The organism is Sungkyunkwania multivorans, assembly GCF_042675645.1.
Taxonomy (GTDB): domain Bacteria; phylum Bacteroidota; class Bacteroidia; order Flavobacteriales; family Flavobacteriaceae; genus Sungkyunkwania; species Sungkyunkwania multivorans.
The window spans coordinates 288,358-345,853 of sequence record NZ_JBHTJH010000017.1 but is presented as its reverse complement, the minus strand read 5'-3'; the positions used below and the strand labels follow the sequence as shown (position 1 = coordinate 345,853).

Below are 57,496 nucleotides of genomic sequence, written 5' to 3'. Positions count from 1 at the left end.
TAGAGAGAAAACTCTACAAGAAATATATAGATAAGTTGATCGTGACTTCCAAGAAATATTATACTTATCATTTCAAAAAATTCTTCGAAAAGGATGTATTCGTGCTTGAAAACAAACTATTGGCCGCCGAGATCGAAGGAACCACTTCTTCAGAAAGGACAAGGAACGATAAAACGATCATAGGCATCGTAGGCTTGTTGCTTCGTAGAGATGAATATATAGCCCTATTCGAGATTTATAAGGACGATCCCAATGTAGAGATCCATGTGCATGGAAAGGGGCACTTTCAGCATGTGATAGAAGAATATGCAGACAAGTATGAAAATATTAAATATTTTGGTCCCTACAATGCCTTTAGAGATGCTAGGCGAATCTACGAATCGATAGATATCATCTATCTGGTGTACGATATCGATCAGGTTTCGTTGAACAATCGATTGGCCCTGCCCAACAAGCTGTATGAGTGCATGTACTATCGCACACCGTTGATCTGCAGTAAAGGCACTTATTTGGAAGAGGTGGTCACAGAATATGACATCGGACTGTCTATTAACTATAAAGAAGAAGGTGCCATAGAACAGGCAGTAGCTCACCTGGTGAAAAATCAAAACCAAATAGATGACATCTTTAGAGCGCTACCTTCGAACGCCTACTTTGGAGATGAAGATTATAAAGAACTCGAAAATTTTTTGACTAAATAGATGACATTGATAAACACGCTCAGAGAAAAATTTCAAAAGAAGAACCTCGATCTTATCTTTATATTGCTCCTTGGGGTGGTGGTCACTTTTCCATTAGAAAAAATAAATCCAAAATTCATTTTCGCTCTGTTTGGCGTTCAGCTGATCCTTACTTTCATTCGAAGGAAACATATAGAGTTCAAGGCAACACCTTTCCTTTGGCTACTCATATTTTGGTACGGGTTAAATATTTTTGGCCTGCTTTACACCGACAATCTGCCAAGAGCGGGCAATATGATCTCAAGGCAAATAAGTCTTTTGCTCTTTCCTTTGTTTTATGCGGTCTACAGGGTGAAGAATATCACCTTTCTCTTCAAAGCTTATATCATTGCCATAGCTAGTTTTATTTTGATCTTTGAACTGCACACCGTGTATCGCTTTTTTTATCTCAGTGATACATTTCCCCTCAACTTAAAACTATTTCTATCATATAGATATACTGGGGCCGAATTGACCAAATTGATCGCGATGCACAATACCTACTTTGCAATTTATGTCATGTTCGCCAATGTGTTGATCATTTCGTTTTTGAGTCGAGTGAAGAAAAAGATCTACATCATTTTGTTGCTCTTACTGGTGGCTTTTCAATCTATTTTCATCCTTCAGATGGTCGCAAAAACTGCCATTATCCTCAATACGGTAATTGTGATCGCCTCACTTAGTTATTTTCTATCCAAGGGAAGAAGATTAAAGACGTTGGTATTCCTAATCGCACTGGTCTTAGGAACTGCATGGTTTACGACCACGTATTTCAACTTGCCCATGCAGCGAATCGTTGACCGATTCGTGGAACTCCAAGAAGGCGATAGGGTGACCAAAGAGACACGTTATAAGATCTGGAAGGCATCAATCCCAATTATAAGGGAGCATATCCTTCTTGGTGTAGGCACTGGCGATGTCGAGCAAGAATTGCATAAAGAATATGCGAAAAGAGGCATCGCTTCAAAAAGCAACATTCACAATCAGTATTTAGATTCGCTGATGCGTTTTGGGATACTAGGATTGCTCACCTTTTTGGTTGTATTCGGTTTTGGGTTTGTGCGGGCGGTCAAAACAGATAATTATGTATACTTTTGCTTTTTGGTGATCATCATGGGCTGTTGCATGACCGAAAATATTCTTAGCAGGCAATGGGGAATCACGTTTTATGCATGTTTTAATTACCTTCTTTACCTAAATCACCCGAAAAAAGAGCAATGACCATTAGTTATATCTTAATAGTTGTTCTATTACTCCATATCATCATTTTCAAGAAGATGATCTTTAAATGGAATCTTTTTGGGGTCTTTTTTATTGCTACGATCTTGTTTTCCACCTTTGGAATATTGGCATTCCCCTTTATCAAGAGTTATGTGGCAAAGGAATTCTGGACCTTTAATTTAAAGGTCATCACACAACAAGATATAGTTAAAACGCAGCTTATAGCTGTTTCGGGATTACTAATGGTATTGTATGCCTATGTGGCGGGCATCATGTTAAGACATCGAAGATTGGCATGCATAAGCCATTTCAATATCCAAGGAGAGATCAAGGATAATCTCAACAGGACCAACTTTTATTTCATTGTCATCTTAATAGGCGTTTTCTTGTTCTTCTATTTATTGATGAAACGAGAAGTATTGGTGACGGGCTTTTTCGATGGGCTATTAAGTCGACAACCAGATGCTTTATTCGTTTCTAGAAGGGGCATTACCTCCAATTATTTATACGTGGTGACGACCTATAATCTATTGCCATTTCTCACCATCGTCTCGCTATATCTTGCCATGAAACAGCGGGACCTTTTCAGCAAACTATTGTTTATTGGTCTTTTGTTGCTATCATTTATCTTAACCATCCTATTGTTCCAGAAAAGACCTTTGGTGATATTTTTATTGGCAACCATGCTTGCGGCATTTGTCTTTCGTAAGAACATCCCTACGGTCAGGTTGAAAAAAGTGAGGAGTAAGAAAGCTACACGAAGACGTAATATCATTTATCTAAGCTTGATCTTTGCACTCCTCCTCCTCCTTTACTATTCGGCAACGACCTATAAATTCGATACTATCTTCGAGGCCGTTGGAAGGCTTACAGAAGTGGTACTGACCAGAGTCTTTGGAAGATTGTCAATTCCCGCATTCTTTTATGTCCATTATTATCCAGCCGTTGACGGCCACTACGGTTTTACCAACATCGGACTTTTCAGCAAGATCTTTAGATTTGAGCATTATGCAGATTCGAGGGTCTTATTTGACCATTTCTCACTGAATAAGAAGGGAGGTTCTTTGGCCATCAATAGCATCATGGATTTCTATGGCGCTTTCGGGTATATTGGATTGATCATAGGAAATATTTTCTTAGGATTCTTATTAGCTTTGGTAGACAGTTTTCTAAACAAGCTAGAAAAGAATAATATCAACCTGGTCTTCATCATTTTCTGCTTTGTGTTCTCCTATTATTTGTCACAGGCCAGCTTACCCAGATCCTTACTCGGATATGGTTTTTTCTTCTTTGCGCTGCTTTGGGCTTATTTACAGAAAGGATTTAAAATTAAGTTAAGGTAATGGGATGGGTGGAGAAAAATATCCAGTGGCTGTTGCCCGTCTTTGTTTTTGGTTTTCTGATAAGTGACTTTTTCACAAGCATCTCTTTCAAGTTATTTAGTGGGTCTTTCTATCGATACGCGGGCGTTGTAAAACTCCTATTTGAGCTTCTAATGATAGCCGTTATTTTAAGGAACGCCCGTCAACATAAAAAAGTGATATTCTTCATAGGAATCATGGCAGTGTTCTTTTTTTTAAGTCAGTTGTTTGTAAAAATGCCCCACTATAATTTGTATGAAGAACTTCTCAATGGCAACATCTATTTCTTTAACAGCTATGTGTACATCCTTATTTTTATCACATTTGTGAATTCGACCAGAGTGCCACAGCAGACCTTCAAGAAGATATACCGCTTTTTTGAGTATTTCCTTTACATAAATACCTTCTTGATGTTCCTTGGATTGATCTTCCACATAGAGTTATTTAGATCCTATGAGTATTACGATAGGTTTGGAGTTTCGGGAATGTTCTCTAAGCCAGGAGAAGCCAGCTTTATGTACATTATCGCCATAGTGGTCAATTATTACTTCTGGATAACCTATCGAACGAAATCCTTCGGCTATAAGTTGATGTTCTTTATTGTAGCATCGCTGTTCATTGGACAAAAGACAGTCCTATTCTTTCTGCTATTATTGCTTGTAGTACATACATTCTTCTACAGCAAATATCATCGCATATTCAAGATAGCGCTCCCTTGTCTTTTGCTCCTAGCCATTTTTTTTGTGGAAACGCTTATGAGAATCATGATAAGAATATTTCCATTCTGGGACAAAGTATATTCGGAAGTTGGTGTGGTCGGGGTGCTGATGTCAAAAAGAAATATACTGCTTGAGAGGACATTGGCCTATATAAACGACCATTGGACCTTTTGGAACTATATTCTTGGAGGGATAGACTTCAAAAACTATAAGGTAGAACTAGAGTTGATCGACCTCTATTTTTTTATGGGAATCGCTGGAGTTGCCTTCTACCTATATTTGATAGCAATTCATTTTCTGAAGCAGGCCGATTTCTTAAAAAGAAGTATGATATTTGCAGTGTTTTTCACCAGCTTTTTCTCTGGCGGGTTACTGCTTAATATTACCGCAATTATATTTATGTATATCGCCGTAAGTAAGGTTTTGCCCAATACCGAAAAACATGCGACCATAGAAACAAAGAAATAGTAATTGGAAACCACAAACAAGTAAGCAAGGTCTTCCATAATGATACATTTTATAAATGAAGCAGATTTTACAATCTTTTAGGACAGGTGTCACAGAACTAGCAGATCTTCCTTCACCGCAGGTTAAAAGTGGACAGGTTTTGATAAAGACCACAAGAAGCCTAGTATCGCTAGGTACGGAGAAAATGCTTGTAGAATTTGGTAAAGCTTCCCTTATCCAGAAAGCAAGACAACAGCCAGATAAGGTAAAAATGGTTCTCGACAAGATCAAGGCAGAAGGCTTGATGCCCACCTTAGAAACCGTTTTTAATAAACTAGAACAACCCCTACCATTGGGATATTGTAATGTTGGGGAAGTAATCGCCGTTGGGAAAGGAGTTACCAGCTTTAAAAAAGGGGATCGAGTAGCCTCCAATGGGCAACACGCCGAATTTGTTTCGGTGCCACAAAATCTTGTAGCTCATGTTCCAGATTCGATCACAGATGAAGAAGCGGCCTTTACTGTAGTTGGTGCTATAGGTCTACAGGGCATTAGATTGGCCAACCCAACCATGGGAGAGACCGTTGTGGTAATAGGATTGGGATTGATAGGACTGCTTACGGCCGAAATGCTCGTGGCAAACGGCTGTAAGGTCATCGGCTATGATCTCGATGATTCTAAAGTGGAAATTGCCAAAGCCAAAGGAATCATTGCATTCAATCCTTTAAAAGGGAATGATCCAGTAAAATATGTCATTCAAGAGACTGATGGTGTTGGAGCGGATGCGGTATTGATCACCGCTTCGGCCAAGAGCAATGATATCATTTCGCAGGCTGCTCAAATGAGCAGGAAACGAGGGAGAATTATTTTGGTCGGAATCATCGGTCTTAACCTTTCTAGGGCTGAGTTTTACGAGAAAGAACTAAGCTTCCAGGTCTCTTGTTCCTATGGCCCAGGGAGATACGATGACAACTACGAATTCAAAGGCAACGATTATCCATTGCCCTTTGTTAGGTGGACGGAAAAGAGAAATTTCGAGACCGTCTTGCAACTCATAGCTTCTGGAAAATTGAATGTTAAAGACCTAGTGTCTGAGGTGGTCCCTATCGAAGAATATGATAAGGTATATGGAGACATCGGCAATTCAACTTCCATCGCATCGATTTTCAAGTATGACGAGAATGCGATACCTGAAAATAGCATTCAAGTCAATAAAATGGCTTCCACACCAGCCAAAGGTGTAATAGGTCTTGTAGGTGCCGGAAATTTTACCAAAATGACACTACTTCCCGCCCTAAAGGGAATCGACACTACCATCAAACATATCGTTTCTTCTGGGGGTGTCACGGGTACCGCATTGGCCAAAAAACACAATATCGCACAAAGCACGACCGATTTTAAGATCGTATTAGAGGATGAGGAGGTAGATCTTGTGATGATCACTACACGTCCTAACTTGCACGCGAGCATGACCGTTGATGCCATGAGCAAAAACAAACATGTCTTCGTGGAGAAACCAATGGCCATCACTGGCGAAGGCCTGCAATCGATCATCGATGCCTATGAGAATCCAAGTTTTGATAAAACAGTTACGGTTGGATTCAATCGGAGATTCTCTCCCCACATTTCTAAGATCAAAGAATTGGTAGGAAACAATGTCTTAAACGTGGTCGCGACCATGAATGCTGGCCATATTCCCTACGATACTTGGTTTCACGATATGGAAGTGAATGGCGGAAGGATCATCGCAGAAGGGGTGCACTTTATCGACCTTATCTCTCATATCACGGGAAGCAGGGTAAAATCTGTAATGATGAATGCGATGGGTAAAAGCCCAGAAGAAAATACCGACAATGCCTCCATTTTGTTGAAATATGAGAATGGGTCTACGGGGGTGGTCAACTATTTTTCCAATGGTGCAAAGAGCTATTCCAAAGAACGCCTCGAAGTTTATTTTAATGATAGCACTATCATCATGGACAACTTTAGGGAGACCAAAGGATATAACGTTAAAGGGTTTAAAAGGCTCAAGACAAAAATGGACAAAGGGCACAAGATTCAATTCTCTAAATTGCTCACGAACCTTAAAGAAGGAAAGGGTCCGATCATTTCTTTTGATGAATTGGTGAATGCAACTGCTGCGAGCCATGCTGCGATCGAAAGCCTAAAGACCAATGCTTGGGTTGACCTTAAATAGGTTTTTTAGATGAAAGCTACCCGTTTACATAGAATATCAAATGCCGAGATCGTGCATTATTATTCCAAAGAGGATATCATTACAAGCAAGCATAATGTGATCAATGCAAAAATCGATGGAGCGGTTCACAAGATCGTACTGTCAATTAGTCCATTGCAAAGGATTCTAGGCTTGTTTAGAATAGCAAGAAGGGCGTTAAGATTGGATAAATGTAATGTATTCAAGGCAGCCAATAATTTGGTGATCATCAAACAGTCAAAGGTCTATTGCTATAACTTAGCGTCCAGAGAGCTAAAGCATACTTTAACATTAAAGAACTGCCGTAATGTGCTTCATCAGTCAATGGGCATTGCTAGTAACGGAATGCTCTTTTTTGGTGAATACGGTAACAATGGCGAACGCAAAGCCGTGAATGTCTATAGAAGTAAAGATGACGGCGCTTCATGGGAAGTGATATATCAGTTTCCGGCGGGTGAGATCAAGCACATTCACGGATGCTACTATGATGTGTACGAGAATAAAGTATGGACCCTCACCGGAGATTTCAAAAAGGAGAATATCATCATGAAATCTGACCTGGATTTCAGCACTAATGAAAAAATAGGAGATGGCAGCCAGAAATATAGAGCGGTAAACGTTTTCTTCACAGAAAATAAAGTGCATTGGATCATGGACTCGCCATTGGAGAAGAGCTACCATTATGTTCTGGACAGAGCAACCAAGGCGATCGAGCGAAAATCATTATTTCCAGGACCCGTATGGTATCTCAAAAAATTGACCGACGATCATTATCTGGCAGCTTCTTCCGTAGAAATAGGGGAAGGGGTATTAGAGAAGAAAGCGAGTCTATTTGTGTCCAAAGACCTTGAAAATTGGGAATGTGTAGCAAAGTTTGATAAGGATATGCTTCCCATGCGTTATTTTAAATGGGGGGTTATTGCATTTGCTGATGGAGAACAAGATAGCAATGCGGTCCCATTGCATTTTGAAGCCCTGAAAAGAGTAGATGGAAAATCATATATGTACGCTATAAATGAAGGATAGTCTATTTGATCATATAGAAAAGTGTGAGCATATCATTGCGTATGGTAAAGACGAGCTAGTTGTTTTTGATGATCAAGCCCTCGATTTTGTGAGTGTTGCAAAAAAAGACATGCACCCATATGATATGACCACTGACAGCGCCCTCAAGGACTACACCAATTTTAAGGACCTGAGTCTTGAAGAGATTTTCAAAATAAGGCGGGCACTGCTTCAGAATGACGAAAAGGCAATTTACAACGCCAACAGAATGATGAGATTTCTAGAATTTAGAATGAACTCCATTCAAAACAGACTTCGAAAAAATTATACCAGCAGAAAGGAACGTATTCGTTTCATACAAAATGTGATTTCCCTGCTCCTAGAATATCACCGTCGATACGACGATCCAAGATTCTTAAGTATAGCATTAAAGCTATTGCGCAATAGGGCCTTATCTAAAAGGCACCTATTGGATATGTCATACTCCAAACAGCATGCCTATAATTTGCTGCTCTCCAAACATCTCATAGAAAAATTGAAAACAAATGACAAAGAAAGGTAGGGTCGCTTTATTTTCTCCAAACCCGGGCAGTTTATATTCGACTTCGGTCTGCGAGTTGCTGATTAGGGAAGGCATTGTTATCGAAGATGTGTTTGTGAAGAAATTTACCATTGCCAGATTCAAGGATGAGTTTTCCAGAGATGGAGCACGACTCCTCAAAAAGATCTGGAACAAATTGGTGTTGAGAGATAAGGCCTATAGCAGTCTTAAAGAAATAGATAACATCATCTCTTTCAGAGAACGGAACAAGATTCAACTAAAGAATCTAAAGGAACTCTCAGAAAAAGGCATCAAGGTGCATTTTGTCAATGACCTAAACGATGCGTTGGTCGAAAAGACCCTGAAAGCTAAAAAAGTTGATGCTGTCGTTTTCACAGGAGGAGGATTGATACGAAAGAACATACTCGATGCCTCTGGCGCAGGCGTGCTTAATTGCCATATGGGAAAACTTCCAGAATATCGTGGCATGGATGTCGTTGAATGGCCATTGTTGTTAAGAGACTTCAATAATCTTGGCTTTACGGTCCATTTCATGGATAGGGGTGTGGATACTGGGGATATCTTGAAGGTCTTTGACGTAAAACTTATTAAGAATGAGACGATAAGATCGCTTAGAGCGCGTTTTGAACCCATAATGACAAAGGCTTTTGCCGAAACCATTGTTGCTTACCTGAATGGGGAAATTACCCGATCATCCCAAAGAATTGAAGACGGAAAACAGTACTATATCATCGATAAGCATCTGCATCAAGTGGCAGAGTCCAACCTAATTACATTTACATCCAATTGATCGCGATGGGGCAATTCCTAAATATTCTCGACTTCATCAAAAATATGGGCCCCAGATATCTGTTGTTTAGGTCATATCACACCATAATGACCAAATTACACTGGCAAACGAGAACCTTTCCTACAAATCCTCCTTTCAAAGAGTTCATCTCTTTAGAAGACTGGAAGAAAGAACTGCCTCCTTTCTTTTTCTATGGAAAGGACATACATGGGCTACCAAAACGGAGGTCGGAAGAATTAAAATCGATAAACGAGAACTTACAAAAGGGAATATTGGTGTTCTTTAATAAACTAGAAATCGATCTAGGAAAAAATTACGATTGGATAACAAACCCGGCAACGGGATATAAATACGATATCGCTAAGCATTGGTCGCAGATCGAAGACCTCTCTAAAGAGGCAGGAGATATCAAATACGTATGGGAGAAAGCCCGATTCTCATTCTTGTTCGATATCATACGTTACGATTATCATTTTGAAGAAGACCAGTCCAAATTAGTATTCGGCGAGATTGAAGACTTTATAGATAAGAACCCCATCAATTTGGGACCGAATTACAAATGCAGCCAAGAAACGAGTTTGCGAATTCTCAATTGGACCTTTGCTCTTTATTACTACAAAGACTCCGAAAACCTCACCGAGGGACTCTTCAAAAAAATAATGAATTCGATATACTGGCAATTAGATCATGTATATCGAAATATTCATTTTTCGAGAATCGCTGTAAGAAACAATCACGCGTTGACGGAAACCTTGATGCTTTACCTTTCCAACAAGCTATTTCCCTTTATTCCAGATACGAGGACGTGGAACAAAAAAGGGAAAAAATGGTTCGAGCAGGAGATCGCCTATCAGATCTATGAAGATGGCACCTTTCTTCAATATTCGATGAACTATCACAGAGTTGCCGTTCAGTTGCTGACGTATGGGATACGCCTAGCCGAATTGAACGACGACAAATGGAACCCTGTGGTTTACGAGAGAGCCAAAAAGTCCCTTCAGTTCCTTGATGCCTGTACCGACCCTGTCACAAAACAGCTTCCAAATTACGGCGCCAATGATGGTGCGCTTTTCTTTAAGTTGACGGACGACGACTACCGCAATTATAGTTCGCAACTAGACGACCTTAGATCGGTGCTTTATAAGGAGGCATACGAGATTCACGAAAGCGCTTATTGGTTAGGAATAGTACCTTCTCAAATTCCTTATGAGTATCCCAATGAGATGAATACCTTTGAAAAGGGAGGTTATTATATCATACAAGAGGAAAGTACAAAGACCTTTATTCGATGCGGAAAATACCAGGATCGCCCTTCTCAATCAGACAACTTACATTTGGATATATGGCACCAAGGCATCAATTATCTTAGAGATGCCGGCTCCTATAAATACAATACAAAACAAGAAGACATTGCATATTTTAATGGTTGCGAAGGACATAACACTATAAGTGTAGACGGTGAGGATCAAATGCTGAAGGGAAGCAGATTCATCTGGTTCAAATGGGTGAAAAAAGCGGTCGCTGTCCTCAACAAAGAAGAAGGAAGGTTTCATTTTAAAGGAAAGATAACGGCTTTTAGACATTTGGGCAAAGACATCGAACATGTTCGAACGGTCAAAAAACAGCAGGGGAAAGCACATTGGACGGTTGTCGATGAGGTTAAAAATACTGGCGACAGGCCCATCTTTCAATATTGGCATCTAGACCCAGAACATGAAGACGATGTGGAGATCGTTGCCAAGGATCTAAATGGGAACGAGCTCCAGCCGCTTAATGACGAAAAATGGTATTCAGGATACTACGGAGTCAAAGAAAGATCACCTAGACGTACCTTTACTTCCAGTTCGGGTACTATTGTTACAACAATCAAAATCGATAAAGCTTAATGAGAATTCTACTCATTCATCAATACTTTTTAGAGAAGGGAGAAGGAGGAGGGTCGAGGTTCAATGAAATGGCCAAGATCTGGGCAGACCAAGGGAATGAGGTCACGGTCATCGCTGGGATGGTCCATTATGCTACTGGTAAAAAACCTCCAAAATACAAAGGAAAGTTCGTTTTTAAGGACGAGCAGTATCACAAAGATGTCAAAATACTTCGCTGTCATGTCTCCGAGAGTTATAACGTGAGCTTCTTAGGGCGACTATGGGCCTACTTCTCCTTTGTTTTCTCAAGTATCTATGCCGGGGCCTTTAAGACCAGCGGAACGTACGACGTGATCTTGGTAACCTCTCCACCTTTGTTTGTTGGGATAACGGCCTATGTGTTGTCGCGATTAAAGAGAACCCCCTTTGTTTTTGAGATCAGGGACCTTTGGCCAGAGTCTGCGATCGATACAGGAGTACTGAAGAACAAATGGATCATCAAGTTTGCGTATTGGTTTGAAAAATTCATCTATAAAAAAGCCAAGTTGATCAATGTGCTAACACCCGCTTTCAAAGAAAAACTGATCCATGATAAAGAGGTTCCAAAAGAAAAGGTGATCTTTATTCCCAATGCTGCCGATTTTAGCCTATCCGATGGGGTTCAACGATCTTTTGACAAATTGAAATTCAAGAAGGATCTGGGACTTGAGGGTAGTTTTGTCATCACCTATGTTGGCGCTCATGGTGTTGCAAATCACCTCATCCAGTTGGTCGATGCCGCTGAAAAGCTAACAGACACCAACGTTATATTTCAACTTATCGGTGCGGGAATGCAAAAGGAGATGCTTCAAGAACAGGTGCGTGCTAGAGGTTTGGACAACGTCATCTTTAGAGACCCCGTTTCAAAGGAAGAGGTTTTCAAATATATATTAGCTTCTGACGTTGGTGCTTCGGTACTAAAGAAGGTCGACACCTTCAAAACGATCTATTCCAACAAAACCTTCGACTATATGTCCTGTAAAAAGCCAGTACTACTGGCTATCGATGGCGTTTCAAGGCAATTGATCGAAGCCGCAAAATGCGGTGTATTCGTACCGCCCGAAGACACCGATAAAATAGCTGAAGGAGTGCAGCTGCTGCTCGGTAAAAGCCCAGAAGAGATCGAGGAGATGGGCGACAATGGTTATCACTATGCGAAGAAACATTTTGACAGGCTTGCGTTAGCACAAAAATATTTAGAACATTTAGAATCGGTCAATGGCCGAAATAGATGAGAAGCGTCACATACCATTTTTTGAGCAGGGGTTTTGGCGAACAATAGTTTTTTTGATGTAAAAAATGGGGTAATGTCATTTTACTATATCTTTGGAGCCGAAAAAGAGCGAGTCGCCTAGCATGATATACCGAAGTTTTATAAAAAGAATACTCGACTTCATTGTTGCACTGTTGGCATTTGCCATACTTTCCCCTATTTTTTTGATCGCCACCATCGGACTTTTTTTTGCCAATAACGGCAAACCCTTCTTTTTTCAGAGAAGACCGGGGCTTCATGAGAAGATCTTTAGCATCATCAAGTTTAAGACCATGAACGACAAGAAAGATGCCGATGGAAACCTTTTGTCCGATGAAGAAAGACTCACCAAACTAGGAATGCTCGTCCGAAAGACCTCTATCGATGAAATTCCACAACTGATCAACGTGTTAAAGGGCGAAATGAGCTTAATAGGACCAAGACCCTTGCTCGTAGAATATTTACCACTTTACAATGCACAGCAGAAAGAAAGACATCTTTTGAGGCCAGGCATCACTGGTTGGGCACAGGTAAATGGGAGAAATGCCATTTCGTGGGAAAAAAAATTTGAATATGATGTGTGGTATGTTAGGAACCTTAGCTTTAAACTGGACGTGAAGATCCTCTACCTCACCATCCTCAAAGTATTTAAGAGCGAAGGCATCAACACAGAGAATATGGCCACGACAGAACGTTTTAAAGGAAGCTAATGGAAAAAATATATCTTTTTGGAGCCAGCGGACAAGGCAAGGTGGTAAAACAAGCCATTGAATCACGGCTATCCGAGGTGTCATTGGTCTTTATAGATGAAGACAAAAAAAAGGAAGGGACGCTTTTTGAAGGGGTTCCAGTAATTGGTCCAAAAGCATGGGATGCGCAATACCCCATGATCGTTACCGTAGGGAATAATCTTATAAGAAAGGCTATAACAAAAAGACATCAGGCAACATTTGTCAAGGCCATACATTCGTCTGCGATCATTGCGCCTCAATCTGACATTGGTGAAGGGAGTGTGGTGATGGCTGGCGTTGTGATCAACCCTGGAAGTATGATCGGAAAACACTGTATCATAAATACCGCTTCGGTAGTAGAGCATGACTGTATCATAGAGGATTATGTTCATATTTCACCCAATAGCACCTTGGCAGGAAACGTGAAAGTAGGCGAAGGCACACATCTCGGTATCGGGGCAAGTGTACTCCCCAATATTACCATAGGGAAATGGGCAATCATCGGAGCGGGAAGCGTTGTTCTTCAAGATGTGCCCGATCATGCGGTCGTCGTTGGCGTGCCAGGAAGAATTGTAAAGTATAAAAAGAATATCGATGGATAAAATATGGCTTTCATCACCCCATATGGGAGGAGAGGAACAACGGTTTATTAAAGAAGCCTTTGATGCGAATTGGATAGCCCCACTTGGTCCTAATGTGACGGGATTTGAACAAGACTTGGAGAGGTATCTCGGAAACGATGTGCATGTGGCGGCCTTGAGCTCGGGGACAGCGGCCTTGCATTTGGCGCTTATTTTAATTGGCGTGAAGCAAGGAGATGAGGTAATTTGTCAGAGTATGACCTTTTCGGCCTCGGCCAATCCTATCGTATATCAGGGAGCCACGCCCATATTTGTGGATAGCGAGCCAGATACTTGGAATATGTCTCCTCAATTTTTGGAAGAGGCCATTAAGGATAGGATAAAAAAAGGGAAAAGACCAAAGGCGATCATCGCTGTGCATTTGTATGGAATGCCATATAAGGTAAATGAGATTCGCGCAATAGCCGACACCTATGATATCCCTATAATCGAAGACAGTGCCGAAGCATTGGGAAGTAGCTGTAACGGTCAAAAGTGCGGCACTTTTGGAGATTATGCCATCCTCTCCTTCAATGGAAACAAGATCATCACCACCTCTGGCGGTGGCGCTTTAGTTACCAAAACAGAAGAGGCAAAGCAAAAAGCTATTTTTTTGGCCACGCAGGCCAGAGATGCAGCTCCTCACTACCAACATAGTCACATAGGGTATAATTATCGACTCAGCAACATTGCGGCGGGCATAGGAAGAGGGCAGATGTTAGTGCTGGACGAACACGTTGCGTTAAGAAGAAAGATGAATGCTTTCTACCAGGAGGTATTTGAAGATATAGACGAAGTTTCTGTTCTCACAGAGCTCGATGATGCGTCGTATTCTAATCATTGGCTCACAGCGATTGTTTTCGGAAGAGTGATAGCCCGCAAAGTAGACAGGGAATACCTACGATTGGGTCTTGAAAAGGAGCACATCGAGTCTCGGCCACTCTGGAAACCGATGCATTTGCAGCCTGTTTTTTCTGAATGTCCCTACTATGGTGAAAAAGTATCGGAGACACTCTTCGATCAAGGACTTTGCCTTCCGTCTGGATCGAACACTACCAAAGAACAGCTTGAGCGTATCAAAAATGCATTAATCGGCATTATTTCAGCAGTTTAAACGGCTTCGATCTCTCATTATACATGCCTTTAACATTATTTTAGTACTTTTACACCAGTGTAGGATCGAACTTGTATGATGAAAAAACTAAAGAGTAAGACTGAAGAGCAGTTCCTAACCAAAGTAATTGATTCCTTTAAGGATGTAATGACGTCAGCAAATAAAAGAATCAATTTTAACAACTTGGGTTATCTTCCACGTTGGGCCGTATTATTTGGCGACCTTCTCATATGCCTACTGTCAGCTTTGTTGACCTATTTCATATTGCAGAGCCTAGACTTTAAAACCTTCTTGTCGAATATCACAAGACTTGGGATCTTGCTTTTTACCAATTTGGTCTTTTTCTACATTTTTAGAACCTATTCAGGATTGATACGCCATTCTACATTTACGGATGCTATCAAAATTTTTCTGTCGTCATTCTTTACCTTTATAAGTCTATGGGTCGCTAGTGGGGTCATTACGGTTTTTGCGAGCAAGAAATTGTTCGTTACCCCAGAGCTGATCATCTATTTTTCCATTTCGTTCTCTATATTATTTCTATATCGAATACTGGTAAAGCAAGTATTCGAATCCTTCCTCAACATCAATAGCACTGGTAAGCCAACACGAGTATTGGTCTTTAGTTCTAGTCCTTATGCTATCTCGATCGCTGCGGCCTTAAAATCACAAAAGTTTCAACGATTTGAAATTTTGGGATTTATCGAAGAGCAATCAAAAAATTCAAAACAAAAAATATTGGATGTGCCCATTCTCTATTCGACTAGAAGAGCATCGGTACTCCTTAGAAAACACAACGCAGACGCATTATTGTTGGTCGATGATGAACTCAGCAAGAGCAAGAAGTTCGAGATCGTCGACGATTGTCTAGAAAACGGATTCAAGGTCTTTAGAGCACCATTGGTTTCCGAGATGAAACAGGATTCGTTCGATTTCTCTAGACAGATAAAGAATATTCAGATAGAAGATCTTTTGGCCCGAGAGCCGATAGTATTGGACAATGTATCCATCATAAAACAACTGCGACAGAAAAGCATCCTCGTCACAGGAGGAGCAGGGTCTATCGGCAGCGAGATCGTAAGGCAGATATCAAAGTACGATCCAAAGAAACTGATCATCGTCGACCAAGCTGAGACTCCTTTGCATCAACTACATCTAGAGCTGAAGGCAAAGTTTCCAAAACTCAATTTTGAAGTGATCATCGCCGATGTAGGCAACGTTGCCCGAATGGACATGATATTCAGTCAATACAAACCCGAAGTGGTATACCATGCCGCCGCATATAAGCATGTGCCACTGATGGAGAACAACCCTTGCGAGGCTATTTCTGTGAATATTGAAGGCTCCAAGAACTTGGCGGATCTCTCAGTTCGTCACGGTGTCAGAACTTTTGTGATGATCTCTACAGATAAGGCTGTAAACCCCAGCAATGTTATGGGAGCATCAAAGCGAGCAGCAGAGATGTATGTGCAATCACTACATTACCACAACAAAGAGCAAAACCGCGAAAGAACTACAAACTTTATCACCACCAGGTTTGGAAACGTGCTGGGCTCGAATGGTTCTGTAGTCCCGTTGTTTAAGAAGCAAATTGAAGAGGGAGGTCCAGTAACGATCACCCATCCCGATATCATTAGGTATTTTATGACCATCCCAGAGGCTTGTAATTTGGTGCTGGAAGCCGGCGCCATGGGTAAAGGAGGCGAGATCTTTATTTTTGACATGGGCGAGGCGGTCAAAATCATCGATCTTGCCAAAAAGATGATACGCTTGGCTGGCTTTACCCCAGATGAGGAAATAAAGATCGAGATCACAGGATTACGACCAGGAGAGAAACTTTACGAAGAGTTGCTAAGCGACAAGGCGACCACACTCCCAACCTATAACGATAAGATAATGATCGCCAGAGAGGTGACAAAACATTATAAGCAAGTTGATGAGGCCATCAAGGAAGTGATCAACTATTCCAAAGAAGGGAAAAAAGAACACGCCATTTCAAAAATGAAACAATTGATACCAGAGTACAAGAGCATGAATTCGATGTATGTAGAACTGGATGTTGTAAAAAAGCTTCATAAGAGTGTATCATAGCGAACACACTTCACCTAAATAATGATCGCTCTAGAATCTTCTGACGGTAAGACAACAGTACATAAATTCTTCTATCTAGAGCATTAGAGTTACTCGGCTTAATCGGTACAGGTAAAAATTTATAGCTATTTTTGACATAGTTAACATCTCATAGGCTTAAATGAAAATAACCGTCATAGGAACAGGATACGTAGGCCTGGTAACAGGAACATGTCTCGCAGAAACAGGAAATGATGTTTTATGTGTGGACATCAATGAGGAAAAGGTCAACTTGATGAAAAAAGGGAAGGTTCCTATCTACGAGCCTCAATTAGAGGTCCTCTTTGCAAAAAACATAAAGAGTGGACGTCTCAACTTCACCACTTCGATAAAGGAAGGTTTAGATCATGGGACCATCATATTCTTGGCCTTGCCGACGCCCGAAGATGAGGACGGTGCTGCAGACCTATCCTATGTATTAGGCGTTGCCGAAGATATCGGCAAGATGATCACTGATTATAAGGTGATCGTTGGGAAGAGTACCGTGCCAGTGGGCACAGCTGACCTGGTGAGAAAAACGATCTCAAAACACACGGATCAAGAATTTGACGTGGTTTCCAACCCAGAATTTCTTCGAGAAGGATATGCCGTAGGCGACTTTCTTAAGCCAGAGCGGATCATCATTGGTACCGATTCCGAAAGAGCCATCCAATTGCTCAAGAAAATATACAAGCCCTACACGCAAATGGGGAGTAGACTGCTCATCATGGATGAGAAGTCATCCGAACTTACCAAATATGCCTCCAACTCTTTTTTGGCTACCAAGATCACCTTTATCAATGAAGTCGCTAATTTTTGTGAGCGCGTCGGAGCAGATGTTGACATGGTTAGAATAGGAATGGGGGCAGATTCACGTATTGGAAACAGATTCCTTTTCCCAGGAATAGGATACGGAGGTTCATGCTTTCCAAAAGATGTGAAAGCCTTGCACAAATCTGGAAAGGAAGAACACTACAATTTTAAGCTTTTAGAAGCGGTTATCGACGTTAATAGATCTCAGAAAGTGGCGCTCGTCCCAAAGATCATGGATTATTTTGGCGGAGCCCTGAAAGGAAAGAAAATCGCTATCTGGGGACTGGCCTTTAAACCTGAAACCGATGATATAAGAGAGGCCTCTTCTTTAGATATGATACGCGATCTTCTTAAACTTGGAGCAGATATAGTTTCCTACGATCCTGAAGCCATGCCAAACGTGAAACGTAAGTTGGGAAACAAGATTTCCTTTGCTAAGGATATGTATACCGCGTTAGAGGATGCTGAAGCGCTGGTTATTTGTACAGAGTGGAGTATCTTTAAGCTCCCCGATTTTAAGCGAATGAAAAAGCAATTAAAGACACCGGTCATCTTCGATGGTAGAAATTTGTATGACCTTCAAGAAATGAAAAGTGAAGGTTTTTACTATAGCTCAATTGGCCGACCCGTGATACATTAACAAACGCAGCATCAAAAAGCACACAAAAACGAATCTGATACATGCAGCATAGAAGAGGAAGATATTCATGGCTTATCCGGCCCATTCTTATACTCTTGGATCTTGCTGTCATTAATCTGTCTGCTTACCTTCTCTTCGATTTTCAAGACAAGACCTTGACGTTTCATGTGTACAGTTCCCTTTGTTGGTTTGTAGTAAGTTATTTCATAGGATTCTACGAGGTATACCGGTTTACCACCTACTTAAAGATTCTCAGCCTATTGATCAAGCAGGCTCTTTTTTTCGCGATCATTTTCTATGCGTTTCTCGGATTCTTTAGAATTACCATTAGCTTTAACACTCAGGCAAAGTTCTTGTTTTCCTTCTTTGTGGCGGTCAGTGCTATAAAACTGCTTTCCTACTACGCCCTAAAGAAATATCGCGAATATTTGGGTGGAAATAAACGAAACGTGATCATCATTGGTGGCACCAAATCAGCCCTTAGCTTAGCATCCTTCTTTACCTCTAGAAGTGATCTGGGATATCGACTTCTTGGAATTTTCAGCAACAAAGAAAAGAATGGTATCAAAGGCAATGTTGATGAGAGCTTTGTCTTCTTGGGGAAAAATTATGTAGACGAGATCTATTGCTCATTGGAAGAGCTTTCGGACACCCAGATCAATAAGTTCGTCCGTTTGGCGGATCAGAATTTCTATACGCTAAAATTCGTGCCCAACGAACAAAAACTGTTCTCTCAACGTCTTGCTACGCAGTATTATGGGTATCTTCCAGTACTTTCCGTGAGAGATGCCGTTTTAGACAATAGTATCAATAAAATCGTCAAACGTATTTTCGACGTCTGCTTCTCACTTCTTATCATCATTTTTATACTCTCCTGGATGATCCCACTTATGTTTGTCATCATCAAGCTCGAATCCAAAGGACCGCTGTTCTATAAACATGTGCGAAACGGGATCAATTACTCCGAGTTCACATGCTATAAATTTCGTTCGATGAAGTATGAAAACTACAATGATCTAGAACAGGTACAGAAAGAGGACAGTAGAGTTACAAAGGTAGGTCGTTTTATTCGCAGGACCAGTATCGACGAGCTTCCCCAATTTATCAATGTCTTCTTAGGCGACATGTCGGTCGTAGGACCAAGGCCACACATGGTCTCATATACCAAAGAATATGCGAAACAAATCGATAAGTACACCTTTTTGCTTAGACATACTGTAAAGCCTGGCGTTACAGGCCTTGCCCAGATAAAAGGGTTTAGGGGTGAGGTCACTTCTAAGGAAGATATCATCAACCGAATAAAATATGATAATTTCTATATCGAAAACTGGTCATTATTCCTAGACCTTAAGATCATCCTGCAAACGACGGCCAATATTTTTAAAGGTCAAGAAAAAGCCTATTAGGAAAGATATATGCCACTAGTCTCTGTCATAACGCCTTCTTATAATTCAGCCGACTTTATCGCTAAGACCATAGATTCAGTGAGGGAGCAGACACATGAACATTGGGAGATGATCATTGTTGACGATTGCTCTTCGGACGAAACGGTAACCATTATCAAGCATTATAAAAATGAGGATGATCGGATTAAACTTATTCAGCTCACCAAGAATTCAGGGGCGGCCGTAGCTAGAAATAAGGGCATAGAAATGGCCAAAGGAGATTATATCGCCTTTTTGGATGCCGATGACCTATGGAAGCCACATAAATTATCTAAACAAGTGCAGTTTATGCAGCAAAACGATATTGCGGTAGCTTATAGCGCTTACGAACAGATCGACGAAGCTGGAAAACCATTGAACAAGACGGTTCATGTATTGCCTAAACTGTCCTTTGAGAAACTGCTTTCTTGTAATTACATCGGTAATTTGACCGGAATATACGATGCCAAGAAATTGGGTAAGATATATTCTCCATTAATTCGAAAGCGACAAGACTGGGGTTTATGGCTTTCCTGTGTGGAAAAAGCAGGGGGCGCCTCTGGCATTTCGGAGTCGTTGGCCTATTACCGCATTCGCGAAGGGTCGATCTCTTCAAACAAAATAAAATTGTTAAAACACAACTACAATTTTTATCGAAAGGCTTGTAACTTTGGGACCTTTAGATCGAGCTTTTATCTGATGAGGTTTCTCTTTGAACATTTCTTTGTAAAGGCAAGACTTATAAAGAAAAACGAATCTTAAATAAGCACTTTATACACCTTCTCTGTCAGGCAGATGAAGGCGCTCAGTGCTTCAACACAACACAAATAATGAAGAATATTTTAGTACTCGGTGCAGGAGGAAGAGAACATACCTTTACTTGGAAATTAGCACAAAGTCCAAAGACGAATAAGCTCTTTGTGGCGCCTGGAAATGCAGGCACCGCAAAGATCGCTACAAATGTGGCACTTGGAGTAACGGACTTTGAAGCAATCAAGGAATTTGTTCTGGAGCATGACATTCAAATGTTGGTTGTAGGCCCAGAAGATCCTTTGGTAAAAGGAATACATGATTTTTTTGCTGATGACGATCAACTGAAAGATGTGGTGGTGATCGGTCCAAAGAAAAGAGGGGCATTGCTCGAAGGCAGCAAAGAATTTGCCAAAGAATTTATGTCCAGGCATAGCATTCCTACCGCCGCTTATCAAAGTTTCACAAAAGAATCGGTAGAAGCGGGCAAGATGTTCTTGGAAACCTTGAAGCCACCTTACGTTTTAAAGGCGGACGGATTGGCAGCTGGGAAAGGCGTGCTGATCATCAAAGACCTGGAGGAAGCCAAGCGAGAATTAGAGAATATGCTAGTGGAGGCCAAATTTGGCCAAGCTAGTGCTAAAGTGGTCATCGAAGAATTCTTGGATGGTATCGAATTGAGCTGTTTTGTTCTAACAGATGGCAAAAACTATCTAACACTTCCGACAGCAAAGGATTATAAACGCATCGGAGAAGGCGATACGGGCCTCAATACGGGCGGAATGGGGGCTATCTCGCCCGTTCCCTTTGCCGATAAGGTGTTGATGCAAAAGATAGAAGAACGCATCATTATGCCAACCATACGCGGTTTCGAAAAAGACGGTATCGACTTTCAAGGATTTGTCTTTATCGGATTGATCAAAGTGAAGGATGAGCCTTATGTGATCGAATACAATGTTCGTATGGGTGACCCAGAAACGGAAGTGGTCATCCCAAGAATAAAGAACGACCTTGTAACTCTTTTTGAAGCAGTCGGGAATACGTCACTAGACAAAATACAACTTGAGGTTGAGGAGCAGGCGGCCGCAACAGTGATGGTCGTTTCTGGAGGATATCCAGAGGGATATGACAAGGGGAAGGTGATATCAGGAGCGGACGATATCGATGATTCTCTGGTGTTTCACGCAGGTACAAAGCTCCAAGATGATCGAGTTGTAACAAGTGGTGGCCGTGTCATCGCTATCACCTCCTATGACCACAACTTTAAAGAGGCCATAAAAAAATCCTATCAAAATATAGCAAAACTACAGTTTGATAAGATGTATTATCGCAAGGATATTGGGTTTGACCTATAAGAAAGAGTGAGCAGTGACGTCCTTGTCCTCTTCGTTATTGTCATTGTATTTCTTTAGCTGAAGCACCCAGTAGGTACCGGCAACCAGACCAATGATAACAAATATCCAGTTAAGAGAGTTGGATGCCCACCAATTCTCTAATTCTAATGATCTTAATGCGTCTAACGGTGCGAACAATACATTGACAAAAAGGTCAGCTATAGCTTCAAAAAAATCTTTCATGTGTCCTAAGGTTAAAACTTGGATGATCAATAAATGAACAAGAACAAAGAAACAATGATCAGGTTCATGGATGATCGTTATATTTACATTGCAAATATAGATCAAAATTTACTTCAAAATCAAACTGCAAAGTGGTATTATCTCGCATTTTTGGAAAATCAAAACCAGTGAACCTCATTATCTTTGGAATTGCCATTTTGCTGTTATTCATCGCGGGATTTATAATAGAGTTCCCAAGGGATACGCAATGGGTCATATATCTGAAGGCTTTCATTTCCTTTGTGGCCTTATTGTTTTCGGTCTTCGTCATGGATTTTACGATCACCAGAAACGCATTGACAAAGAAGAACAGCTACGCCCTGCTGATCTTTGTCTTATTCTTGGGGTTGTTCCCTTCAATTTTTGTCGATTTCAAGATGATCACGGCACATTTGTTCGTCATTCTTGGATTGCGCCGTTTTATAAGTTTGGCCACAGGGACAAGGATAGAGCAGAAAATGTTTGACGGTAGCTTTTGGATGGCTATAGCCTCATTGATAAGCGAATGGGCCATTTGTTTCTTCATCATTGCATTTGCGGCACTTTTTGTCTTCAAATTGATCAATTTTCGTTTTTTCTTTATGCCAATAATCGCTTATGCAGTGGTGAGTTTTTTGTTTTTTACCTATTGCTATACGGCTGATGATCTTTCTTTGTTCATGGCCTCTTTTGAATATGAATTGAATTTGGAGCCAGAAAAATATCGACAATGGCAATACCTGGTACCATTGATGTTTTGCAGCATTTTGGGAGGGATAGCCTTTGTTGTTTATATTATAAAAAGCACCAAGCGCACGGGTCTTAGAAGAAATATAAATGCTATGGTCATGGTCATTTTCTTTACGAGCATCTTGGCTGCATTGCTTGCCGAAGGTAAAAATGGAAGCGAACTACTTTGGATACTCTTTCCGTTAGCCGTGATCATTGCCAATTGGATAGAGCGTATTCAAAAGGAATGGTTAAAGGAATCCCTACTTCTCGCTAGTGTAATTCTGCCTGTACTGCTGTTAGTGCTGTACTTTATTCCCAAAGGATAGGTCGCCTGCATCCCCAAGACCTGGTACGATGTAGCCATAATCATTCAATGTAGGGTCGATGGCTGCAATCCAGAGATGTGTATCTTCAGAAAAATTTGATGCCGCATACTCGACTCCTGTCAAGGCTCCGACTACCGAAACCAAGTGTATCTCTTTAGGTGTTCCCATGCCTTGCAACGCTTCATTGACCATCACCATCGACTTTCCACTGGCCAACATGGGGTCGGCGATGATCAAGGTCTTTCCTTCAAGCGACGGCGAGGCCAAATATTCTACGATGACCTCAAACTTTTTAGGGTCCGATTTATGGTGATGGCGATAAGCAGAGATAAAGGTATTGTCTGCCTGATCAAAATAATTCAAAAGTCCTCGATGCAATGGGAGCCCAGCTCTTAGAATCGAGCAGATAACGACCTCATCCTCGACCAATGGTGTTTTGGCCATACCAAGCGGGGTCTTAGTTTTATTTTCTGCAAAAGACAAGGATTTACTTAGCTCGTAAGCCAATATTTCGCCAATGCGCTCAATATTTCTTCGAAATCGCATGCGATCTTTTTGTATACGTACATCACGAATTTCAGAAATGAACTGATTCAGGATCGAAGGAGATTCAGAAAGATTGTGAATATGCATCATTGTAAGTTTTGCTCAATTCAAAAATACGTCAAAAATCAAAGTAGCTCGCCCTTAGCATAGGATAGATTTGGGGTGGGATACACGAACTTTGATCGATATCTCCACAATAATGAAGTATATTTGCAGCATAATTGAACACTATGAATTTTACAGCGCTTGCCAACAAGATCTTTCGAGAAAGTATAGAAAAGTACCACATTATCGATGATGTGTACCAATCATTTGAGAATCCCTACCCCAAAGATCAAATAGAACATCTTTTATATCGCAAGAACTGGATCGATACGGTACAGTGGCATTACGAAGACATTATTCGCGATCCCAATATCGATCCAATTGCAGCATTGGACCTAAAGCGCAAGATCGATGCTTCCAATCAGGACCGCACCGATATGGTCGAGTATATCGACAGCTACTTTCTAGACAAATACAAGAAAGTACAACCAAAACCGGATGCGACCATCAACTCCGAGAGCCCGGCCTGGGCCATCGATCGCCTATCGATCTTGGCATTGAAGATCTATCATATGCATGAGGAAGTGGATAGGGAAGATGCTTCCGAAGCGCATAGAGAGAAATGCCAGGCAAAATTGAATGTACTTTTAGAGCAACGGATCGATCTTTCTACGGCCATCGACCAACTCTTGGCTGATATCGAGGCCGGTAACAAGTACATGAAGGTCTATAAACAGATGAAAATGTACAATGATGACGAATTAAATCCCGTGCTTCGTGGCCAAAAATAATGCTGTATCGAAGCATATCTTAGTGATTCGCCTCTCTGCTATGGGCGATGTTGCCATGACCGTTCCTGTCATCCAATGTTTAGTTGAGCAGCATCCAGACGTAAAGATCACCATCCTCTCGCGATCATTCTTTAAACCGATGTTCTATGGCATTCCCAACGTTGTTTTTTACGAGGCTGATGTAAAAGGAAAACACAAAGGCGTTTTTGGGCTATTTAAACTCTATAAAGAACTCAAGAAGTTAGAGGTCGATGCCGTGGCTGACCTCCACAATGTACTTCGCAGTAATATCTTAAAGTTCTTTTTTAGACTGGGCGGTTTTAAGGTTGAGCAAATTGATAAAGGACGAGAAGAGAAAAAGGCACTAACTGCTTCAAAGAATAAAGTATTCAAGCAACTTACAAGCACACATCAACGATATCAAAAAGTTTTTGAAAAGCTAAATTTAAAATTGGACATTTCTAAAAAAGATTTTTATTCAAATAAAAAATTAAAATCAACGACAGCCCTTTTGTTGAGAGATCTCGAAAGACCTTGGATAGGAATTGCCCCTTTTGCAGCCTTTAAAGGAAAGGAATATCCCCTGAATTTAATGGAAGAGGTCATTGAAGCTCTAAATAGTAAGGGAAAAAGCGTCCTCCTATTTGGGGGTGGCAAAGCCGAACAAGAAAAGTTGGATGTTTTAGCGGCAAAATATAAAAGCGTGATGAACATCACCGGCAAGCTTACTTTTGAAGAGGAATTGCAGGTCATTGCCAACCTAAAGGTAATGGTGGCCATGGATAGCGGCAATGCCCACTTGGCTGCGATGAAAGATGTGAAGACCATCACCCTTTGGGGTGTAACCCACCCTTATGCTGGCTTTTATCCCTACGGACAAGACCCGAACAATGCGTTATTGGCAGATAGGGAACAATTCCCGTTGATCCCAACCTCGATATATGGGAACAAGGCCCCAGAAGGCTATGAAAAGGCCATAGCGACGATCCAACCAGTTGAAGTGATTGAAAAGATCGAGTCCCTTATTAAAAAATAGTAGATAGGACAGACGGTTTTTTTATATTTGACCTTTCCCCTTATTATTTGTGTACAGTGAAGATTAATATTTTGAATATTCTCATTTATGTGGAGATTTTCAAGGTATTCTTTTGCCCATATAACCGAAAGTCCAAAAAGTTCATATTTTAGGCTAGTACTTGTATTGTATCAGTAGAATCATTTTCAGAAATAAGTTGTGCTTATTTTGAACCCTAAAAATTTAGGACCCGTTAACGTTCTTGAAATTCTATACAAACTATGGAAAACCTAAACAACTAAAAACATGATGAAGACCATTTACCGATTTGCACTACTCTATATCCTAGCGTTAACGATCTCTTGTGAGACGGAAGAATTAAAGAACGACGCACTCCTCGCAGAGGAATCTCATGATACTGTGACCATGAGAGATTTGGACGAACTACCTGCGTCCATCACACAACTCTTTAAAGGCAAAAGCCAAGTTTTCAGCAATAAGGCACTGCGAAGCGAAACGACCAGCTTTGGGGAGGTGGAGGCCGATGGTGTCTTCGTACAACAAAATGCAGCCACCCAAGCGACGAGCTACACGGCAAGGCTTACCAGGCTGAGCAATGAACTGTATTTTGATAATATGGTGATCAAGGAGACAGCCGAGGGAGACATGGTCGTAAATGTATTGAGGTATCTACCAGACCTGGCATAATACCTTCAACGGGAGGACCAATACGATTTCAACGATTATACAGGTACTGTGGAGATCTATGATGGCGATGGGCAACGGATCGCCGTCGCTAATATGTCCGAAGGGGAACTGGTGAATGAAGGGTCGGCCTCAGGCCAAACGGGCAGAAATGCCGGTTGTACTGTGATCGACGTGCAGTATGCGGGCCTAGAGCAGAATGGCATCTTCTATATCTATGAGGTGACCTATATCTACGACTGTGAGGATGTGAACAATAACGGAGGCCCATCTGGGGGAGACAATAACTCTGAAGGCCCTGGAGGTCCTGGGGGAGGAAGTGGTTTTGGAGGTTCTGGGGCGCAGCCTATAGATACTGTGCCACAGGGGACCAATTTAGAAGAGATAATAATAGATGCGGATTTTGCGCTAGTTTACCCTTGCCAAAGTAATCTAGTAGGTGAGGCTAATCAAATTGAATCACCAATAAATCAAGGCATCAAAGATAATTTTGGTTTAAGTGGTAGTATAAATTTAATATATGATATTGAATTTACTGATGCGAGCGACAATTTCGCAGCATACACAGAAATTGTTCTTAACCCAGATAATTCTTATTACATAAAGGTAAATCTAGGGTCATAATATTTAAATAATGCGACGGATCTTTCCATTGTCGCAACAATCATTCATGAAAACATTCATGCTAATCTTTTTTATGGTCTCATGGAGAATGATGAATACATGGAAATGATGATAGGGCAAAATGCAGATTATGAAAGAATGTTTGAGGCATTTGTTATGTGGCAATTGAACTTAGCGTATGGAGCAAGTGAGGTGTCTAACTGGTCGGTGAACCAAATTCAAGATGCTCAACATGAAATTATTTCTGGCATGGTTGATGATATCGCTAATGTTATTAAGTCTTACGGCGAGTCAAAAGGCTATGAGTTGGATGATTTTACTTATGAAGCACTAGCATGGGGAGGTCTCGGTGAAACTTATGGTTTTTCTTTCCTTGATGATGAAATACAATCGGCAATTGACTACATAAATCAATTTGAGAATAATGTAAACAATCAATATGAAGGTTCTTACGAAGGTTCTCCTTGTAACTAATTTTCTCTGTCATAGCTTGAATAATATAAGTTATGCTCAGACTAATAATAGTTATAAGAAGGTTTACTACAATATATTGGAGGACGAACATAAAAAATATGTTGAAACCGGAAAACGTTTAATCGCTGGGCGCTTAGATACAGGACAATACACTCCAGAGGAATACAAAAAAGCTAGTGAAAGATTGGACAATTATCCAATTTATTTATATGCGGAGTCAGATGATGAGGCCTTGGAAAAAGGTTTATATGATTCTATTATACCTAATAAGATAGGAAAAGGGTTAAATTCGAAAGAACTTAAAGAATTGAAAGATGCATTTTCAAAGCCTACTTACTTTAGATTTCAAGGCTTCGATTCACTTGGAATTGATATAGTTAGGTATGAACATGAGATATCAATGGGTAAGCGCATATACTATTTTTCATTGCCGATAAAAACAAAAGATGATAGAAACATGTTTTTTACAATGAGGTATAAATCAGCACATGGTTACTCTACCAAGCTTTACCATTACAGAAGACGATCATCGAAATACGATTGGTATCTATTTAAAGCAATCAATCTGTAATTTTTGGAAAAGCAATATTATGAAAAGGTAAAGCTACGGCTCCGATCTGTAAGCCTTAGCTTTACCTTTTCGAGCGATTGATTTAATCGGTCGGGGAGATACGTCCAGAAATAAGGTTTAGAAATACCAAATACCGTTGGAAATTGGCCGGGAGGTCAAGGGTCAAATCCAGGTGCTTTGGGGCAAGATCTTAGAGATATGGGAAATGTACCGGGAATTATATTAGACGCAGATGGAGGAACTTCACCTGCGAATACAAATGGATGTAACTAAAGAAAATCTTCTAAAAAAAATGAGAAATATTTGTTACTTATTACTTTTAGTAATGCTTATTTCATGCAATCCTTCCAAAAAATTAGAATCGAATGCTGATGATCTCGCCTTCGTGGAAAACTTTGCTCAAGAATTCTATCTGGAAGATGGTTTTGACCATGACAAGTTAAATAAATATTACATTGAACATATTGAAGCGTTCGACAAATTAGACGAGAAAAGAAAAAAATTCCATCGCGAATATATAGAGGAGATAATTGCGAAGGTTAATGAAGAACTAAAAGCATGTTCTTTTGAATATGAGATATTGGCTCATAATGAGGTCACAGAAGAAGAAGCTTCAGAATATGGTCTCATATATGGTAACTATAGCGATGTCTATTACCTAAAGTGTAAAGGCGAAAAGATATTCACTTTCTTTATTCTAGATAATGCCGAACACGGACGATTTATGAAGAGCTTTTGCTTGGATATTTATAATTCGAAAAAAGGAAAGGTCAAACCTTACCTGATAGAAGAGTTTTATAAAATAGGCGAATCGCCTTAAAATTTACACATCATCATAATCAACCACTATCTTCGGTGTGGTGGGATGCGACTGGCAGGTAAGGATAAAGCCTTCTTCCAATTCGCCATCTGTCAAGATCTGATTCTTGTCCATCACCACCTTACCTTCTTTAAGCTTGGCAATACAACTACTGCAAATACCGCCTTGGCAAGAATAAGGTGCGTCGATATTCTCTTTCAAAGCAGCCTCGAGGACCGTTTGCTTTTGGTCCATAACAAATTCAAATTCCTCGTCGTCAACCAATACCTTTACCTTGGTCTTTCCTTCAAGATCGGCGTCAATCGTTGCTTCTGTATCTTCAGAGGTAAATAGCTCGAAAAGAATTTTTGTCTTATCAATACCGTTTTCTACCAAGGTGTCAGAAACGGTCTCGATCATGGCCTGTGGCCCACACAAATAAAAGGCGTCAAAAGCGGTATCCTTATGCTTGTTCTTTGTGATCAAATTGACGATCGACCGGTCGATCCTTCCAAACAAAGCATCGTCTTCATCCGATTGGCTGTACACAAAATAGAGGTTGAACCTTTCGGTATATTTCTCTTTTAACTCGAGCAGCTCATCTCTGAAAATAGTGTCTTCCAAACTTCTATTGCCATAGACCAGGGTGAAGGTATTTTCAACATCGTTTTGAAGTACTGTTTTGGCAATTCCCAAAATCGGCGTAATCCCACTACCAGCAGCAAAGGCAGCAATGTTCTTAACTGTACCATTTGGTATAAAAGTAAATCTTCCTTCAGGGGGCATCACTTCTAGAACAGTTCCTTCTTGTAAACTTTGATTGGCGAACTTAGAAAATGTACCGTTTGGCATTTCCTTAATGGCTACTTTCAAATTTTCATTTTGCGGCGCTTCGCAGATCGAATAGGCTCTGCGCAACTCTTCCCCGTCGATTTCTTTCTTTATGGTAATATATTGTCCTGCCTCAAACTGAAAAGTATCCTTCAATTCAGCAGGTACATCAAAAGACACCGAAACCGCACTCGGCGTTTCTCGTTTTATCTCTTTTATCTTTAACGAATGAAAATCACTCATGGCATTCAAATTTTTGCCAAAAATAAGCAACTTGAAATTTTTGCTTGTAACAATTATGAAGTTCTTAATACTTATTCATCAACAAACTGTAAACCAAAATGATGTTCAAACACTTTATCAACTTAGAGTGGAAGGCTTTCTTTCGTTCTGCTAGCCTTGGAAAAAGTCTGGGAATAAAGATCTTCATGGCCTTTTTAGCGATCTATCTGGCCTTCTCAATGATAGGGACCGGTGCCGCGGCATATTTTATTCTCAAAGAGGCATTTCCGACGATTGACCCACTAGTGATCGTAAGTAAATTTTTGATATTTTGGATCTTTTTAGAGGTCATCATTCGCTATTTCATGCAGAAACTTCCTGTAATGAATGTAAAGCCGTTGCTAAACAAGCAGATCTCTAAGAACACGATCACACACTACGTGCTGGCAAAATCGGGATTATCCTTTTATAATTTTGTTTCCCTGTTTGCCTTTGTACCATTTGGCGTAGTGCTTATCACTCAAGGATATCACCCAGGCTTGGTCATCGTTTGGCTGCTAAGCATCTTTGCCATCGTATTGGCCACCAATTATCTGAATTTTCTCGTCAATAAGAGCAACGCCGTCCTAGTCGCATTGCTCATGCTCATAGCAGCTACTTACACTTTGGAACGCTTTGATATTTTTCCAGTGCTACAATATTCGGGTGATATTTTTTATGCGCTTTATCAAAATCCTATATTCGTCTTTATTCCTATTGGCCTGGTGATCACCTTTTATGTTGTCAACTTTAAAATGTTAAAGAGCAAGCTCTATCTAGACGCCTCTCTTAGCAAGAGAACAAAGGCTGTGGAAACATCAGACATGGCTTGGACAAGGCGATTTGGAGATATGGCACCCTTTCTGCAACAAGACCTTCGCTTAATTTGGAGAAACAAACGCACCAAATCGCAAGTATTTGTATCGCTCGCCATGATCTTTTACGGCCTGATCTTCTATACGATTCCCACCTATGAAAATATGACCGTCATGAAGGTATTTGTCGGGGTATTTATGACGGGGATTTTTGTGACCAACTTCGGGCAATTTATACCGGCTTGGGATAGTGCTCACTATAGCATGATGATGTCTCAGAACATTCCGTTGCGCAAGTATTTGGAATCAAAATACCTCTTATTGTCCATCACAGTGGTGATCATGTTCTTACTGTCAACACCCTACGCCTATTTTGGCTTGGACGCGCTGGCCATTAATTTTGCATGTGCCTTATATAATCTTGGTGTGTGTCTGCCGTTGGTATTGTTCTTTGGGTCGTTCAATAAGAAACGTATCGACCTCGATAAAAGCGCCTTCGGAAATATGCAAGGGGCAAGCGCTACGCAATTTTTGATCATTATTCCCACATTGGGAATTCCGATGATCATCTATGGCATCCTTAGTTTTCTAGTATCCTTCGAGATCGCTATCATCACGATTGGGGCTATTGGTGTCATTGCCTTTGCCTTTAGAAAAGTTTTCATAGACAAGATCACAGAATTATACCGAAACAAGAAATACGGAATGATCGCTGGCTTTAAACAGCGCAACAGCTAAAGCTTATATCAAAACTAAACACATCAACATATAAACTCATCAACGCAGTACACCATGATATCAATTCAGAACCTCTCAAAAAAATACGGAAATAAAAAAGTTTTGGACATCTTATCTCTGGATATTCCAAAAGGACAGGCGTTTGGGCTTGTCGGTAACAATGGCGCAGGGAAGACCACGCTCTTTAGTTTGCTGCTGGATCTTATTCCCCCTACAACAGGGAAGATCACCAGCAAGGAGATCGTCGTTAACAAAAGCGAGGCTTGGAAACCGTTCACTTCCTCCTTTATAGATGAAAGCTTTCTGATCGATTACCTGACGCCAGAAGAATACTTCTACTTTATCGGAGACCTACGCGGAGCCAATAAGGCAGATGTTGATGCCTTGTTATCTCAATTCGAAGATTTCTTCAACGGGGAGATCCTCAACCAGAAAAAATATTTGAGAGATCTCTCCAAAGGAAATCAAAAGAAGGCAGGGATCGTTGCTACTTTTATTGGAAATCCAGAAGTGGTGATCTTAGACGAGCCCTTCGCTAATTTAGACCCGACCACGCAGATCCGTCTAAAGCAGATCATTAAGCAACTTGCCGAAGATAATGAGGTGACTGTCTTGGTCTCTAGTCATGATCTGATGCATGTCACCGAGGTCTGCGAGCGGATCGTTGTGTTGAATAAGGGTGAAGTCGTTCGTGATATTCAGACCACTCCAGAGACCTTAAAAGAACTGGAAAGTTTCTTTGCGGGGAATATTCGCGAGGCGGTTTGAGCGCATTGAACTTCAAAAATATACAGTATTTAAAAAACAACAACCCCATCTGATCAGATGGGGTTGTTTATTAAAACAAACTACTAACTAATACACCCAGCCCACGACACCTTCGAATCGATAACCAGCGTTTAACCCTTCATAATAGTTTTTGGTAAATAGATGGTCCGTATTGGCTGCGTTATAGAAACGATACAATCTTTTTCTTCCATTTCCAGAACGGATATGGATGATGGGATTTCTTCCGCGGACATTCGTCGAGATCCAACCTCTATTTTTCAAATTAATGGCTTCTAATATGTCCGCAGCCATAATGAAATCTTTTCTTTGAGGGTGTATAAAAAATTCCATAAATCGAAGTTGAGAACTATCAAAAGACGTTCCGCTCCCGGATTGCACGGGAGTCCTAAATCCGATTCCTTCACTGTTTCCAATAAGGATACCGCTGCCACTTTCGGCCTTGTAAGTATGTACCGAAAGACTGCCACCGGCATAGTGCCTCCGGATGTTTTCAATGCGCATGGGAACGCGTGAAGTTTCGGCTGCTCCAGCGACAAAACCTAGTTCTTTTGCACGTTCTTCTGTGGCGGCAATCGCCTCAGGAGTTTCAGAATATAAAAGAATTTTGTTAGCCTCTTCAATGGAGAGTAATTTGTCACTTTTCGAGACCTCTTGAGGGTTGTCCTGCTCGGGTGCTTCGCACGAACTTGAAAAAATACACGTTACAAGAATACTTGAATATAGTATCCCTAAAGATCGAATGTTATTCATAATGTTTTGTTATTGGTAATGGTCCTACTCTTTTAAAAGGTTTTCGGATTACCCTTTTTGGTTTTGATAAGGCCTTAAACCGGTTCGAAAGTATCTCCTTTTTCAACTATAAAAAATAAGATCCACCCTAAACTGGACAAAATAGGGCACAAGAATATCAATCAAAGTAACATCATTAAATCTTTAGAATAGCGAAGGTTTAATCGTGTTATTGGCAATGAGCATACAATAATTTTTTAGGCTAAAATCGTTATATTCTTTAAGCTCGATGGTGCTAATACTGGAATATGCATAAAGAATAGTATATTTAACCGATTTTTTTATTTCATGTATACTAAAAATGGGACTTTTTAGTTACACTAATACATAATTCTCATTGCGCCTTGAAGAAATCTCTATATAGCTTAATAGCCGTAGCATTTGTGGCAATCGTTCTGGTAGGCTGCTCTACCAAAAAAGACAAGTTTATCAATCGAAACTTTCATGCGGTCACCACCAAGTTCAACGTGCTACACAATGGCAAGGAAGCGCTTGCCGATGGCCGCGAGCAACTGGTCGCCTCTTATAAAGACAACTACTGGGAAGTATTACCAGTAGAACGGTTAGAATTGCAAGAATCGATCATTCTTCCAGGCCAGGCCAAAAATCCCAACTTTGAACGTGCAGAGGAAAAGTCGGTAAAGGCCATCCAAAAGCATTCCATGGACATCAAAAATCGTCAGCGAAATCCGCAGATAGACGAGGCGTATTTTCTTCTTGGGAAAGCGCGCTACTACGACCAACGATTTCTTCCCGCTTTAGAGGCTTTTAACTACATCATCCGAAAATATCCCGATAGCGACATCATTGCCCAGGCCCGAGTTTGGCGAGAGAAGACCAATATCAGACTTGAAAATGAAGAGGTGGCTATCGAAAATCTTCAGAATCTCCTTAGGTATGAAGAGGATATCAAGGATCAAGACTATGCCGATGCTAGAGCCATTATGGCGCAAGCCTATCTCAATCTGAAGAATAAGGATACGGCCATCAATCATCTAAAGGTGGCAGCGAAAATGACCAAAAGTAATGAGGAACGAGGGCGCTATTACTTCATCATCGGACAATTGTATAACGAATTAGGGCACAAGGACACGGCCAATATGGCCTTTGACAAGGTGATCGACCTCAATAGAAAGACCTCACGAAATTATTTGATCAATGCCCATGTGGAAAAAGCGAAGAATTTTGAGGCATCTGGAATATCGCCTGAAGAGCAGCTAGAGACCCTTCTCGATCTTGAGAAGGATCGTGAGAACCGTCCGTATTTGGATAAGATATATCGAGAATTTGCGAGATTCTATCAGAAACAAGATTCCGTGGAGGCTGCGGTGCATTTTTGGAATAGGTCATTGAATATAAAAGGCAGTACCGATCGATTTTTGAAAGCGCTGAATTATGAGGATCTAGCCCAGGTACAATTTGATTCACTTAATTATGCAACGGCCGGATTGTACATCGACAGCACTTTGTCCAATTTGGACCAACGAACAAAAAAATATCGCCTCTTGAAGAAAAAACGAGATAATCTTCAAGATGTCATCGATTACGAAAGAATCGTTTTCAAGAACGATAGTATTTTAAGGGTGGCGAACATGCCAGAGGCCGAAAGGATGCTTTACTTCGAAGGGCTCATCGCTGATCTAAAGGCTGCAGAGGAGGCCAAAAAATTAGCAGAGGAGGCCGCAAAGAAAAAAGACGAGTTTCAGGATGATGAGTTTTTCAACAAGAAGAAAAGTGGTGGGCGAAAGGCAAGCCAAGAATTTTACTTCTATAATACGGTAACAGCCGCCTATGGAAAGAATGAGTTCGTTAAAATATGGGGAGATCGCCCGCTAGAGGACAATTGGAGGGTCTCTAAAAATACCACTTCATTGGAGGCAGATCTTGCGGAGGAAGAGACCAAGGAAGAGAAGGCCATCGATAAAGAAGAATTCTATAAAGTAGAATATTATGCGGAAAGAACACCCACCGATGCAGTTGTTTTAGACAGCTTGGTCAAAGATCGAAATTTCGCCCTTTATCAGCTAGGGATCATCTATAAAGAAAAGTTCAAAGAATACGATCTGGCGATCGCTAGGCTTCAAACGTTGTTAGATAGCGACCCAGAGCAACGGTTGATCCTTCCATCTAAATATACCTTGTATAAGATCTACCAAGTTAAAGGAAGTGAAGCGGCGCTGGCGGTAAAAGACGATATCATTAAGAATCATCCCGATTCGAGATACGCAGAGATCCTAAAAAATCCAGAGCTGATAAATGACGATTCGGATTCGGATAGTCCAGAAACGAGATATGCACAATTATATAGAGCCTTTGAAAAACAGGAGTATGAAAAGGTCATCGTACTTGCCGATGAATACATCACCAAGTATAATGGCTTGGAGATCGTACCCAAGTTCGAGTTGTTAAAAGCTACCGCAATAGGTAGGCTTGATGGTTTTGAGGCCTATAAGAACGCATTGAATCAGGTGGCATTGACCTATCCAAACAATCCCGAAGGCAAGGAAGCCCAGACAAGAGTTGCCTCTGCTTTGGCAGGGTTGGCCAATAAGACCTTGAAAAAAGATTCACTCGGATTGGCAAAATTGGTGTATCCATTTAAGAAAGGAGAACGGTTGGAAGAACGCGCCAAATTAAAGGAAACCATAGAGCGTGCGCTAAAGGAATTGGTATATCGTAACAACTCGGTATCTGTGGATGTGTATGATAGAGACAAGATATTTGTCGTCGTCCATGGCTTCAAAACGCCCGAATTTGCAGCGGGATTTGCCGAACTTTTAAACACGAATAAAGATTATTTGGTTGATAATGAATATTTTGTAGCTTTGTCTTCCAATTATAAAGTGATTCAAGTCCATAAAAACATGGACGAATTGATAAAATAATTGTAATTTCCCCTAAAACCACAACGAATGTTTTCAGAAAATAAGAAAGGAAAAACATCGACTGACACTGAAGGCCAACCCAACAGAATTGGAAGCAAAACCAAGATCATTGGAGATATGATCTCTAGTGCCGATCTTCGAATTGATGGAGAATTAGAAGGAAGCGTCAAGACCCAAGGAAAAGTGGTCATTGGCAAAGAGGGCCTTATCAAAGGAAAAGTGGAATGTAAAAGCGCCGATATCGAGGGAAAGATGTCAGGCGAACTCTTCGTGAGCAATGTCCTCACATTAAAGTCATCCGCCTACATAGAGGGTAGCGTTACGGTGGCAAAACTTGCTGTAGAACCCGGCGCTACGTTCAATGCATCTTGTACGATGAGTGGTAACGCAGGAGAAATAAAGCCCATAAAAACACAGGAAACGAAAAAAGCAGAAAAGACTGCATAAAGATAATAATTAAAAAATCGGATACCTACCCGAATTAAATTAACCCAAATCCCAAACTTAGTCATGTTTTCAGAAAGAAAAAACAAAGGTACAGAAGCCGGCTCCAGCTACGGACTCTGCAATCGTATTGCAAAAGGAACTTCAATCACAGGAGATATCATCTCGGAAGCCGACTTTAGAGTCGATGGAGAATTTAACGGAAACATCAAAACTTCTGGCAAGGTCGTTATTGGAAGCACAGGAACCATTCAAGGTAAAATAGAGTGTACCAATGCGGATATCGAAGGCAGATTCTCTGGCGAGCTATTTGTCTCGCAAATGCTGTCATTGAAGAGCACAGCCAATATCAAAGGCGAGGTGGTCATCAATAAGCTTTCTGTCGAGGTTGGAGCTGCTTTTAATGCCAATTGTACCATGAAGGCTGATGGAGTAATGCCACTAAATGCCGTAAATGAACAAAAAGCCGAAAAGACAGCTTAACAAATTTATTGCACTTACCGGGATCGCCCTACAAATGGGCATCACCATATATCTGTTTGTAAGACTGGGTAAATGGCTAGATGTCACATATAACAATGGCGAAAATCTATATCTTATCATCACTACCTTGGTGGGGATGGGCGTGGCGATATATGCCGTGTTGTTACAACTCAAAAGATTAGAAAAGTAATGACATGAAAGCATTGTTTGTCAAAATCGTTTTGTCATTGATTCTCCTGCTTGGACTGACCTTTGGGATTCACCTAACGGCCTTACATCATCTTGAAAGACCATTACTTGACAATAATATTGTACTTTCTTATTTATTAAATGGTTTGCTAGCGGCAGGTATCCTGGGCATCTTGTTCGTTTTCAAGGAACGATTCAAAATGCAATTGGGATTCTTATTCATAGCGGGAAGCTTTTTCAAGTTTTTGATCTTCTTCACCGTATTTTACCCACTTTATAAAGCGGATGGAAATATGGAGAAGATCGAATTCTTCACCTTTTTCGTTCCATACCTCATTAGTCTTTTGATAGAAACGGTTGGAGCAGCCCAACTACTCAAAAAAATTGGTTGATAAATACCAATTCCCTCCCCAATTTTATCAACATGAAATAAACGATCAAAATTGTTTTTGTTTTTCATTTAAAAACATACCTTTGCACCGTTTTTAAAGCCACTGTTATTCTAGTAATATGCAAAGAAAAGTTACCGCAAAAACACTGACAATTTTACTGATGTTGGTTTCTTTCATCTCTTTCGGAAAAGATGATGTTCAAGGAAAAGGTGAAACCAAAGAAGGAAGAAAGAAGGTAGTTTCTGAATATGTAAAGCATCACAACTTAGACTCTCACGACTTTAGCTTGTTCTCATATACTGGCGACGACGGTGAGCATCACTATGTGGGATTTCCACTCCCAGTGATCCTCTGGTCCGATGGATTACATGTGTTTCCTTCGAGTAAATTCCATCACGGTGAGGAAGTGGTAGAATCAGACGGAAAGTACTTCGCATTACACCACAGCAAGATCTATGAGACCGATGCAAATGGTACGCTCAAGTATGATGAGGAACACGGCGATCACCCAACGAATGCAATGCCCTTGGATCTCTCAATCACCAAGAACGTCTTTATGATCATCATTACAGGCTTGTTGATGTTCTTCCTGTTTAGAAGCCTCGGTAAGAGCTATGATAAAAACGGAGGTATCGCAACTGGAGCTGGAAGATTTTTCGAACCGATCGTGCTATATATAAGAGACGAGATCGCTATTCCTAATATCGGCGAGAAAAAATACGTGAAATACATGCCTTTCTTACTTACGGTGTTTTTCTTCGTATGGTTTCTCAACCTTTTTGGACTTACGCCGCTGGGGATCAACGTTACTGGAAACATTGCGATCACCTTGTCCTTGGCGTTGTTCACATTTTTCTTGACGAACTTTACAGGAACCAAGGATTACTGGAAACACATTTTCGATCCATTGGGCGATAGTATGCCGTGGATCGCCAAAATACCGCTATATATCATCCTAATTCCAATCGAGATATTAGGAATATTCATCAAGCCATTTGCACTGCTTATTCGTTTATACGCAAACATGCAGGCGGGACATATTGTATTGGGTAGCTTGATCGGATTGATCTATATATTCCAAAACTGGATCGGTGGTCCACTATCATTCGGACTATCCTTTGCGATTTCACTGATAGAATTATTGGTAGCATTGTTGCAGGCCTACATCTTTACGATGTTATCGGCGCTGTACTTTGGCTTTGCTTCTGAAGAACACAGCCACGAAGAAGCACATTAGGAAATTTCGTTTTTGTCATTCCTGCGAAGGCAGGAATCTAAATTTGAATGTTTAATTATTAATTATATATACTATTATGACAATTCCAACTATTATTGGTGCAGGTTTAGCAGTTATCGGTGTTGGTATCGGTATCGGTCAAATTGGTGGGAAAGCTATGGAAGCTATCGCTCGCCAGCCTGAGTCTTACGGAAAGATTCAAACAGCAATGCTTATTGCAGCGGCGCTTATTGAAGGTATTGGTTTTGCTGCGATCTTCGCAGGATAATCAAACCAAATCGAAGCTTAGCTGCAACGGTTGGTTGCAGCTAAGCTTCAAACAAAAATTGAACATTGTTTTTTATATAGCTACGTAAATGGAAAAATTAATCAACGAATTCTCACTCGGACTCTTTTTCTGGCAGACATTGCTTTTCATACTCTTACTCTTCTTACTTAGAAAGTATGCATGGAAACCGATCTTGAATGCGGTCAACGAAAGAGAGGAAGGCATCAAGAATGCATTGCAATCTGCAGAGAATGCCAAGAAGGAAATGCAGAATCTTCAAGCGGACAATGACAAACTTCTGAAAGAGGCAAGAGCTGAACGCGAGGCGATGTTAAAGGAAGCCAGAGAGATCAAAGAACAAATGATCTCTGACGCAAAGGAACAGGCTGGTGTAGAGGCCAATAAAATGATCAAGCAGGCACAAGCCGCTATCGAAAGTGAGAAGCAAGCTGCAGTTGCAGAATTGAAGAATCAGGTAGCGACACTTTCTGTGGAGATCGCAGAGAAAGTGTTGACTGAGGAGTTGGCGGATAAGAGCAAGCAAGAAAAGCTTGTAGAGAAGATGTTGGGTGACGTTACCTTAAATTAAGCACTGAAACATGACAGGAACAAGAGCCGCAATACGATACGCCAAGGCAATTCTATCATTGGCAAAGGAGCAGAAAGTCGCCGACGCTGTCAATGAAGACATGCTTAGCATTAAGAATACCATAGCGGAAAATGAGGAGTTGAAGGATGCTTTACAAAACCCAACCATTAAGAACGAGCTTAAAAAATCGATCTTGAAGGAGGTTTTTGCAAAGGTGAACGCAACCACCGACGGACTAATCGATGTTTTGATAGAAAACAAACGAATCGGTATTCTAGCAATTGTAGCTGAAAAATACCACGCACTCTATGAGACCGAAAAAGGTAAAGAAACTGCCGTAGTTACTACAGCGGTGCCACTTTCTGGCAGCCTAGAGAAAAAAGTGCTGGCAAAAGTGATGGAATTGACCGGTAGCGAGGTGACTGTCGAAAACAAGATAGACGAAAGCATCATTGGAGGTTTTATCCTTCGTGTGGGAGACTTACAATACAACGCTAGCATCGCTGGCAAACTGAATAATTTGAAGAGAGAATTCATAAATAACTAAAGTTTAAAAAATGGCTGAAGTTAAACCGGCTGAAGTATCAGCAATATTAAAAAAACAACTTTCAGGATTTGAGGCAGGAGCTTCACTCAACGAAGTTGGAACCGTACTACAAGTAGGAGATGGTATCGCACGTGCCTACGGACTTTCTAACGCTCAGTATGGAGAGCTTGTGGAGTTCGATAACGGGATGGAAGGTATCGTTTTGAACCTAGAAGAAGACAACGTTGGTATTGTATTACTAGGTCCTTCTAAAGAGATCAAAGAAGGAGATACTGTAAAACGTACACAACGAATCGCTTCTATCAAGGTAGGAGAGGAAATGGTAGGACGTGTAGTTGATACACTTGGAAACCCGATCGATGGTAAAGGACCTATCGGTGGCGAACTTTATGAGATGCCACTAGAGCGTAAAGCGCCAGGGGTGATCTTCCGTCAGCCAGTGAACGAGCCGCTTCAAACAGGGATCAAATCGGTAGATGCGATGATTCCGATCGGAAGAGGACAGCGTGAGCTTGTAATTGGCGACCGTCAGACTGGTAAGACAACAGTTTGTATCGATACCATTCTAAATCAGAAAGAATTTTACGATGCTGGTGAACCAGTATATTGTATCTATGTAGCGATCGGGCAAAAGGCTTCGACCGTTGCAGGTATTGCCAAGACGCTTGAAGATAAAGGAGCCTTGGCATACACGACTATCGTTGCCGCAAATGCATCCGACCCTGCACCTATGCAAGTATATGCACCGTTTGCAGGGGCTGCGATCGGAGAGTATTTCCGTGATACAGGTCGTCCGGCATTGATCATCTATGATGACCTCTCCAAGCAAGCAGTTGCCTACCGTGAGGTATCTTTGTTACTTCGTCGTCCTCCAGGACGTGAAGCATATCCGGGAGACGTGTTCTACTTGCACTCAAGATTGCTAGAGCGTGCTGCAAAAGTGATCAACGATGATGACATCGCAAAAGGAATGAACGATCTTCCAGATAGCTTGAAACCTATCGTAAAAGGAGGAGGATCGCTAACAGCACTTCCAATTATCGAAACGCAGGCGGGTGACGTTTCTGCATATATTCCTACCAACGTAATTTCCATTACGGATGGACAGATCTTCTTGGAGTCTGACCTTTTTAACTCTGGGGTGCGTCCAGCGATCAACGTGGGTATCTCGGTATCTCGTGTTGGAGGTTCTGCGCAGATCAAGTCGATGAAGAAAGTTGCAGGTACGCTTAAGTTAGACCAGGCACAGTTCCGCGAATTGGAAGCCTTTGCTAAATTCGGTTCTGACCTTGATGCTGCCACCTTGAATGTTATCGAAAAAGGAAAACGTAACGTAGAGATCCTAAAACAAGCACAGAACGATCCGTTTACAGTTGAAGACCAGGTGGCGATCATCTATGCAGGTTCTAAAAACTTGTTGAGAGACGTTCCTGTAGAAAAGGTGAAGGAATTCGAAAGAGACTATCTCGAGTTCTTGAACGCGAAACACAGAGATGTGCTTGATACGCTTAAAGCGGGTAAATTGACAGACGAAGTCACAGAAACCTTGACTTCCGTTTGTAAAGACCTTGCTGCAAAGTATAAATAGAACGGACTTGTCATTCCCGCGAGCCTGCCTGTCGGCAGACAAAAGCGGGAATCTGATCATATTACTCGTAATGTTTAAGAGATTCCTGCCTCTGCAGGAATGACAAAAAAGATAAGCCAAATGGCAAACTTAAAGGAAATACGCAATAGGATAGCTTCGGTAAAGTCAACGATGCAGATCACCAGTGCCATGAAAATGGTATCGGCTGCTAAGTTGAAAAAAGCACAGGATGCTATCACCGCCATGCGCCCTTATGCAAATAAGTTGACAGAATTATTGCAGAATTTGAGTGAAACACTCGAAGGCGATAGCGGAAGCAAGTTTGCAGAGCAACGCGAGGTAAACAAGGTATTGATCGTCGCGATCACATCCAATCGTGGACTTTGTGGTGCTTTCAATTCCAACATCATCAAAGAGACCAATCGCTTGGCTTCTGAGAAGTATGCTGGAAAGCAGGTCGATATTGTTACCATCGGAAAGAAAGGAAATGATATCCTATCAAAAACCTTTACTGTTGTAGAGAATAACAATCAGGTATTTGATGACCTCACCTTTGACAACGTTGCGCTCATCGCACAAAACCTGATGGACCTATTTGTCGATGGGGCCTATGACAGAATTGATCTGGTGTACAATCAATTTAAGAACGCTGCCACGCAACTGGTCCAGGCAGAACAGTTCTTGCCGATCGTAGCAAAAGAAAGCGATAGCAATGTATCTGCCGATTATATTTTTGAACCTTCGAAAGAGGAGATCGTAGAGACCTTAATTCCAAAATCGCTTAAGACACAGTTATACAAAGGTGTGAGAGATTCGTTTGCTTCCGAGCATGGCGCTAGAATGACCGCGATGCACAAGGCAACGGATAATGCTGGGGTACTTAGAGACGAGTTGACTCTAACGTACAACAAAGCACGTCAAGCTGCGATTACCAATGAGATCTTAGAAATTGTTGGTGGTGCGGAGGCACTCAACAATTAGACGAAGCGACAGCGCAGTCAGATTCATCGGGTGCGGAGGCACTCAACAATTCATAATTAGATTGTCATTCCTGCGCAGGCAGGAATCCATACAATATAAACCCCGTTTCAATCGAAGCGGGGTTTTCTTTTTGGCACAACTCTTGTTTTTGTACTTTTATAAAAAGCAGAAAAGATGAAAACATTGAAAAGTATATTCACGATCATCACCATTCCCTTATTTATGGCTAGTTTTTCACAATGCGGAAGTGCCCAAGACTTGAAACTCGAAAAGAAGGCTCCCCTTGCCATCAAGGAAGGCCAAGCCTATTGTCAACAATGGGTAGCTGGTATCAAAGGCGGTGGGGCAGGGTATCAATTATTCATTCCAGTAGCCGAAGAGAGTAAATTTACGCTTGAGGCTGCCTTTTTTAGAGGATTGAAAACGACCAACCTGTACTTCAAAAAGGCAGGTGAGGGTTATCTTTTGACGGCGCATTTTGATGATGGCAGCAATTCTGAAAGAGATCTGATCCTTCACGAAGACCCCAAAAAGGAAGTTGGCAACCAACCGCCAAAGATAAAGGAGGAGATGCCCTTCAAAATGGCCGTGGACGAATGCGTGATCAGCTATAAAGAGGACGGGGCCACCAAATATTTCAAAGTAGAGGGAATCGTTCAAAGGGAGATGCAGAGTTATCCGATGGCACCAAAAGGATCGGATGAACAAAAGCTAAAACAATAGAACATCAAGTTTTGTAAGCGCGGGGTTTAATCCCCGCGCTATTTTTTCTACATTTACTCGATAATCGAGATTTGAACGCTCCGAGGCGTGCCTCGAAGTAGTTTGCTTAAAATACTTCTCAGTAATTGAGTGCACTAAAACGCTTTCTAAAAGATACCGTCATTTATGGATTGGCAACTGTATTGCCAAGACTGATGAACTTTATTCTGGTACCTCTCCATACCGAAAAATTGGGTACTGTAAGCTATTCGGAGAATACCACCTTTTATGTATATGCCGCATTCTTCAACGTATTGCTTACCTATGGAATGGAAACGGCATTCTTTAGATTCTTTAGCAAGCACCAGGATCAAAAGAGAGTATACAGCACGGTACTTATAAGTCTAACGGTAACAACCTTGATCTTTTTGGCCACAGTGTGGTCATTCAACGGGCAGATAGCTGATATGGTGGGTCTGCGTTTAGACTACTTTAATTATTTGCTAGGAGTTCTTGTATTGGATACCCTTGTGGTAGCGCCATTTGCCTATTTGAGAGCGACCAATCGTCCCATAAAGTTCGCAAGCATTAAGATTGCGAACATAGTGATCTATGTACTCTTGAATTTCTTTTTTTTATGGGCGATCCCAAAATTCTCTTGGGAATTTTCATTCTACGAGCCCGAACATTTAGTGCAGTATATTTTTATCGCCAATTTGGCGGCAAGTGCCTTTACCTTCCTATTGGTGACTCCCTATATCATTAGAACAGAACTTGTTTTTCAGACAGCTATTTTCAGAGAACTTATCAAGTATGGATTGCCAATCATGGTAGCGGGCCTCGCCTTTGTGATCAATGAGAATCTCGATAAGCTCCTGATCAAAGACATGATCGATGAAGATACCATGGGAGCCTATGCGGGCTGTTACAAGTTGGCGGTCTTTATGACCATCTTTATTCAGGCATTTAGATTAGGCGCGGAACCCTTTTTCTTCAACCATGCAAAAGAGAAGAATGCAAAAGAAACCTATGCGATCATTCTCAAATATTTTGTGATCACAGGAAGTATAATGTTATTGGGAATCGTTGCATATCTAGATTGGCTAAAACCGCTTATCGTAAGAGACGAATCCTTCTGGAAAGCCATAGCCATTGTGCCGATCGTACTCTTGGCAAATCTATGCTTAGGGATTTACCACAATTTGTCCATCTGGTATAAGCTCACGGATAAGACGCGTTACGGAATGTACATCTCGATCATGGGAGCCATAGTGACGGTTGTATTCAATGTGGTGATGATCCCGGTTTTGGGGTTCATGGCTTCGGCCTGGGCCACCCTGGCTGCCTACGGTGGTATGATGATCATTTCATACCTCTTGGGAAGAAAACATTATCCAGTTCCCTATGACCTAAAGCGCATAGCTTTGTACCTATTGATCGCCGTGCTGATGAGCGCTGTTTCGTTCCACTATTTAAGAGGGCAATACCTGATGAATACGTTGTTTGTTTTCGTATTTTTGAGCGTTATTTTCTTTGCTGAAAGAAGGGAATTAATCAGAATTATAAAAAGATGACCATCAAGATAATCAATAGATCACAACATCAGTTACCTCATTATGAGACCGAAGCTTCGGCTGGGATGGACCTACGTGCAAATCTAGAAAAATCGATTTCTTTAGCCCCCATGGAAAGAGCGATCGTGCCGACAGGGCTATTTCTGGAATTGCCTATCGGATTTGAGGCTCAGGTACGCCCAAGAAGTGGACTTGCAGCAAAAAAAGGAATTACCGTTTTAAATGCACCAGGCACCATCGATGCCGATTATCGTGGAGAAGTAGGGGTGATCCTCGTGAATCTGTCCAAGGAAACATTCACTATCGAAAATGGTGAGCGTATCGCACAAATGGTCATTGCCAAACACGAACGTGCGAGTTGGGTAGCGGTCGAAGAACTTTCTGCCACCGAGAGGGGAGCAGGAGGATTTGGAAGTACCGGGACCCGCTAGAGCGTCCTGTCATTCCTGCGAAAGCAGGAATCCAAATGAATTTAGAATAACAAAGTGAAATAGATTCCTGCTTTCGCAGGAATGACAAAAGGAAGTATAATGAAAATAATCGTTCCAATGGCAGGCCGCGGATCGCGGTTGCGCCCACATACATTGACAACGCCAAAACCTCTGATCCCGATCGCTGGCAAACCTATCGTGCATCGATTGGTAGAGGATATTGCAAAAGTCATCGGCCAAAAGATCGAGGAGGTAGCTTTTGTTATCGGAGAAGATTTTGGCGAGAAAGTAGAAGAAGATCTAAAAGCCATTGCAAATGCATTAGGTGCCATAGGAACTATCTACTATCAAGATAAACCGCTAGGAACAGGTCATGCGATCATGTGTGCAAAAGATTCCTTAGAAGGTCCGGCCGTGATCGCTTATGCCGATACCCTATTCAGAGCAGATTTTACATTGGACCCTGATGCCGATGCCGTAATGTGGGTGAAGCAGGTCGAAGACCCTAGTGCCTTTGGGGTGGTAGAACTCAACGATCAAAACGAGATCGTCGGTCTGGTAGAAAAACCACAGGAATTCGTATCTGATCTAGCGGTGATCGGAATCTACTATTTTAAGGATGTTTCTAAGTTGAAGGATGAATTACAATATGTATTGGATCACAATATCATTCATGGTGGAGAGTATCAGATCAACGACGGCATCAAGGGGATGCAAGACAAAGGTGCGCGTTTTGTTCCAGGTAAGGTAGATGAATGGATGGATTGCGGAAACAAGGCAGTAACGGTCGAAACCAATACCAGAATGCTTCATTTCCTCCACGAAGATGGAGAGGCACTTGTCTCAAAATCGGTGCGCTTGGACAATGCCAAGATCATACCCCCATGCTATATCGGTGACAATGTAGAACTTAAAAATACGACTATCGGACCCAACGTATCCTTGGGAAATAATTCAAAGGTCTTGGATTCAACTGTTAAAAACAGCCTAATCCAAACCGAAGTGATCATAAAAAATGCTACCTTAGACAACGCTATGATAGGGAATCATGCCAGTTTCGATGGCAATTTTACCTCTATAAGCATCGGAGATTATTCCGTTTTGGAATAATTATTGATTTTTGTCCCATAGAATTCGTTTTTTGAGCGAATGAAACGCACGCATGCTGATCAAAGTTAAGACATACGCCACGATAATCATTTTCGCCTTTTTTGCGACGCAGCCTAATTTATGGTCACAAGACCTGGAAAGTGCTGAGCTTACACTTGAAGATTATTCAGATGAATTTCAAGAACATTTCTTTGAAGCTCTCAAACAAAAAGGTATTGAGAACTATGATAAGGCAATTGCATCACTCTACAAATGTAAAAAGTTGGATCCTAACAATCCTATATTGGACTATGAGCTGGGAAAAAACTATTTGAACAGCAAGAAATATGAAGAGGCAGAAGAATTTCTGCATGCCGCTGTCTTAAAGGAACCAGAGAACGAGTGGTTTCTTAGAGGATATTACAAACTACAGGTCGCGACGGGCAATCTGGCCAAAGCCGCCGAATTAGGAAAGCAGGTCGTTGCGATGAACCCGAGGTTCAAAGAGAGTTTGGCTCGATTATACTTGAGAACTAAGGATTACGATACAGCTCTGAAATTGCTACAAGAACTAGATGACACCTATGGTAAAAGCCAATCCAGAGATGCACTTCGCTTTCAAGTGAACAAACTTCGAGGCTTTACCGAGGTAAGTAAAAATGGCCCTTCTATTTCGACTCGATCATCAGAGAACCGAAGTGAATTGGATACCTTTATGAATCGATTGAGCGAGTTGAGAGAAAATGAGAATTATCGAGAAGCACTTCAAAAAAGTAATACTGGGCTTTCACTTTACCCTTCACAACCAAGATTGTATTATTACAATGGGTGGGCATTGAATAGAAAAGGAGAATTTCGCAAAGCAATATTTTCGTTAGAATCGGGTTTAGATTATATCATTGACGATCCAAAAATGGAAGTGCAATTCTATGAAGAACTGAGCTTCGCTTATCAAGGAATCAATGACCAGAAGAATGCAAGGCAATATTTGAGAAAAGCCGAAAAAACCAAGAAAAGGATTCAATGAAAAAACACATAGATCTGTTCAGCTCAAGGATACTTATCTTTTGCGGGCAGCTGACTATCCTTGCCATGACCATTGTGCTCATTGCTGGCTGCGGAGCAAACAAGGCCATTACTGCCAAAGGAACCTTACAACCTTTGACGACAAAGAAAATCGTTAAAAATCATTACAAGAATCAGATCGACTTCACAACAATCACTGCTAAGGTCAAGGCTAGGTATGAAGATCAACGGCAATCGCAAAGCATCAGTGTCAACCTTAGAATGGAAAAGGATGAGGTGATATGGCTGAGCGCTTCAGTATTAATTCCAGTCGCAAAAGTAATGATCACCAAGGACCGTGTGAGCTTTTACGAAAAGGTGAACAAAACGTTCTTCGATGGTGATTTTTCTTTTTTAAGCGAAGTGGTCGGAACCGATCTGGATTTCGAAAAGGTTCAGAATCTATTGCTGGGACAGGCGATATTTGACCTGCGGAAAGAACGTTTCGACAGCGACTCGGACACTAAAAACTATGTTTTGATGCCCGAGAAGGAAATGGCGCTCTTCAATAGGATGTTTAAGCTAGAACCATTGCACTTCAAAATGAGTGAACAACGCTTAGAACAGCCCGAGGAAAACAGAAGGGTCAGAGTGAGTTATCCGAGCTATCAAGATATTCAAGGGCGAATTCTTCCAAAAGAGATCTTGGTCGAATCGCTAGATGGCAGCAATATGACACGTATAGAGATCGATTATCGCAGTGTAAAGTTTAACGAGAAGTTGTCTTTTCCATTCAAGATTCCAAAAGGTTATGATGAAATAGCCGTCAAATGACCAAATTATCACTGAGACATATAAGGTATGTAGGTAGGTCTCTGCTTTTGTTAGCGATGATACTCGTTTCCAATGACATGATCGCCCAAAGTGCAAAGCAGCGAAAACTCGAATCCAGACGTAGAGAGCTTCAAAAGGAGATCGAGCAAATAAACAAGCTGTTATTTACTAATCAGTCCGAAAAGAAATCTGCACTGTCAGAGGTTGAGGATCTTGACCAAAAGATCCGTGTGCGCCAAGAACTGATCAAGGTGACCAACCAGCAAGCCAATTATCTAATTAGGCAGATAGGAAGCAACCAAAAGAATATTTCAAGATTGCGTGAAGAGCTAAAACTACTGAAGGAAGACTACGCCAAAATGATTCAACGATCATATCGAAGTAAGTCTAACAAGAGTAGGGTGATGTTCTTGCTCTCTTCTGAAAACTTTCTTCAAGCATATAAGCGAATGGAGTATATGAAGCAGTATGCTGCTTATCGAAAAAGCCAAGGAGAGGCGATACAGACCAAGACTGCCGACCTACAAAAGTTGAATCAACAATTATTGGTACAGAAGAAAGAGAAAGAGGCACTGGTTGCAGAGAATCGAAAAGAGCAGAAGAAGCTTCAGAAGGAACGTTCGCAATTGCAAGGACTCATCGCAGCACTAAAAAGCAAAGAAGGCGTGTATGCCGCTCAGATCAGAGAAAAAGAGGCTGAAGAGGCAAGGATCGATAGAGAAATTGACCGCTTGATCAAGGAGGCCATTGCAGAGGCCAATAAGAAAGCAGGAAAATCTGGAAACAGTAAAAGCTTTGCCCTCACTCCGGCGGCGAAAGCGTTGGCAGATAATTTTACAGCAAACAAAGGGAAACTTCCGTGGCCAGTAAAAGAGGGCGTGGTCACTTTTAAATTTGGTAAACATCCGCACCCTATCGTTAAGACGGCCACCAAGAATAGCAATGGAGTTGAAATCACAACCTCAAAAGGAGCTAAGGCCAAAGCGGTTTTCGAAGGAGAGGTCTCTAAAGTTGCTAGTGTAAAAGGTGCAAACCCTTGGGTGATGATCCGTCACGGAAATTATATTACCATCTATCGGAATCTTTCGAAGATATACGTTAAAAAAGGTGATAAGGTGGCTACCAATGAAGAGATCGGAGAGGTCTTCACCAATAATTCCAGCGGAAAGACAGTATTAAAGTTTAGTATCTTTAAGAACACTTCTCCACAAGACCCCGCAGGATGGATCTATAAGATGTGATCATTTATTCTAAATTTGAGGTCAGGTTGGTAGCGTAGAGTTAGGCCGCTCAACAGTCACTTAGACAATTATATTCCAAATGAAGAAACAACTTGGAAAATTTCTAAATCAACTCCTCGGTAGATTAGGATATACCCTTGTCAAAGCTGATGGTGCTCTACTAAAGAATAGGTTGCAAAACATGGCGCGTCTGGGTTTCGAGGCTCCGGTAATTCTAGATGGTGGAGCACATAAAGGAAATTGGACCAAAATGGTGAGCAAGATCTTCCCCGATTCCAAGTATATCCTTGTGGAGCCTAACCCCACTGTTTTTTCCAAGATTCGAGAGAATCTCAAAGGGCAAGATCTAGAATATACTGTGGTCGAGAAAGCCTTGGGAGCAACCAGCGGACATTTGGAGCTTAATATTTGGGAAGATGCCGACAAGGAACTTACGGGCTCTTCTCTATGCACTCATGTCCGTGGAACGGCGACTAAAACGCTGCGTTGCGAAGTAGCTCCTTTGGATACCCTCATCGATGTCTATAACGAAACACCCAATCTCGTAAAGTTAGATTTACAAGGTTATGAGATAAATGCTTTGAAAGGAGCAGAAAAAATACTCCGATCAGCAGAATTGCTCATAATAGAATTTGGATGTTTGGAAGCCTATATCGATAGAACCTCGGTAGACGAATTGATGGATTTCTTATACGAACGAGATTATCGTCTCTACGATATCGTTGATCTTCACTATAGGCCCTATGATAAAGCACTCACCGGAGGTGATTTCTTTTTTATTAAGAAGAACAGTAAGTTAAGAGCATATAGCGGATGGGAATGAGGATTCGAACGCGCCTATTTAAGTCATGTTTCGGTTCGATGCCATTGTTTCAAGTTGAGGCTATCGATTTTTACAGCCGCCTACGGTTTTCTTTAGAATTGTCGTAGAAATCTAATGGAATTTCTAACCGAGTAAAAATAAGTCATACCTTAGTCAAAACAAATAAACCAACTAACCGTCATGAAACAGTTAAAGACGTTGTTCGCATTACTATTTTTATTGACCGCACCAAGCATCGTTTCTGCTCAGCAGTTCAAAGTGGGTCACATCAATGTTCAACAATTGCTAAGCGAGATGCCTGAAATGAAAGCCGCTCAGGCCGAACTTAAAAAGTTAGAGACCACTTTTACGGCAGACCTCCAAAGTTCTTTTCAAGAGTTTCAGCAAAAGGCCAAACTTTATGAGTCGGAGGCATCTGGTAAGACACAGGAAGAAAATGAAAAGCGAGCAATTGAGCTTCAGAACATAGAGAGAAATTTGGGAGAAGCGAGACAGACGGCCTCACAAGAATTACAAAAGAAGCAGGCCGAATTGTATCAGCCAATCCTAAAAAAGGCCAATGATGTCGTTATCAAAGTGGCCAGGGCACAAGGATTGCTATATGTGCTAGATGTTTCTCCAGGCGGCGGTGTTATATTAGCCGATGGGAAAGACCTCTACAACGATGTAAAGAGAGAACTCGGGTTCTAGCCGGAAAAGGAATTAAGCATCGATAAACAACGCCTTCAGCTCCGTAGCGTCCTTCGGCTGCATCTTGCCAGCTAGGACGAGGCTCAATTGTTTCCTTCTCAAAGCTGCATCGAAACGCTCCTTTTCAAGATCGGTCTCTGGAACTAATGCAGGAACCTTGACGGGTGCTCCCGTATCGTCTACTGCAACGAAAGTATAGATAGCCTCATTTGCTTTTGTGCGTCGACCAGATTCGCGGTCTTCGATCCAAACGTCGATAAAGATCTCCATAGAACTTTTGAAGGCTCTTGAGACGTTGGCCTCCACGGTAACAACACTGCCCAAAGGAATGGCCCTGTTGAAGGCCACATGATTCACCGAAGCGGTAACGACGATTCTTCTGCTATGGCGACGTGCTGAAATACTCGCTGCACGATCCATTCGAGCTAAAAGCTCACCACCAAAAAGATTGTTCAAGGGGTTGGTCTCACTCGGCAAGACCAGATCTGTCATTATAGAGCGTGATTCGCTAGGCGTCTTTGATTGCATATAAACAAATTTCCTGCAAAAGTACGCTGTTCATCTCAAAATAAACAATAAAATCGCTTCCGAAGATAGCTGCTATGAAAAGAAGCGTTAGAGTATAGGTTGCTCCTTTATTTGGTCACTAGAAGCCATGCATCTCGTGTTTCCGTCCGCTTGATCTTTCGAAGCGCTTTCAAGGCTTCGAGGCGATCGGAGAAACTGGCGTAGGATACCTGGTGTAAATTGTAACGATTTTTACCAATACGTTCGGCATTATATCCCTTTCTGATCAGTTGTCTCACTTTCTTGTCGGCATTGGCCTCAATTCTAAAAGCACCTGCGACAATATGATAATGCGGTTCCTCTTTTACAACATTCAATTCCAATGATGGTAAAGCGCCTATATCAAAGGTCGCTTCTTGTACCTTTTGTTCTACAAGGGTCTTTGCCTTCTCTTCTTGTATCAATTGCTGCTCTTGCTGATAGGAATTTAACTCGCTGTATCCAAAAGTTCCTAGCATCAAGGCGATTGCGGCCACCGCTGCGTATTGCAAATAGGGACGTCTGCTTCGTTTTTCGGGAGTAAAAGCAATCGGGGTGGTTTCTTCCAATACCTCCACCTCTTCTTTAAGCAGTTCTCTTTCGACAGTAGTAGCAGGCACTTGCACTTTTACCTCACGAGAAATAGGAAGCGAAACAAAAGATGCCAGACCAAAAGATTCAGTGAGGAAATTGACCTGCTGTGAAGGCTCAAATTGCATCTTCTCCTCTTCATTTAGTCGCAAAGATCCAATATTCTTCAATTCGAGCTCATCATTTTCCAAGGCTTGTCTCCAACGTTCCACACACTTGGCAATTTTTTTGAGCGCCTTCTCATAAGAGATGTTCTCGGCTTTAGAGACGTACTTGCCTAAAAGACCATCGTTCGCCTTTAATTGTTCATTGAAGGAGATTGCCTTGGAGGGTGGGTAGAATGCATTGGTGATCGTATGTATCTGCGCTGGCTTTCTATGGGTCAAAAATGAACCAAATTCAGGAACGGTGACGCATTGGTAACGATATAAGAGGTCACTGATATACTTTTCAAGTCTCATAGAAACAAAGGTAGTATTTTTTAAAATCGAAGTGATTTTGTGATAGATATTTTATTAACATCTGCATTTTCTGTTATTTTTATATTGAAAATCAATACTTTACATGACAGATAACGAATTGCTTGCTATTTTGGCGCTACAGAAAGTTCCAAAAATTGGAGACGCTACCGCTAAACGATTGATCGCACATTGTGGCAGTGCCAGTTCAGTATTTACTCATAAGAAAGTACAACTTGCCAAGCTCAATGGAGTTGGGCAGACCATGCTGAAAGACCTGCACTTGAAGAGCCATTTTGAAGCGGCCGAAGAGGAATTGCGTTTTATTCGGGACTACAAAATAGCCTACTCTTACTTCACAGATAACGATTACCCACAAGGATTAAAGCATTGTATCGATGGCCCTATCCTCTTGTTTCAGTCTGGAAACATCGACCTGAAGAACAAACGAATCATCAGCATCGTTGGTACGCGCCAGGCAACCAACTATGGAATGCATTTCTGTCAAGACCTGATAGAGGAATTGGCACCGCTTAATCCAGTAATTGTGTCGGGTTTTGCCTATGGGGTGGATATCATTGCTCATAGGGCGGCGTTAGAGCACAAACTTCAGACGATAGGATGCTTGGCGCATGGGTTAAATCAGATATATCCTAAAGTACATAAAAAGTATGTTGCCGATATTGAGAGCAATGGAGGATTTGTTACAGATTTTTGGAGCAGTGATGGCTTTGATAGGAATAATTTTTTGAAACGAAATCGAATCATTGCAGGACTTTCTGAAGCGACCATTGTTATAGAATCAGCAGAAAAGGGAGGTAGTTTGGTGACGGCGGATATCGCTAATTCATACGATAGAGAAGTCTTTGCCGTTCCAGGTAGGACCACAGACAAGTTCAGCAAAGGCTGCAATAACTTGATCAAGCATCAACGTGCCCATATCCTTACCTCGGCGGCGGACCTGATATATATGCTGGGATGGGAGTTGAAATCGAATAAGCCACTGCCAATCCAAAAAAAGCTATTTGTAGAGTTAAATAATGAGGAAAAAGCCATCTTTAGGATCGTAAAGGATAAGGGGAAAGTATTACTCGATCATATCGCACTCGAGACAGAACTTCCTCCAAACGTTGTCGCATCCAATTTGCTTTCTATGGAACTCAAGGGCATAGTAAGGCCACTTCCTGGGAAACAATTTGAGTTGGTTTGACCACGCTCTTAACAGCAATCACAACTTATATTTCTTGTTTAAATCGAATATGTTTAGCTTGCTCCTTTAGTAGGACCCCCAAAAAATGTAGGCGATGAGAATCTTCTATAGATATGCTCTAACTGCGTGTATTGTCATAGCAGCTTTAGCGAACCTTTATTTTGGTTTCCAAATAGATTATATCAACTCTGTTTATAGTGAAAGCGCAGTACTGTTATTGATGCTGCTTTGTTATATGACCTTAAATGCTGAAAGGAACATCTGCTTGATAAGCATTTTATCTCTTTTCATCCTGTCCAATGTAATCGAGTATGTTGATTATCTTTCTGGAAATCAACTTAATTTTTTCGCATATTTTATGGGTAATCTCGCGTTTCTTGGTGGGATATTGCTAATTTTTTTCAATATCATCAAAGAAACCAGTTTTGAATTAATTTATGGAAATTATATGTGGTTGATATTGACCATCATCGGTATTGACGCATTTATAATGTACCAGCTTATTTATTTGAGCATTCAGTATGGACTAGATAGCAGTCATTTGTTCTTTGGGTCAATTTTCGTATTTCTTAAGATGATGCTATTTAGCGTAGGAATCATTTACTACCTAGCAAACAAAAACAAGTCACGCAAAGCATCGTTTTTGGTGATCACCTTTGGCTTTTACTTTTTGCAAGACCTCACCGAGGTAATTCAATATCTGTTCTTTATGACCAATCGGCTATCTGGTCTTGGGCTACTGCAAAGTGGATTCGCTTTAATTGCCCTTTTCTTTCTCTACCTTTTTTTCGCAATGCCAAAGGGCAGTATCGATCAATGGAAATGATTGAAAGACAATCATTTTTTTAAAGAAATCGCAAGCTATTTGACAGATTCATCGAAAAATTATGCATTTTACAGGGATTCTTTCTTTTTTTTGAAGATGTGATCTACATTGAGAATCAAGCAACCCAATCTTTAACCACTATGAATGCTATTTTCAAGTACTGCATCCTGGGATTGATGTCACTAGCCGGCATTTCAAGCTTATATTTTAGTTTACTTCAAGAATTTGATAAATCGACAAAAGCAAATTGTTTATTGTTGATCGCTATGATCGCATATCATTTGCTTTTTGGCAAGAGAAAGAACATCTTACTGATCAAGGTCCTATCCTTATTTTTAGCCTCGAGTGTCGTCAGCGTTGCATCAGAATATTTTCCTGATGCCAGTTTATGGTTTCAACATGCAGGTAATTTACTGGTGATCGCGGCCATTGTATTAATTCTTTTTAAGATCGTAAAAGAAACAGAGGCGTTGCTGGTCGTTGATAAATACTTATGGCTTATTTTTCTCATCATTGCTGTGGATGCCTATATCATCTATGAGATCACAGGATTGATAGTAAAATTCGACTTGAGTTTTAACCATCTATTCACTGGATTTTCTTATCCGATAGTCAAGCTCATCGTCTTAAGTGTGGCCTTTGTCTATTATTTGGCCAATGCCAATAAGTACAGACGCGCTAATTTTCTGGTGATCGCCGTATTTGGTTATTTTCTACAAGACGTAGTGGAAGGCGCACAGTATCTATTGTTCGTTAATGATGCACTTCCTGGTCTGAACCTATTGAGCACAGGATTCTTTATGCTAGGTCTTTGGTTCTTTTATCTCTATTGCACCAAACCCAAAATCGCTTTTGAAGGGTAGTACCGTCTAATTGAAAAGAATAGAAGCGTTATCTAATACCCTACCTTGGACCGGACTCTGGAGAGTACCTCATCGGCGATCTTTTTAGCTTTTTCCGCGCCATAGGCCAATGCCTTGTCAATCTCATCCGTGTTATTCATGTAGTGATCGAATCGAGCGCGTTGTTCTGAGAATTTGTCAACGAGGAGTTCGTAAAGTGCCTGCTTTGCATGCCCATAGCCATAACCACCATTTTCATAGTTAGATTTCATGGTAGCGATGTCGTTGCTGCCGGCGACCAACTTATAAAGTCCAAAAACATTACAGCTACTCCAATCCTTGGGTGCTTCCAACGGGGTGCTGTCCGTTTCGATATTCATGATTTGTTTTCTCAGCTTTTTATCTGGCAAAAACAGATTGATAATATTGCCTTTGCTTTTGCTCATTTTTGAGCCATCAGTGCCTGGAACGTACATGGTCTCTTCTTGTACTTTAGCTTCAGGAATCACAAATGTTTCGCCCAGCTGCCTGTGAAATCTTCCCGCCACATCTCTTGTCATTTCAAGATGCTGTAATTGGTCCTTCCCGACGGGAACGATCTCTGCATCGTACAACAAGATATCTGCAGCCATAAGCATAGGATACGAAAAAAGCCCAGCATTCACATCCTCAAGGCGGTCGGCCTTGTCCTTAAAAGAATGCGCCAAGGTAAGGCGTTGATAGGGAAAGAAACAACTTAGATACCAAGATAGCTCGGTAACTTGAGGAATATCACTTTGTCTATAAAAAAAGGTCTTTTCGATATCTAACCCAAAAGCCAACCATGCCGCTGCTGTGGCATAGGTGTTTTGCCTAAGGGTCGCTCCGTCCTTGATCTGTGTTAACGAATGTAGGTCTGCGATAAACAAAAAGGAGTCATTGTTAGGATTTTTTGCCATTTCTATAGCCGGGATGATGGCCCCTAAAAGATTTCCGAGATGTGGAGTGCCAGTGCTTTGCACACCTGTGAGTATTCTAGCCATAAAGGACGGATGATTTCAAATTTCAGCAAAGGTAAATGTTTTGAGAAAAGAATCACACAATTGCGTATTTTTGGCGACATGATTCGCTTTTTTCAAAGTATTTTATATGTTCTCTGGCGTATATGGTTCTATGTCCTTGTGGCGCTCCCAATAGTCGTGATGTTTCCCTTTCTCTTGGTCTTGTCCTCTCGAGAGAAGTGGTATCCACAATTTTTTTGGCTGGCAAGAAATGTCTGGGCCAATGTAATTTTATACGGAATGGGGTTTTACCCTATGATCAGTCGTTTGGAAACACTAGAAAGAGGCAAAAGTTATATGTTGGTCTCTAATCATACGAGCATGACAGATATCATGTTGATGCTCAAAGCTTCAAAAAATCCTTTTGTGTTTGTTGGAAAGAAGGAATTGGTGAAAATTCCGATCTTTGGGTTTTTCTATAAGCGTGTTTGTATCATGGTGGATCGCAGCAGTGCCCGAAGCCGATCTGGGGTATACAAGAGAGCCAAGGCGCGTTTGGATAATGGCCTTAGCATCTGTATCTATCCTGAAGGTGGCGTCCCTAATGAGGATATGCTGATGGATGAATTCAAAGATGGTGCATTTAGACTGGCCATCGAATATCAAATACCTATTGTACCTATGGCTTTCGTGGATAACAAAGCACGGTTCCCTTTTGCCTTTTTTAAGGGCAGTCTAGGAAAGATGAGGGCCGTTGTTTTACCTTTTATTTCCACAGAAGGATTGAGCGTGGCCTCAAGAGAGGATACCACTAGACTAAAAAACAAGACGCGCGAGGTGATCTTCGAAAAACTGAGCGAATTTCAGCATCAAAAATAAGAGAGGCGACTCTATCGAGTCGCCTCTTAAGGCATCATAACACTGCTTTTTGAGCAATAATCAACCTAACCAACTAAAAAAACCTAAAACTTAAAACTAAAACCTGTATACACTCCTAGGATATAGGGTTTAAAACCACCCTGATTATCAGAGAAAGAATTGAGTTGATATTTGAACATCGGTTCCAGGCTAAGCTGGAACTGATTGGATATACTGTAGTCGACACCCACACCGAAGTTGGTCGAAAAACTGACCTCGTTGAGATTATTGGCCTCTCCCATTTCTGTTGAAAAATTATCGGCCTCTAAAGTAATTTCATTATCAGTTAAA

General features: G+C 41.2%; 60 protein-coding genes (2 of these 60 running past the window's edge). 52 read left to right on the top strand and 8 right to left on the bottom strand.

Annotation, left to right across the window (positions count from 1 at the left end; translation table 11 throughout):
* The 18 genes from ACFQ1M_RS13010 to purD form a co-directional block, all read left to right on the top strand.
* On the top strand, positions 1-701 hold the 3' portion of the coding sequence (locus ACFQ1M_RS13010) for a glycosyltransferase (RefSeq protein ID WP_386408885.1). 418 nt of this gene lie to the left of the window's left edge; only the last 701 of its 1,119 coding nucleotides appear in the window; its start codon lies beyond the left edge, outside the window; it ends in the stop codon at positions 699-701.
* Complete coding sequence (locus tag ACFQ1M_RS13005) at positions 702-1,940, top strand: O-antigen ligase family protein (RefSeq protein WP_386408883.1); 1,239 nt, start codon at positions 702-704, stop codon at positions 1,938-1,940.
* The gene (locus tag ACFQ1M_RS13000; protein ID WP_386408881.1) at positions 1,937-3,283 is read left to right on the top strand and encodes an O-antigen polymerase; all 1,347 of its coding nucleotides are present in this window, start codon (positions 1,937-1,939) and stop codon (positions 3,281-3,283) included. The genes ACFQ1M_RS13005 and ACFQ1M_RS13000 overlap by 4 nt, the downstream gene beginning before the upstream one ends.
* Positions 3,283-4,488, top strand: a complete 1,206-nt coding sequence (locus ACFQ1M_RS12995) for a hypothetical protein (RefSeq protein ID WP_386408879.1) — start codon at positions 3,283-3,285, stop codon at positions 4,486-4,488. Before ACFQ1M_RS13000 ends, ACFQ1M_RS12995 begins: the two co-directional genes overlap by 1 nt.
* A 55-nt stretch (positions 4,489-4,543) precedes the next feature.
* Positions 4,544-6,664: a bi-domain-containing oxidoreductase gene (locus ACFQ1M_RS12990; protein ID WP_386408877.1), complete on the top strand. Its 2,121-nt coding sequence runs from the start codon at positions 4,544-4,546 to the stop codon at positions 6,662-6,664.
* A gap of 9 nt (positions 6,665-6,673) precedes the next feature.
* Positions 6,674-7,708: a hypothetical protein gene (locus tag ACFQ1M_RS12985; RefSeq protein ID WP_386408875.1), complete on the top strand. Its 1,035-nt coding sequence runs from the start codon at positions 6,674-6,676 to the stop codon at positions 7,706-7,708.
* Complete coding sequence (locus tag ACFQ1M_RS12980; RefSeq protein WP_386408873.1) at positions 7,698-8,249, top strand: hypothetical protein; 552 nt, start codon at positions 7,698-7,700, stop codon at positions 8,247-8,249. Before ACFQ1M_RS12985 ends, ACFQ1M_RS12980 begins: the two co-directional genes overlap by 11 nt.
* Positions 8,233-9,039, top strand: coding sequence for a formyltransferase family protein (locus tag ACFQ1M_RS12975; RefSeq protein WP_386408871.1), 807 nt, complete (start codon positions 8,233-8,235; stop codon positions 9,037-9,039). The genes ACFQ1M_RS12980 and ACFQ1M_RS12975 overlap by 17 nt, the downstream gene beginning before the upstream one ends.
* A gap of 86 nt (positions 9,040-9,125) precedes the next feature.
* Complete coding sequence (locus ACFQ1M_RS12970; RefSeq protein ID WP_386408869.1) at positions 9,126-10,925, top strand: alginate lyase family protein; 1,800 nt, start codon at positions 9,126-9,128, stop codon at positions 10,923-10,925.
* Positions 10,925-12,178 carry a glycosyltransferase family 4 protein gene (locus tag ACFQ1M_RS12965; protein ID WP_386408867.1) on the top strand — a complete coding sequence of 418 codons (1,254 nt, stop codon included), beginning with the start codon at positions 10,925-10,927 and terminating at the stop codon, positions 12,176-12,178. The genes ACFQ1M_RS12970 and ACFQ1M_RS12965 overlap by 1 nt, the downstream gene beginning before the upstream one ends.
* A gap of 124 nt (positions 12,179-12,302) precedes the next feature.
* Entirely contained in the window at positions 12,303-12,905 is a 603-nt protein-coding gene (locus tag ACFQ1M_RS12960) for a sugar transferase (RefSeq protein ID WP_386410866.1), read from the top strand.
* A complete protein-coding gene (locus ACFQ1M_RS12955) occupies positions 12,905-13,528 on the top strand; it encodes an acetyltransferase (protein ID WP_386408865.1) in 624 nt (207 codons plus the stop codon). The genes ACFQ1M_RS12960 and ACFQ1M_RS12955 overlap by 1 nt, the downstream gene beginning before the upstream one ends.
* Positions 13,521-14,660, top strand: a complete 1,140-nt coding sequence (locus ACFQ1M_RS12950) for a DegT/DnrJ/EryC1/StrS family aminotransferase (protein WP_386408863.1) — start codon at positions 13,521-13,523, stop codon at positions 14,658-14,660. The genes ACFQ1M_RS12955 and ACFQ1M_RS12950 overlap by 8 nt, the downstream gene beginning before the upstream one ends.
* A 75-nt stretch (positions 14,661-14,735) precedes the next feature.
* Positions 14,736-16,751, top strand: coding sequence for a polysaccharide biosynthesis protein (locus tag ACFQ1M_RS12945; protein ID WP_386408861.1), 2,016 nt, complete (start codon positions 14,736-14,738; stop codon positions 16,749-16,751).
* Between the two features lie 160 nt (positions 16,752-16,911).
* Positions 16,912-18,222 (top strand): UDP-glucose dehydrogenase family protein, encoded by a 1,311-nt coding sequence (locus ACFQ1M_RS12940; protein WP_386408859.1) that lies wholly within the window; start codon positions 16,912-16,914, stop codon positions 18,220-18,222.
* A 41-nt stretch (positions 18,223-18,263) separates the two neighbouring features.
* Positions 18,264-19,628 carry an exopolysaccharide biosynthesis polyprenyl glycosylphosphotransferase gene (locus ACFQ1M_RS12935; protein ID WP_386408857.1) on the top strand — a complete coding sequence of 455 codons (1,365 nt, stop codon included), beginning with the start codon at positions 18,264-18,266 and terminating at the stop codon, positions 19,626-19,628.
* A gap of 9 nt (positions 19,629-19,637) precedes the next feature.
* Positions 19,638-20,408: a glycosyltransferase family 2 protein gene (locus ACFQ1M_RS12930; protein ID WP_386408855.1), complete on the top strand. Its 771-nt coding sequence runs from the start codon at positions 19,638-19,640 to the stop codon at positions 20,406-20,408.
* Positions 20,409-20,476: 68 nt separating this feature from the next.
* Positions 20,477-21,751, top strand: coding sequence for a phosphoribosylamine--glycine ligase (purD, locus tag ACFQ1M_RS12925; protein ID WP_386408853.1), 1,275 nt, complete (start codon positions 20,477-20,479; stop codon positions 21,749-21,751).
* Here the strand turns inward: purD and ACFQ1M_RS12920 are convergent.
* Positions 21,746-21,973: a DUF6341 family protein gene (locus tag ACFQ1M_RS12920; protein WP_386408852.1), complete on the bottom strand. Its 228-nt coding sequence runs from the start codon at positions 21,971-21,973 to the stop codon at positions 21,746-21,748. The two genes, purD and ACFQ1M_RS12920, sit on opposite strands and share 6 nt — an antisense overlap.
* Positions 21,974-22,140: 167 nt before the next feature.
* Between ACFQ1M_RS12920 and ACFQ1M_RS12915 the strand changes: the two genes are divergently transcribed.
* Positions 22,141-23,049: a DUF6427 family protein gene (locus ACFQ1M_RS12915; protein WP_386408851.1), complete on the top strand. Its 909-nt coding sequence runs from the start codon at positions 22,141-22,143 to the stop codon at positions 23,047-23,049.
* On the opposite strand, the gene upp is transcribed toward ACFQ1M_RS12915, so the two are convergent.
* Positions 23,020-23,682, bottom strand: coding sequence for a uracil phosphoribosyltransferase (upp, locus tag ACFQ1M_RS12910; RefSeq protein ID WP_386410863.1), 663 nt, complete (start codon positions 23,680-23,682; stop codon positions 23,020-23,022). The two genes, ACFQ1M_RS12915 and upp, sit on opposite strands and share 30 nt — an antisense overlap.
* Positions 23,683-23,825: 143 nt before the next feature.
* Here upp and ACFQ1M_RS12905 point away from each other — a divergent pair, with 143 nt between their 5' ends.
* From ACFQ1M_RS12905 to ACFQ1M_RS12875, 7 genes are all read left to right on the top strand, one after another.
* A complete protein-coding gene (locus tag ACFQ1M_RS12905) occupies positions 23,826-24,431 on the top strand; it encodes a DUF4254 domain-containing protein (protein ID WP_386408849.1) in 606 nt (201 codons plus the stop codon).
* A complete protein-coding gene (locus tag ACFQ1M_RS12900) occupies positions 24,418-25,467 on the top strand; it encodes a glycosyltransferase family 9 protein (protein WP_386408847.1) in 1,050 nt (349 codons plus the stop codon). Before ACFQ1M_RS12905 ends, ACFQ1M_RS12900 begins: the two co-directional genes overlap by 14 nt.
* Positions 25,468-25,752: 285 nt before the next feature.
* Positions 25,753-26,154, top strand: coding sequence for a hypothetical protein (locus ACFQ1M_RS12895; RefSeq protein ID WP_386408845.1), 402 nt, complete (start codon positions 25,753-25,755; stop codon positions 26,152-26,154).
* A 48-nt stretch (positions 26,155-26,202) separates the two neighbouring features.
* Positions 26,203-26,775: a hypothetical protein gene (locus ACFQ1M_RS12890; protein ID WP_386408843.1), complete on the top strand. Its 573-nt coding sequence runs from the start codon at positions 26,203-26,205 to the stop codon at positions 26,773-26,775.
* A gap of 81 nt (positions 26,776-26,856) precedes the next feature.
* Positions 26,857-27,249, top strand: a complete 393-nt coding sequence (locus tag ACFQ1M_RS12885; protein WP_386408841.1) for a hypothetical protein — start codon at positions 26,857-26,859, stop codon at positions 27,247-27,249.
* Entirely contained in the window at positions 27,215-27,820 is a 606-nt protein-coding gene (locus ACFQ1M_RS12880; RefSeq protein ID WP_386408839.1) for a hypothetical protein, read from the top strand. Before ACFQ1M_RS12885 ends, ACFQ1M_RS12880 begins: the two co-directional genes overlap by 35 nt.
* Positions 27,821-28,145: 325 nt before the next feature.
* Positions 28,146-28,640 carry a hypothetical protein gene (locus ACFQ1M_RS12875; RefSeq protein WP_386408837.1) on the top strand — a complete coding sequence of 165 codons (495 nt, stop codon included), beginning with the start codon at positions 28,146-28,148 and terminating at the stop codon, positions 28,638-28,640.
* A 3-nt stretch (positions 28,641-28,643) separates the two neighbouring features.
* On the opposite strand, the gene ACFQ1M_RS12870 is transcribed toward ACFQ1M_RS12875, so the two are convergent.
* Positions 28,644-29,693: a 2Fe-2S iron-sulfur cluster-binding protein gene (locus ACFQ1M_RS12870; protein ID WP_386408835.1), complete on the bottom strand. Its 1,050-nt coding sequence runs from the start codon at positions 29,691-29,693 to the stop codon at positions 28,644-28,646.
* Positions 29,694-29,791: 98 nt separating this feature from the next.
* On the opposite strand from ACFQ1M_RS12870, the gene ACFQ1M_RS12865 reads away from it, so the two are divergent.
* Positions 29,792-31,264, top strand: a complete 1,473-nt coding sequence (locus tag ACFQ1M_RS12865; RefSeq protein ID WP_386408833.1) for a DUF5687 family protein — start codon at positions 29,792-29,794, stop codon at positions 31,262-31,264.
* Between the two features lie 54 nt (positions 31,265-31,318).
* Positions 31,319-32,032 (top strand): ABC transporter ATP-binding protein, encoded by a 714-nt coding sequence (locus tag ACFQ1M_RS12860; RefSeq protein WP_386408832.1) that lies wholly within the window; start codon positions 31,319-31,321, stop codon positions 32,030-32,032.
* An 87-nt stretch (positions 32,033-32,119) separates the two neighbouring features.
* Here ACFQ1M_RS12860 and ACFQ1M_RS12855 read toward each other — a convergent pair whose 3' ends face one another.
* Positions 32,120-32,803, bottom strand: a complete 684-nt coding sequence (locus ACFQ1M_RS12855; protein ID WP_386408830.1) for a hypothetical protein — start codon at positions 32,801-32,803, stop codon at positions 32,120-32,122.
* 383 nt (positions 32,804-33,186) lie between these two features.
* Here ACFQ1M_RS12855 and porW point away from each other — a divergent pair, with 383 nt between their 5' ends.
* The 20 genes from porW (at position 33,187) to ACFQ1M_RS12755 (ending at position 50,834) form a co-directional block, all read left to right on the top strand.
* A complete protein-coding gene (porW, locus tag ACFQ1M_RS12850; protein ID WP_386408828.1) occupies positions 33,187-35,727 on the top strand; it encodes a type IX secretion system periplasmic lipoprotein PorW/SprE in 2,541 nt (846 codons plus the stop codon).
* A gap of 27 nt (positions 35,728-35,754) precedes the next feature.
* Positions 35,755-36,174, top strand: a complete 420-nt coding sequence (locus tag ACFQ1M_RS12845) for a bactofilin family protein (protein WP_386408826.1) — start codon at positions 35,755-35,757, stop codon at positions 36,172-36,174.
* A gap of 63 nt (positions 36,175-36,237) precedes the next feature.
* Complete coding sequence (locus tag ACFQ1M_RS12840; protein ID WP_386408824.1) at positions 36,238-36,654, top strand: bactofilin family protein; 417 nt, start codon at positions 36,238-36,240, stop codon at positions 36,652-36,654.
* Positions 36,626-36,844, top strand: coding sequence for an AtpZ/AtpI family protein (locus tag ACFQ1M_RS12835; RefSeq protein ID WP_386408823.1), 219 nt, complete (start codon positions 36,626-36,628; stop codon positions 36,842-36,844). Before ACFQ1M_RS12840 ends, ACFQ1M_RS12835 begins: the two co-directional genes overlap by 29 nt.
* A gap of 4 nt (positions 36,845-36,848) precedes the next feature.
* Positions 36,849-37,235: a hypothetical protein gene (locus ACFQ1M_RS12830; protein WP_386408821.1), complete on the top strand. Its 387-nt coding sequence runs from the start codon at positions 36,849-36,851 to the stop codon at positions 37,233-37,235.
* A 118-nt stretch (positions 37,236-37,353) separates the two neighbouring features.
* On the top strand, positions 37,354-38,472 hold the full coding sequence (gene atpB / locus ACFQ1M_RS12825; RefSeq protein WP_386408819.1) for a F0F1 ATP synthase subunit A: 1,119 nt from the start codon (positions 37,354-37,356) through the stop codon (positions 38,470-38,472).
* 76 nt (positions 38,473-38,548) lie between these two features.
* Entirely contained in the window at positions 38,549-38,740 is a 192-nt protein-coding gene (gene atpE / locus ACFQ1M_RS12820; protein WP_386408817.1) for an ATP synthase F0 subunit C, read from the top strand.
* A gap of 88 nt (positions 38,741-38,828) precedes the next feature.
* Positions 38,829-39,329 (top strand): F0F1 ATP synthase subunit B, encoded by a 501-nt coding sequence (locus tag ACFQ1M_RS12815; protein WP_386408815.1) that lies wholly within the window; start codon positions 38,829-38,831, stop codon positions 39,327-39,329.
* A gap of 10 nt (positions 39,330-39,339) precedes the next feature.
* A complete protein-coding gene (gene atpH, locus ACFQ1M_RS12810) occupies positions 39,340-39,876 on the top strand; it encodes an ATP synthase F1 subunit delta (RefSeq protein WP_386408813.1) in 537 nt (178 codons plus the stop codon).
* A gap of 10 nt (positions 39,877-39,886) precedes the next feature.
* Positions 39,887-41,464 carry a F0F1 ATP synthase subunit alpha gene (atpA, locus tag ACFQ1M_RS12805; protein ID WP_386408811.1) on the top strand — a complete coding sequence of 526 codons (1,578 nt, stop codon included), beginning with the start codon at positions 39,887-39,889 and terminating at the stop codon, positions 41,462-41,464.
* Between the two features lie 120 nt (positions 41,465-41,584).
* Positions 41,585-42,445, top strand: a complete 861-nt coding sequence (atpG, locus tag ACFQ1M_RS12800; RefSeq protein ID WP_386408809.1) for an ATP synthase F1 subunit gamma — start codon at positions 41,585-41,587, stop codon at positions 42,443-42,445.
* Positions 42,446-42,619: 174 nt separating this feature from the next.
* Positions 42,620-43,168 (top strand): hypothetical protein, encoded by a 549-nt coding sequence (locus ACFQ1M_RS12795; RefSeq protein ID WP_386408807.1) that lies wholly within the window; start codon positions 42,620-42,622, stop codon positions 43,166-43,168.
* 125 nt (positions 43,169-43,293) lie between these two features.
* Entirely contained in the window at positions 43,294-44,721 is a 1,428-nt protein-coding gene (locus ACFQ1M_RS12790; protein ID WP_386408806.1) for an oligosaccharide flippase family protein, read from the top strand.
* Positions 44,718-45,152 carry a dUTP diphosphatase gene (gene dut, locus ACFQ1M_RS12785; RefSeq protein WP_386408804.1) on the top strand — a complete coding sequence of 145 codons (435 nt, stop codon included), beginning with the start codon at positions 44,718-44,720 and terminating at the stop codon, positions 45,150-45,152. The genes ACFQ1M_RS12790 and dut overlap by 4 nt, the downstream gene beginning before the upstream one ends.
* 99 nt (positions 45,153-45,251) lie before the next feature.
* A complete protein-coding gene (locus ACFQ1M_RS12780; RefSeq protein ID WP_386408802.1) occupies positions 45,252-46,262 on the top strand; it encodes a sugar phosphate nucleotidyltransferase in 1,011 nt (336 codons plus the stop codon).
* 52 nt (positions 46,263-46,314) lie between these two features.
* Entirely contained in the window at positions 46,315-47,268 is a 954-nt protein-coding gene (locus tag ACFQ1M_RS12775) for a tetratricopeptide repeat protein (protein ID WP_386408800.1), read from the top strand.
* Complete coding sequence (locus tag ACFQ1M_RS12770) at positions 47,265-48,080, top strand: DUF4292 domain-containing protein (protein ID WP_386408798.1); 816 nt, start codon at positions 47,265-47,267, stop codon at positions 48,078-48,080. Before ACFQ1M_RS12775 ends, ACFQ1M_RS12770 begins: the two co-directional genes overlap by 4 nt.
* Positions 48,077-49,321, top strand: coding sequence for a murein hydrolase activator EnvC family protein (locus ACFQ1M_RS12765; RefSeq protein ID WP_386408796.1), 1,245 nt, complete (start codon positions 48,077-48,079; stop codon positions 49,319-49,321). The genes ACFQ1M_RS12770 and ACFQ1M_RS12765 overlap by 4 nt, the downstream gene beginning before the upstream one ends.
* A 79-nt stretch (positions 49,322-49,400) precedes the next feature.
* The gene (locus tag ACFQ1M_RS12760) at positions 49,401-50,144 is read left to right on the top strand and encodes an FkbM family methyltransferase (RefSeq protein ID WP_386408794.1); all 744 of its coding nucleotides are present in this window, start codon (positions 49,401-49,403) and stop codon (positions 50,142-50,144) included.
* Positions 50,145-50,324: 180 nt separating this feature from the next.
* Positions 50,325-50,834: an OmpH family outer membrane protein gene (locus ACFQ1M_RS12755; protein ID WP_386408792.1), complete on the top strand. Its 510-nt coding sequence runs from the start codon at positions 50,325-50,327 to the stop codon at positions 50,832-50,834.
* Positions 50,835-50,846: 12 nt separating this feature from the next.
* Here ACFQ1M_RS12755 and ACFQ1M_RS12750 read toward each other — a convergent pair whose 3' ends face one another.
* Together ACFQ1M_RS12750 and ACFQ1M_RS12745 are read right to left on the bottom strand one after the other, a co-directional pair.
* The gene (locus ACFQ1M_RS12750) at positions 50,847-51,362 is read right to left on the bottom strand and encodes an acyl-CoA thioesterase (RefSeq protein WP_386408790.1); all 516 of its coding nucleotides are present in this window, start codon (positions 51,360-51,362) and stop codon (positions 50,847-50,849) included.
* A gap of 107 nt (positions 51,363-51,469) precedes the next feature.
* Positions 51,470-52,432 (bottom strand): HU domain-containing protein, encoded by a 963-nt coding sequence (locus tag ACFQ1M_RS12745; protein ID WP_386408788.1) that lies wholly within the window; start codon positions 52,430-52,432, stop codon positions 51,470-51,472.
* A 103-nt stretch (positions 52,433-52,535) separates the two neighbouring features.
* Between ACFQ1M_RS12745 and dprA the strand changes: the two genes are divergently transcribed.
* From dprA to ACFQ1M_RS12730, 3 genes are all read left to right on the top strand, one after another.
* Positions 52,536-53,639 carry a DNA-processing protein DprA gene (gene dprA, locus ACFQ1M_RS12740; RefSeq protein ID WP_386408786.1) on the top strand — a complete coding sequence of 368 codons (1,104 nt, stop codon included), beginning with the start codon at positions 52,536-52,538 and terminating at the stop codon, positions 53,637-53,639.
* Positions 53,640-53,733: 94 nt separating this feature from the next.
* Positions 53,734-54,465, top strand: coding sequence for a hypothetical protein (locus ACFQ1M_RS12735; RefSeq protein WP_386408784.1), 732 nt, complete (start codon positions 53,734-53,736; stop codon positions 54,463-54,465).
* Positions 54,466-54,605: 140 nt separating this feature from the next.
* Positions 54,606-55,328 carry a hypothetical protein gene (locus tag ACFQ1M_RS12730; RefSeq protein ID WP_386408783.1) on the top strand — a complete coding sequence of 241 codons (723 nt, stop codon included), beginning with the start codon at positions 54,606-54,608 and terminating at the stop codon, positions 55,326-55,328.
* Between the two features lie 32 nt (positions 55,329-55,360).
* Here ACFQ1M_RS12730 and trpS read toward each other — a convergent pair whose 3' ends face one another.
* Complete coding sequence (trpS, locus tag ACFQ1M_RS12725) at positions 55,361-56,329, bottom strand: tryptophan--tRNA ligase (RefSeq protein ID WP_386408781.1); 969 nt, start codon at positions 56,327-56,329, stop codon at positions 55,361-55,363.
* Positions 56,330-56,407: 78 nt separating this feature from the next.
* Between trpS and ACFQ1M_RS12720 the strand changes: the two genes are divergently transcribed.
* Positions 56,408-57,166, top strand: coding sequence for a lysophospholipid acyltransferase family protein (locus ACFQ1M_RS12720; protein WP_386410860.1), 759 nt, complete (start codon positions 56,408-56,410; stop codon positions 57,164-57,166).
* Between the two features lie 83 nt (positions 57,167-57,249).
* Here the strand turns inward: ACFQ1M_RS12720 and ACFQ1M_RS12715 are convergent, their stop codons facing one another.
* A protein-coding gene (locus tag ACFQ1M_RS12715) for an outer membrane beta-barrel protein (protein WP_386408779.1) crosses the window boundary here: on the bottom strand, positions 57,250-57,496 show its 3' end. Its footprint extends 1,418 nt past the window's final position; 247 of the gene's 1,665 nt are visible here — the last part of the coding sequence; its start codon lies beyond the right edge, outside the window; its stop codon occupies positions 57,250-57,252.

What these genes read in the sequence shown, in the direction of transcription:
- ACFQ1M_RS13005 (WP_386408883.1), top strand. Translation starts at nt 702, where the DNA reads ATGACATTGATAAACACGCTCAGAGAAAAATTTCAAAAGAAGAACCTC.
- ACFQ1M_RS13000 (WP_386408881.1), top strand. Translation starts at nt 1,937, where the DNA reads ATGACCATTAGTTATATCTTAATAGTTGTTCTATTACTCCATATCATC.
- ACFQ1M_RS12995 (WP_386408879.1), top strand. Translation starts at nt 3,283, where the DNA reads ATGGGATGGGTGGAGAAAAATATCCAGTGGCTGTTGCCCGTCTTTGTT.
- ACFQ1M_RS12990 (WP_386408877.1), top strand. Translation starts at nt 4,544, where the DNA reads ATGAAGCAGATTTTACAATCTTTTAGGACAGGTGTCACAGAACTAGCA.
- ACFQ1M_RS12985 (WP_386408875.1), top strand. Translation starts at nt 6,674, where the DNA reads ATGAAAGCTACCCGTTTACATAGAATATCAAATGCCGAGATCGTGCAT.
- ACFQ1M_RS12980 (WP_386408873.1), top strand. Translation starts at nt 7,698, where the DNA reads ATGAAGGATAGTCTATTTGATCATATAGAAAAGTGTGAGCATATCATT.
- ACFQ1M_RS12975 (WP_386408871.1), top strand. Translation starts at nt 8,233, where the DNA reads ATGACAAAGAAAGGTAGGGTCGCTTTATTTTCTCCAAACCCGGGCAGT.
- ACFQ1M_RS12970 (WP_386408869.1), top strand. Translation starts at nt 9,126, where the DNA reads ATGACCAAATTACACTGGCAAACGAGAACCTTTCCTACAAATCCTCCT.
- ACFQ1M_RS12965 (WP_386408867.1), top strand. Translation starts at nt 10,925, where the DNA reads ATGAGAATTCTACTCATTCATCAATACTTTTTAGAGAAGGGAGAAGGA.
- ACFQ1M_RS12955 (WP_386408865.1), top strand. Translation starts at nt 12,905, where the DNA reads ATGGAAAAAATATATCTTTTTGGAGCCAGCGGACAAGGCAAGGTGGTA.
- ACFQ1M_RS12950 (WP_386408863.1), top strand. Translation starts at nt 13,521, where the DNA reads ATGGATAAAATATGGCTTTCATCACCCCATATGGGAGGAGAGGAACAA.
- ACFQ1M_RS12945 (WP_386408861.1), top strand. Translation starts at nt 14,736, where the DNA reads ATGATGAAAAAACTAAAGAGTAAGACTGAAGAGCAGTTCCTAACCAAA.
- ACFQ1M_RS12940 (WP_386408859.1), top strand. Translation starts at nt 16,912, where the DNA reads ATGAAAATAACCGTCATAGGAACAGGATACGTAGGCCTGGTAACAGGA.
- ACFQ1M_RS12935 (WP_386408857.1), top strand. Translation starts at nt 18,264, where the DNA reads ATGCAGCATAGAAGAGGAAGATATTCATGGCTTATCCGGCCCATTCTT.
- ACFQ1M_RS12930 (WP_386408855.1), top strand. Translation starts at nt 19,638, where the DNA reads ATGCCACTAGTCTCTGTCATAACGCCTTCTTATAATTCAGCCGACTTT.
- purD (WP_386408853.1), top strand. Translation starts at nt 20,477, where the DNA reads ATGAAGAATATTTTAGTACTCGGTGCAGGAGGAAGAGAACATACCTTT.
- ACFQ1M_RS12920 (WP_386408852.1), bottom strand. Translation starts at nt 21,973, where the DNA reads ATGAAAGATTTTTTTGAAGCTATAGCTGACCTTTTTGTCAATGTATTG.
- upp (WP_386410863.1), bottom strand. Translation starts at nt 23,682, where the DNA reads ATGCATATTCACAATCTTTCTGAATCTCCTTCGATCCTGAATCAGTTC.
- ACFQ1M_RS12905 (WP_386408849.1), top strand. Translation starts at nt 23,826, where the DNA reads ATGAATTTTACAGCGCTTGCCAACAAGATCTTTCGAGAAAGTATAGAA.
- ACFQ1M_RS12895 (WP_386408845.1), top strand. Translation starts at nt 25,753, where the DNA reads ATGATGAAGACCATTTACCGATTTGCACTACTCTATATCCTAGCGTTA.
- ACFQ1M_RS12885 (WP_386408841.1), top strand. Translation starts at nt 26,857, where the DNA reads ATGGAGAATGATGAATACATGGAAATGATGATAGGGCAAAATGCAGAT.
- ACFQ1M_RS12880 (WP_386408839.1), top strand. Translation starts at nt 27,215, where the DNA reads ATGAAGGTTCTTACGAAGGTTCTCCTTGTAACTAATTTTCTCTGTCAT.
- ACFQ1M_RS12875 (WP_386408837.1), top strand. Translation starts at nt 28,146, where the DNA reads ATGCTTATTTCATGCAATCCTTCCAAAAAATTAGAATCGAATGCTGAT.
- ACFQ1M_RS12870 (WP_386408835.1), bottom strand. Translation starts at nt 29,693, where the DNA reads ATGAGTGATTTTCATTCGTTAAAGATAAAAGAGATAAAACGAGAAACG.
- ACFQ1M_RS12865 (WP_386408833.1), top strand. Translation starts at nt 29,792, where the DNA reads ATGATGTTCAAACACTTTATCAACTTAGAGTGGAAGGCTTTCTTTCGT.
- ACFQ1M_RS12860 (WP_386408832.1), top strand. Translation starts at nt 31,319, where the DNA reads ATGATATCAATTCAGAACCTCTCAAAAAAATACGGAAATAAAAAAGTT.
- ACFQ1M_RS12855 (WP_386408830.1), bottom strand. Translation starts at nt 32,803, where the DNA reads ATGAATAACATTCGATCTTTAGGGATACTATATTCAAGTATTCTTGTA.
- ACFQ1M_RS12845 (WP_386408826.1), top strand. Translation starts at nt 35,755, where the DNA reads ATGTTTTCAGAAAATAAGAAAGGAAAAACATCGACTGACACTGAAGGC.
- ACFQ1M_RS12840 (WP_386408824.1), top strand. Translation starts at nt 36,238, where the DNA reads ATGTTTTCAGAAAGAAAAAACAAAGGTACAGAAGCCGGCTCCAGCTAC.
- ACFQ1M_RS12835 (WP_386408823.1), top strand. Translation starts at nt 36,626, where the DNA reads ATGAACAAAAAGCCGAAAAGACAGCTTAACAAATTTATTGCACTTACC.
- ACFQ1M_RS12830 (WP_386408821.1), top strand. Translation starts at nt 36,849, where the DNA reads ATGAAAGCATTGTTTGTCAAAATCGTTTTGTCATTGATTCTCCTGCTT.
- atpB (WP_386408819.1), top strand. Translation starts at nt 37,354, where the DNA reads ATGCAAAGAAAAGTTACCGCAAAAACACTGACAATTTTACTGATGTTG.
- atpE (WP_386408817.1), top strand. Translation starts at nt 38,549, where the DNA reads ATGACAATTCCAACTATTATTGGTGCAGGTTTAGCAGTTATCGGTGTT.
- ACFQ1M_RS12815 (WP_386408815.1), top strand. Translation starts at nt 38,829, where the DNA reads ATGGAAAAATTAATCAACGAATTCTCACTCGGACTCTTTTTCTGGCAG.
- atpH (WP_386408813.1), top strand. Translation starts at nt 39,340, where the DNA reads ATGACAGGAACAAGAGCCGCAATACGATACGCCAAGGCAATTCTATCA.
- atpA (WP_386408811.1), top strand. Translation starts at nt 39,887, where the DNA reads ATGGCTGAAGTTAAACCGGCTGAAGTATCAGCAATATTAAAAAAACAA.
- atpG (WP_386408809.1), top strand. Translation starts at nt 41,585, where the DNA reads ATGGCAAACTTAAAGGAAATACGCAATAGGATAGCTTCGGTAAAGTCA.
- ACFQ1M_RS12795 (WP_386408807.1), top strand. Translation starts at nt 42,620, where the DNA reads ATGAAAACATTGAAAAGTATATTCACGATCATCACCATTCCCTTATTT.
- dut (WP_386408804.1), top strand. Translation starts at nt 44,718, where the DNA reads ATGACCATCAAGATAATCAATAGATCACAACATCAGTTACCTCATTAT.
- ACFQ1M_RS12780 (WP_386408802.1), top strand. Translation starts at nt 45,252, where the DNA reads ATGAAAATAATCGTTCCAATGGCAGGCCGCGGATCGCGGTTGCGCCCA.
- ACFQ1M_RS12775 (WP_386408800.1), top strand. Translation starts at nt 46,315, where the DNA reads ATGCTGATCAAAGTTAAGACATACGCCACGATAATCATTTTCGCCTTT.
- ACFQ1M_RS12770 (WP_386408798.1), top strand. Translation starts at nt 47,265, where the DNA reads ATGAAAAAACACATAGATCTGTTCAGCTCAAGGATACTTATCTTTTGC.
- ACFQ1M_RS12765 (WP_386408796.1), top strand. Translation starts at nt 48,077, where the DNA reads ATGACCAAATTATCACTGAGACATATAAGGTATGTAGGTAGGTCTCTG.
- ACFQ1M_RS12760 (WP_386408794.1), top strand. Translation starts at nt 49,401, where the DNA reads ATGAAGAAACAACTTGGAAAATTTCTAAATCAACTCCTCGGTAGATTA.
- ACFQ1M_RS12755 (WP_386408792.1), top strand. Translation starts at nt 50,325, where the DNA reads ATGAAACAGTTAAAGACGTTGTTCGCATTACTATTTTTATTGACCGCA.
- ACFQ1M_RS12750 (WP_386408790.1), bottom strand. Translation starts at nt 51,362, where the DNA reads ATGCAATCAAAGACGCCTAGCGAATCACGCTCTATAATGACAGATCTG.
- ACFQ1M_RS12745 (WP_386408788.1), bottom strand. Translation starts at nt 52,432, where the DNA reads ATGAGACTTGAAAAGTATATCAGTGACCTCTTATATCGTTACCAATGC.
- dprA (WP_386408786.1), top strand. Translation starts at nt 52,536, where the DNA reads ATGACAGATAACGAATTGCTTGCTATTTTGGCGCTACAGAAAGTTCCA.
- ACFQ1M_RS12735 (WP_386408784.1), top strand. Translation starts at nt 53,734, where the DNA reads ATGAGAATCTTCTATAGATATGCTCTAACTGCGTGTATTGTCATAGCA.
- ACFQ1M_RS12730 (WP_386408783.1), top strand. Translation starts at nt 54,606, where the DNA reads ATGAATGCTATTTTCAAGTACTGCATCCTGGGATTGATGTCACTAGCC.
- trpS (WP_386408781.1), bottom strand. Translation starts at nt 56,329, where the DNA reads ATGGCTAGAATACTCACAGGTGTGCAAAGCACTGGCACTCCACATCTC.
- ACFQ1M_RS12720 (WP_386410860.1), top strand. Translation starts at nt 56,408, where the DNA reads ATGATTCGCTTTTTTCAAAGTATTTTATATGTTCTCTGGCGTATATGG.